55 protein-coding genes and 1 riboswitch (2 of these 56 only partly in view) are annotated in these 56,853 nt (G+C 65.9%); of the genes, 31 read left to right on the forward strand and 24 right to left on the reverse strand.

Going from position 1 to position 56,853, the window contains the following annotated elements:
• Positions 1 to 600, forward strand: the 3' portion of a protein-coding gene (locus tag CK489_RS15695) for a glycoside hydrolase family 5 protein (protein WP_198960934.1). The gene continues 426 nt to the left of window position 1, outside the view; the window shows 600 of its 1,026 coding nt (coding positions 427-1,026); its start codon lies beyond the left edge, outside the window; the stop codon is at positions 598 to 600.
• A gap of 124 nt (positions 601 to 724) precedes the next feature.
• Positions 725 to 2,014 (forward strand): MFS transporter, encoded by a 1,290-nt coding sequence (locus CK489_RS15700; protein ID WP_095733654.1) that lies wholly within the window; start codon positions 725 to 727, stop codon positions 2,012 to 2,014.
• 72 nt (positions 2,015 to 2,086) lie between these two features.
• Here CK489_RS15700 and CK489_RS15705 read toward each other — a convergent pair whose 3' ends face one another.
• From CK489_RS15705 to CK489_RS41350, 6 genes are all read right to left on the reverse strand, one after another.
• Positions 2,087 to 2,278 (reverse strand): hypothetical protein, encoded by a 192-nt coding sequence (locus tag CK489_RS15705; protein WP_050628117.1) that lies wholly within the window; start codon positions 2,276 to 2,278, stop codon positions 2,087 to 2,089.
• 80 nt (positions 2,279 to 2,358) lie between these two features.
• Positions 2,359 to 3,174 carry a family 1 encapsulin nanocompartment shell protein gene (locus CK489_RS15710; RefSeq protein ID WP_095732901.1) on the reverse strand — a complete coding sequence of 272 codons (816 nt, stop codon included), beginning with the start codon at positions 3,172 to 3,174 and terminating at the stop codon, positions 2,359 to 2,361.
• Positions 3,167 to 4,222: a Dyp-type peroxidase gene (locus CK489_RS15715; protein WP_095732902.1), complete on the reverse strand. Its 1,056-nt coding sequence runs from the start codon at positions 4,220 to 4,222 to the stop codon at positions 3,167 to 3,169. The genes CK489_RS15710 and CK489_RS15715 overlap by 8 nt, the downstream gene beginning before the upstream one ends.
• 119 nt (positions 4,223 to 4,341) lie before the next feature.
• Positions 4,342 to 4,611: a DUF2171 domain-containing protein gene (locus CK489_RS15720; RefSeq protein ID WP_050628119.1), complete on the reverse strand. Its 270-nt coding sequence runs from the start codon at positions 4,609 to 4,611 to the stop codon at positions 4,342 to 4,344.
• Between the two features lie 89 nt (positions 4,612 to 4,700).
• Positions 4,701 to 7,313, reverse strand: coding sequence for an ATP-dependent chaperone ClpB (gene clpB / locus CK489_RS15725; protein WP_095732903.1), 2,613 nt, complete (start codon positions 7,311 to 7,313; stop codon positions 4,701 to 4,703).
• A gap of 204 nt (positions 7,314 to 7,517) precedes the next feature.
• Positions 7,518 to 7,676, reverse strand: coding sequence for a hypothetical protein (locus CK489_RS41350; protein ID WP_158226450.1), 159 nt, complete (start codon positions 7,674 to 7,676; stop codon positions 7,518 to 7,520).
• Positions 7,677 to 7,932: 256 nt separating this feature from the next.
• On the opposite strand from CK489_RS41350, the gene CK489_RS15730 reads away from it, so the two are divergent.
• From CK489_RS15730 to CK489_RS15750, 5 genes are all read left to right on the forward strand, one after another.
• The gene (locus tag CK489_RS15730; protein WP_095732904.1) at positions 7,933 to 9,318 is read left to right on the forward strand and encodes a YXWGXW repeat-containing protein; all 1,386 of its coding nucleotides are present in this window, start codon (positions 7,933 to 7,935) and stop codon (positions 9,316 to 9,318) included.
• 88 nt (positions 9,319 to 9,406) lie between these two features.
• The gene (locus CK489_RS15735; protein ID WP_021081492.1) at positions 9,407 to 9,589 is read left to right on the forward strand and encodes a hypothetical protein; all 183 of its coding nucleotides are present in this window, start codon (positions 9,407 to 9,409) and stop codon (positions 9,587 to 9,589) included.
• Positions 9,590 to 9,711: 122 nt separating this feature from the next.
• Positions 9,712 to 10,614, forward strand: coding sequence for a DnaJ C-terminal domain-containing protein (locus CK489_RS15740; protein ID WP_050628122.1), 903 nt, complete (start codon positions 9,712 to 9,714; stop codon positions 10,612 to 10,614).
• The gene (locus CK489_RS15745; RefSeq protein WP_095732905.1) at positions 10,611 to 10,886 is read left to right on the forward strand and encodes a chaperone modulator CbpM; all 276 of its coding nucleotides are present in this window, start codon (positions 10,611 to 10,613) and stop codon (positions 10,884 to 10,886) included. The genes CK489_RS15740 and CK489_RS15745 overlap by 4 nt, the downstream gene beginning before the upstream one ends.
• 94 nt (positions 10,887 to 10,980) lie before the next feature.
• Positions 10,981 to 11,205: a hypothetical protein gene (locus CK489_RS15750; RefSeq protein ID WP_016843345.1), complete on the forward strand. Its 225-nt coding sequence runs from the start codon at positions 10,981 to 10,983 to the stop codon at positions 11,203 to 11,205.
• 5 nt (positions 11,206 to 11,210) lie between these two features.
• On the opposite strand, the gene CK489_RS15755 is transcribed toward CK489_RS15750, so the two are convergent.
• Together CK489_RS15755 and ybaL are read right to left on the reverse strand one after the other, a co-directional pair.
• A complete protein-coding gene (locus tag CK489_RS15755) occupies positions 11,211 to 11,444 on the reverse strand; it encodes a hypothetical protein (protein WP_050628123.1) in 234 nt (77 codons plus the stop codon).
• Between the two features lie 71 nt (positions 11,445 to 11,515).
• Positions 11,516 to 13,249 (reverse strand): YbaL family putative K(+) efflux transporter, encoded by a 1,734-nt coding sequence (gene ybaL, locus CK489_RS15760; RefSeq protein ID WP_095733655.1) that lies wholly within the window; start codon positions 13,247 to 13,249, stop codon positions 11,516 to 11,518.
• 115 nt (positions 13,250 to 13,364) lie between these two features.
• On the opposite strand from ybaL, the gene CK489_RS15765 reads away from it, so the two are divergent.
• The 9 genes from CK489_RS15765 (at position 13,365) to CK489_RS15805 (ending at position 22,832) form a co-directional block, all read left to right on the forward strand.
• Positions 13,365 to 14,030 carry an HAD family hydrolase gene (locus CK489_RS15765; protein WP_050628124.1) on the forward strand — a complete coding sequence of 222 codons (666 nt, stop codon included), beginning with the start codon at positions 13,365 to 13,367 and terminating at the stop codon, positions 14,028 to 14,030.
• 9 nt (positions 14,031 to 14,039) lie between these two features.
• Positions 14,040 to 14,993 (forward strand): sugar-binding transcriptional regulator, encoded by a 954-nt coding sequence (locus CK489_RS15770; RefSeq protein ID WP_050628125.1) that lies wholly within the window; start codon positions 14,040 to 14,042, stop codon positions 14,991 to 14,993.
• A 157-nt stretch (positions 14,994 to 15,150) separates the two neighbouring features.
• Entirely contained in the window at positions 15,151 to 16,464 is a 1,314-nt protein-coding gene (locus CK489_RS15775) for an ABC transporter substrate-binding protein (RefSeq protein ID WP_050628126.1), read from the forward strand.
• Positions 16,465 to 16,599: 135 nt separating this feature from the next.
• Positions 16,600 to 17,472, forward strand: a complete 873-nt coding sequence (locus tag CK489_RS15780; protein ID WP_024583852.1) for a carbohydrate ABC transporter permease — start codon at positions 16,600 to 16,602, stop codon at positions 17,470 to 17,472.
• Between the two features lie 4 nt (positions 17,473 to 17,476).
• Positions 17,477 to 18,307 (forward strand): carbohydrate ABC transporter permease, encoded by an 831-nt coding sequence (locus CK489_RS15785; protein ID WP_095732906.1) that lies wholly within the window; start codon positions 17,477 to 17,479, stop codon positions 18,305 to 18,307.
• A gap of 15 nt (positions 18,308 to 18,322) precedes the next feature.
• Positions 18,323 to 19,330: an ABC transporter ATP-binding protein gene (locus CK489_RS15790; protein WP_050628128.1), complete on the forward strand. Its 1,008-nt coding sequence runs from the start codon at positions 18,323 to 18,325 to the stop codon at positions 19,328 to 19,330.
• 100 nt (positions 19,331 to 19,430) lie between these two features.
• Positions 19,431 to 20,204, forward strand: a complete 774-nt coding sequence (locus CK489_RS15795) for an SDR family NAD(P)-dependent oxidoreductase (protein ID WP_050628129.1) — start codon at positions 19,431 to 19,433, stop codon at positions 20,202 to 20,204.
• 27 nt (positions 20,205 to 20,231) lie between these two features.
• On the forward strand, positions 20,232 to 21,884 hold the full coding sequence (locus tag CK489_RS15800; protein WP_095732907.1) for an FGGY-family carbohydrate kinase: 1,653 nt from the start codon (positions 20,232 to 20,234) through the stop codon (positions 21,882 to 21,884).
• 9 nt (positions 21,885 to 21,893) lie between these two features.
• Positions 21,894 to 22,832: a carbohydrate kinase family protein gene (locus tag CK489_RS15805; RefSeq protein WP_095732908.1), complete on the forward strand. Its 939-nt coding sequence runs from the start codon at positions 21,894 to 21,896 to the stop codon at positions 22,830 to 22,832.
• 3 nt (positions 22,833 to 22,835) lie between these two features.
• Here CK489_RS15805 and CK489_RS15810 read toward each other — a convergent pair whose 3' ends face one another.
• Entirely contained in the window at positions 22,836 to 23,723 is an 888-nt protein-coding gene (locus CK489_RS15810; protein ID WP_050628132.1) for a LysR family transcriptional regulator, read from the reverse strand.
• A gap of 120 nt (positions 23,724 to 23,843) precedes the next feature.
• On the opposite strand from CK489_RS15810, the gene CK489_RS15815 reads away from it, so the two are divergent.
• From CK489_RS15815 to CK489_RS15850, 8 genes are all read left to right on the forward strand, one after another.
• Positions 23,844 to 25,274: an amidase gene (locus CK489_RS15815; protein ID WP_095733656.1), complete on the forward strand. Its 1,431-nt coding sequence runs from the start codon at positions 23,844 to 23,846 to the stop codon at positions 25,272 to 25,274.
• Between the two features lie 76 nt (positions 25,275 to 25,350).
• On the forward strand, positions 25,351 to 26,301 hold the full coding sequence (locus CK489_RS15820) for an ABC transporter permease (protein ID WP_050628133.1): 951 nt from the start codon (positions 25,351 to 25,353) through the stop codon (positions 26,299 to 26,301).
• The gene (locus CK489_RS15825) at positions 26,298 to 27,194 is read left to right on the forward strand and encodes an ABC transporter permease (protein WP_095732909.1); all 897 of its coding nucleotides are present in this window, start codon (positions 26,298 to 26,300) and stop codon (positions 27,192 to 27,194) included. Before CK489_RS15820 ends, CK489_RS15825 begins: the two co-directional genes overlap by 4 nt.
• A gap of 2 nt (positions 27,195 to 27,196) precedes the next feature.
• On the forward strand, positions 27,197 to 28,201 hold the full coding sequence (locus CK489_RS15830) for an ABC transporter ATP-binding protein (protein ID WP_095732910.1): 1,005 nt from the start codon (positions 27,197 to 27,199) through the stop codon (positions 28,199 to 28,201).
• On the forward strand, positions 28,198 to 29,226 hold the full coding sequence (locus CK489_RS15835; protein ID WP_095732911.1) for an ABC transporter ATP-binding protein: 1,029 nt from the start codon (positions 28,198 to 28,200) through the stop codon (positions 29,224 to 29,226). The genes CK489_RS15830 and CK489_RS15835 overlap by 4 nt, the downstream gene beginning before the upstream one ends.
• 56 nt (positions 29,227 to 29,282) lie before the next feature.
• Positions 29,283 to 30,773: an ABC transporter substrate-binding protein gene (locus CK489_RS15840; protein WP_095732912.1), complete on the forward strand. Its 1,491-nt coding sequence runs from the start codon at positions 29,283 to 29,285 to the stop codon at positions 30,771 to 30,773.
• Positions 30,774 to 31,184: 411 nt separating this feature from the next.
• A complete protein-coding gene (locus CK489_RS15845; RefSeq protein WP_095732913.1) occupies positions 31,185 to 32,894 on the forward strand; it encodes a pyrroloquinoline quinone-dependent dehydrogenase in 1,710 nt (569 codons plus the stop codon).
• A 219-nt stretch (positions 32,895 to 33,113) separates the two neighbouring features.
• Entirely contained in the window at positions 33,114 to 33,680 is a 567-nt protein-coding gene (locus CK489_RS15850; RefSeq protein WP_245350387.1) for a c-type cytochrome, read from the forward strand.
• Positions 33,681 to 33,813: 133 nt separating this feature from the next.
• On the opposite strand, the gene glyA is transcribed toward CK489_RS15850, so the two are convergent.
• From glyA to bla, 3 genes are all read right to left on the reverse strand, one after another.
• Positions 33,814 to 35,091 (reverse strand): serine hydroxymethyltransferase, encoded by a 1,278-nt coding sequence (gene glyA, locus CK489_RS15855; protein ID WP_198960935.1) that lies wholly within the window; start codon positions 35,089 to 35,091, stop codon positions 33,814 to 33,816.
• Between the two features lie 34 nt (positions 35,092 to 35,125).
• Positions 35,126 to 35,211: riboswitch (ZMP/ZTP riboswitch) on the reverse strand.
• Between the two features lie 83 nt (positions 35,212 to 35,294).
• Positions 35,295 to 36,209 (reverse strand): ankyrin repeat domain-containing protein, encoded by a 915-nt coding sequence (locus CK489_RS15860; RefSeq protein ID WP_158226451.1) that lies wholly within the window; start codon positions 36,207 to 36,209, stop codon positions 35,295 to 35,297.
• A 135-nt stretch (positions 36,210 to 36,344) separates the two neighbouring features.
• The gene (gene bla / locus CK489_RS15865) at positions 36,345 to 37,244 is read right to left on the reverse strand and encodes a class A beta-lactamase (protein ID WP_095732916.1); all 900 of its coding nucleotides are present in this window, start codon (positions 37,242 to 37,244) and stop codon (positions 36,345 to 36,347) included.
• Positions 37,245 to 37,343: 99 nt separating this feature from the next.
• Here bla and CK489_RS15870 point away from each other — a divergent pair, with 99 nt between their 5' ends.
• Complete coding sequence (locus CK489_RS15870; RefSeq protein ID WP_095732917.1) at positions 37,344 to 38,306, forward strand: LysR family transcriptional regulator; 963 nt, start codon at positions 37,344 to 37,346, stop codon at positions 38,304 to 38,306.
• Between the two features lie 312 nt (positions 38,307 to 38,618).
• Here the strand turns inward: CK489_RS15870 and CK489_RS15875 are convergent, their stop codons facing one another.
• From CK489_RS15875 to CK489_RS15900, 6 genes are all read right to left on the reverse strand, one after another.
• Positions 38,619 to 39,587, reverse strand: a complete 969-nt coding sequence (locus CK489_RS15875; protein ID WP_050628141.1) for an ABC transporter ATP-binding protein — start codon at positions 39,585 to 39,587, stop codon at positions 38,619 to 38,621.
• Positions 39,584 to 40,564, reverse strand: coding sequence for an ABC transporter ATP-binding protein (locus tag CK489_RS15880; RefSeq protein ID WP_094193926.1), 981 nt, complete (start codon positions 40,562 to 40,564; stop codon positions 39,584 to 39,586). Before CK489_RS15880 ends, CK489_RS15875 begins: the two co-directional genes overlap by 4 nt.
• Positions 40,561 to 41,478 carry an ABC transporter permease gene (locus CK489_RS15885; RefSeq protein ID WP_050628143.1) on the reverse strand — a complete coding sequence of 306 codons (918 nt, stop codon included), beginning with the start codon at positions 41,476 to 41,478 and terminating at the stop codon, positions 40,561 to 40,563. Before CK489_RS15885 ends, CK489_RS15880 begins: the two co-directional genes overlap by 4 nt.
• Entirely contained in the window at positions 41,444 to 42,400 is a 957-nt protein-coding gene (locus tag CK489_RS15890) for an ABC transporter permease (protein WP_050628144.1), read from the reverse strand. The genes CK489_RS15885 and CK489_RS15890 overlap by 35 nt, the downstream gene beginning before the upstream one ends.
• Before the next feature lie 221 nt (positions 42,401 to 42,621).
• Positions 42,622 to 44,412 (reverse strand): peptide ABC transporter substrate-binding protein, encoded by a 1,791-nt coding sequence (locus tag CK489_RS15895; RefSeq protein ID WP_095732918.1) that lies wholly within the window; start codon positions 44,410 to 44,412, stop codon positions 42,622 to 42,624.
• Between the two features lie 333 nt (positions 44,413 to 44,745).
• Positions 44,746 to 46,164 carry a M20 family metallopeptidase gene (locus CK489_RS15900; protein WP_095732919.1) on the reverse strand — a complete coding sequence of 473 codons (1,419 nt, stop codon included), beginning with the start codon at positions 46,162 to 46,164 and terminating at the stop codon, positions 44,746 to 44,748.
• A 291-nt stretch (positions 46,165 to 46,455) separates the two neighbouring features.
• On the opposite strand from CK489_RS15900, the gene CK489_RS15905 reads away from it, so the two are divergent.
• Positions 46,456 to 47,412 carry a metallophosphoesterase family protein gene (locus CK489_RS15905; RefSeq protein ID WP_245350388.1) on the forward strand — a complete coding sequence of 319 codons (957 nt, stop codon included), beginning with the start codon at positions 46,456 to 46,458 and terminating at the stop codon, positions 47,410 to 47,412.
• A gap of 1 nt (position 47,413) precedes the next feature.
• On the forward strand, positions 47,414 to 47,764 hold the full coding sequence (locus CK489_RS42280; RefSeq protein ID WP_245350389.1) for a hypothetical protein: 351 nt from the start codon (positions 47,414 to 47,416) through the stop codon (positions 47,762 to 47,764).
• A gap of 78 nt (positions 47,765 to 47,842) precedes the next feature.
• On the opposite strand, the gene CK489_RS15910 is transcribed toward CK489_RS42280, so the two are convergent.
• The 4 genes from CK489_RS15910 to CK489_RS15925 form a co-directional block, all read right to left on the reverse strand.
• Complete coding sequence (locus tag CK489_RS15910) at positions 47,843 to 48,055, reverse strand: hypothetical protein (RefSeq protein ID WP_095732920.1); 213 nt, start codon at positions 48,053 to 48,055, stop codon at positions 47,843 to 47,845.
• A gap of 317 nt (positions 48,056 to 48,372) precedes the next feature.
• Positions 48,373 to 48,744, reverse strand: a complete 372-nt coding sequence (locus CK489_RS15915) for a response regulator transcription factor (RefSeq protein ID WP_095732921.1) — start codon at positions 48,742 to 48,744, stop codon at positions 48,373 to 48,375.
• Positions 48,741 to 49,607 (reverse strand): S1C family serine protease, encoded by an 867-nt coding sequence (locus CK489_RS15920; protein WP_095732922.1) that lies wholly within the window; start codon positions 49,605 to 49,607, stop codon positions 48,741 to 48,743. Before CK489_RS15920 ends, CK489_RS15915 begins: the two co-directional genes overlap by 4 nt.
• Positions 49,608 to 49,704: 97 nt before the next feature.
• Entirely contained in the window at positions 49,705 to 50,733 is a 1,029-nt protein-coding gene (locus CK489_RS15925; protein WP_198960936.1) for an AraC family transcriptional regulator, read from the reverse strand.
• Positions 50,734 to 50,995: 262 nt separating this feature from the next.
• On the opposite strand from CK489_RS15925, the gene CK489_RS15930 reads away from it, so the two are divergent.
• Positions 50,996 to 51,445, forward strand: a complete 450-nt coding sequence (locus tag CK489_RS15930; RefSeq protein WP_050628150.1) for a cupin domain-containing protein — start codon at positions 50,996 to 50,998, stop codon at positions 51,443 to 51,445.
• Between the two features lie 118 nt (positions 51,446 to 51,563).
• A complete protein-coding gene (locus CK489_RS15935; RefSeq protein ID WP_095732924.1) occupies positions 51,564 to 53,057 on the forward strand; it encodes a flavin-containing monooxygenase in 1,494 nt (497 codons plus the stop codon).
• Here CK489_RS15935 and CK489_RS15940 read toward each other — a convergent pair.
• On the reverse strand, positions 53,054 to 53,779 hold the full coding sequence (locus CK489_RS15940; protein ID WP_095732925.1) for an alpha/beta hydrolase: 726 nt from the start codon (positions 53,777 to 53,779) through the stop codon (positions 53,054 to 53,056). The genes CK489_RS15935 and CK489_RS15940 overlap by 4 nt on opposite strands.
• Positions 53,780 to 53,932: 153 nt before the next feature.
• On the opposite strand from CK489_RS15940, the gene CK489_RS15945 reads away from it, so the two are divergent.
• The gene (locus CK489_RS15945) at positions 53,933 to 54,913 is read left to right on the forward strand and encodes a helix-turn-helix domain-containing protein (protein WP_095732926.1); all 981 of its coding nucleotides are present in this window, start codon (positions 53,933 to 53,935) and stop codon (positions 54,911 to 54,913) included.
• Between the two features lie 20 nt (positions 54,914 to 54,933).
• Positions 54,934 to 56,001: a maleylacetate reductase gene (locus CK489_RS15950; protein WP_095732927.1), complete on the forward strand. Its 1,068-nt coding sequence runs from the start codon at positions 54,934 to 54,936 to the stop codon at positions 55,999 to 56,001.
• Position 56,002: 1 nt separating this feature from the next.
• Here the strand turns inward: CK489_RS15950 and CK489_RS15955 are convergent, their stop codons facing one another.
• On the reverse strand, positions 56,003 to 56,853 hold the 3' portion of the coding sequence (locus CK489_RS15955) for a GH1 family beta-glucosidase (protein WP_095733657.1). 604 nt of this gene lie beyond the right edge of the window; only the last 851 of its 1,455 coding nucleotides appear in the window; the start codon falls outside the window, past its right edge; it ends in the stop codon at positions 56,003 to 56,005.

Raw genomic sequence — 56,853 nt, forward strand, 5'->3', positions numbered from 1 at the left:
CGCCAGATCGCCTCGCGCTACGCGGGCAAATATCCGGCGCTGGTGTTCGAGATCCTGAACGAGCCCGGCGGGAACATGACGTCGGCCGAGTGGAATGTGCTGCTTGGCGAATGCCTGGCCATCGTCAGGGGCACCAATCCGAGGCGCAGTGTCGTGGTCGCCGTCCTGAACACCGAGGACTTGCCGATCGACGCGCTGGCGTTGCCGGCCGACGACAGGAACCTGATCGTCACGTTCCACTATTACCTGCCGCTGCAGTTCACCCACCAAGGCGCGCCATGGTCGGCGACCTTCTCGAAGATTGGTCCGTTGAACTGGGGCTCTGCGGAGGACGAAGCCAGGGCCGCCGCTGATTTCGACAAGATCCGCTCCTGGGCGCAGCGAGAGCAGCGCCCGATCTATCTCGGCGAGTTCGGCGTCTATGAGCGTGCGCCGGCGGAGAGCCGGGCGAAGTACTTGTCGTTCATGGCGAGACGCGCCGAGAGCTTCGGCTGGGCGTGGGCCTATTGGCAGTTCGATCACGACTTCGCAGCGTTCGACGGCGCCCGGCAACGCTGGAACACGGATATCCTCCGCGCGATCATTCCACCGGTCCGATAGGTCCTTGCTGCTCGCGTCGCATGCAGATCGCGTTGCGCGCCATGCTCTGCCGAGGCCTTGCCTTGCCTAACATGATCGGAGGAATAATACTCCCTCCGCACAGGTGAACAAGGAACCGAGAGCGTTGCCGGACATTGCGAGCAAGGAAGAGTTCGATGTCACGCGCGCAGCCCTTGCCGCGACCATCGGCAACATGCTGGAGTTCTACGACTTCATCACCTACAGCTTCTTTGCGACCGAGATCGGTCACACCTTTTTTCCCGCGCAAAGCGAGTATGGCAGCCTGATGCTGTCGCTCGCGACTTTCGGCGCCGGCTTCCTGACGCGCCCCATTGGCGGCGTCGTGCTCGGCATCTTCTCCGACCGCGTCGGCCGGCGGCCGGCGATGTTGCTGAGCTTCGCCCTGATGGGCGGTGCGATCCTGACCATCGCGCTGACGCCGTCCTATGCCGCCATCGGCGTCGTGGCTCCGATCATCGTGATTCTGGCGCGGATGGTGCAAGGCTTCGCGCTCGGCGGCGAGGTCGGACCGACCACAGCCTATCTCATCGAGATCGCGGCACCGAGGAATCGCGGCCTGGTGGTGGCATGGCAGCCTGCGAGCCAGGAGATTGCGGCGACGGTCGGCGCGCTGGTCGGCGTCATCCTGAGCAGCACGATGGCGCCCGACATGCTGCAGGCCTATGGCTGGCGCGTCGCGTTCCTGCTCGGGGCGGTTTGCCTGCCGTTCGGCATCTGGATGCGCCGGACGTTGCCCGAAACGGTCTCGCATGGCGAACACGTCGACCGTCAGGTCGAAAGCTCGAGCCATGTCGCGCTGGCGCGCCGGCATCTTCGCGTGATCGTGCTGGCGGTGATGATCCTGGCCAGCGGCACGATCTCGACCTATGTGACGCAATACATGACGACCTATGCCAAGAACACGCTGCATGTGCCTCCGTCGCTGGCGTTCACCGTATCGCTTGTCAGTAACGGGCTTCAGATCATCGGCGCGGTGCTGGGCGGCTGGCTCGCCGACCGGCTCGGACGCAAGCCGGTCATGGTCTGGCCGCAACTGGTCGTGCTGGTGCTGACCTATCCGGCGTTCCTGTGGATCGTCCGGGATCCCGGCGCGTGGTCGCTGCTGTTCGGCTTCGGCATCCTGTCGTTCATCGGATCGCTGCCGTTCACGGCATTCTATGCCGCCTTCACCGAGGCGTTGCCGCAGAACATTCGCGGCGGCGTGTTCGCCACGATTTACGCGGTCGCGATCGCGACGTTCGGCGGCACCGCGCAGCTCGTGGTCACGTGGTTGCTGCACGTGACCGGCGATCCGTTGGCGCCGTCCTGGTATCTCTTGCTCGCGGCCGCGGTCGGCATCGTGGCGATGAGCCTGATGCCCGAGACCGCCCCGGTGAAGACCGGCGAGAAATAGCGCGTTCTCGAGCGAAGTGGATACCGTTGCGCGTGAAGAAAACGCGTCGGAACGGAGCGCCGCCGGCTGTGCTCAATCCATGTTGCGAAAGGCGTGGCCGTTGGCCTCGATCTCCTTCACGAGTTGCGCCGGCAGATTGGCCTGACCGAAGGTGCCGTCGAACACCCAGTCCTTGGCATCGGCGAGGTCGGGAAGGCCGGCGCCCTTGCGAACATAGAGGCCAACCGACGCCTTCTTGGGGTTGATGTAGAGATCGTAGTCCATTGCGCGCCTCCTCTCCGTTGCAGTTCAACGCGAGCTCCGGCAACGGCCGAAGCTTCCCGGAAGAGTGAACGCCGGCAAGGCTAAGCGCGTTTCTTCGCCTCCGGCGCCAGCACGACCGACGCTTCGCTCGTCAGCATCAGGAACGTGATGGTCTCCTGGAAATACAGCTGGACCGAGGTCGCAGAGTGGCTGAGATAGCCGATCGACAGGTCCTGGCCGATCGAGAGCTGGAAATCGCCGCCGCGGGTGGTCAGCAGCACGCCGCCCTGGATGGCAGGTGCCCAGATGATCTTGCCGTCGATCAGGCGCTGGATGTGCTGCAGCACCGGATAGCCGTCGTCGGTCGCGCCGCCGATCGCGGTATAGGGCTCGGTGCCGAGCAGCAGCGTGTAGGGGCCGTTGACGCCGGCGAGCCGCAACTGGCTCACCGCCTGCGCGACCACGGCAGGGTAATTCTTGATGCTCGGCGGCAGCGTCAGCACCGGGTTGCTGGTGCCCTGGCGGATGCCCTGAATGCCGGCGGCGGCGTAGCCATCGAACACCGCGCGATCCTCGGCGAAGGCGATCTTCCGCGCGGCTTGCTTGAGCGGATCCCAGTCGGAATCATTCGCGCCGCGCTCGACATCGTCGATCGCCTGGCGCGACAGCTCGAACGGCACGCGCAGCTCGACCAGCGCGCGGACCTCGCGCTGCGTCGCCTCGACCCCGTCGCCGGGCGTCGCAATCTTCTTGAGATGGCCGGTGCCGACCGCGGAGAAATCCGTTCCCTTCGGACCGTCGACGTCGACGACACGGCGCGCCGCCAGATGGCGCTTCAACGTGCGCGAGGCTTCCTCTTCGATCTGGGCCCATGCCGCGTCTGAGATGGGGGCCAGTCCCCGATGGAGATTATTCATGTCCAGCGTCTCCTTTCAGTGAGCCGATGCCGAGCGAGCCGTCGGCCGGCGTTATTCTTGGTGCAGGCGCCTCGTCGGCTCCAGCGTCATCGAGGGACGGTTCAGCGGCCGCCGGCGCCTCGGCGGTGACATCCTCCAGGAAGGTCGCCGACGGGACAAAGAACAGCGTGCCGGTCACCGCGCGGCTGAAGTCGAGCAGGCGATCGTAATTGCCCGGCGGCTTGCCGACGAACATGTTCTCCAGCATCTGCTCGATCCGGTGCGGGGATTTTGCATAGCCGATGAAATAGGTGCCGAACTCGCCCTTGCTGACGCTGCCGAACGGCATGTTGTCGCGGACGATATCGAGCTCTTCGCCGTTCTCGACGATCGTCGTCAGCGCGTTGTGCGCGTAGCTCGGCTTCACCGCATCGTCGAGCTCGATGTCGGACAGCTTGGTGCGGCCGATGATCTTCTCCTGCATCTCGACCGGCAGCTCGTTCCACTTCTTCATGTCGTGCAGGTATTTTTGTACAATCACATAGCTGCCGCCGGCGAACGCCGCGTCCTCGTCACCGATGATGGTGGCCTCCAGCGCCGCCTGATCCTGCGGGTTCTCGGTGCCGTCGACAAAGCCGAGCAGGTCGCGCTCGTCGAAATACTTGAAGCCATGCACCTCGTCCGAGCTGGCAACGGCATCGCCGAGCCGTGACATGATCTGGGTCGCCAGCTCGAAGCACAGGTCCATCGGCACGGCACGGATGTGAAACAGCAGGTCGCCCGGTGTCGCAACCGCGTGATGGACGCCGTTGATCTCGCGGAACGGATGCAGGCCTTGCGGCTTCGGCGCGCCGAACAGCCGGTCCCAGGCATCCGAGCCGATGCCCATGACGCAGGACAGCCGTCCCTCGAGATCGCGGAAGCCCACGGCGCGCACCAGCGCGGCCACATCGGCGCAGAGCGAGCGCACCACCGCATCATATTCCGGATCAGGCTTGATGGTGACCGCAAGGAAGATGGCCGCGCGCGTCAGCTTCGCAGCGACGGGTTGCGGAACGGCTGATGGCACGCAGGTCTCCTTAACTAACGGCACTTCCACGACGACAAAAAGGCGGGCCGGACGCCAGATCGGCGTCCAGACAGCCAGAGAGGAGCATGCCATCGGAGCCTTTACAAGAGCCCGGATTACTAGGCTTCCGCGGACGGACCAACGGGCTTGCCGGACTTCTCCTCCTCGAGGGTCACCGCGATGGCGGCGTTGGCCGACAGCCGAACCTTGGAGCCTTCGACGCCGGCGACGAAGCCGAGCTCGATATAGTGGTGATGGCCCTTGTGGAAGCCGTCGCTCTCGCTCTTCTTGAGCTTGATACGGTTGCCTTCGACGTGATCGACAGTGCCGACATGCACGCCGTCGGCGCCGATGACCTCCATGTTGTCCTTGATGTTCTGCTGCGTCATGGCGCTCTCCCTTGTTGAGGTCAGCTTGCATATGATGCCGGCAGACGACGCGGCGATGACAGCGCGTCGTTGGCAGTCCGCGGCTTGCCTCACACCGGCTCGAATTCGTCTGCCGCCGCGTTCTCCGGTTTCTTGCCGTTGAAGGTGAGGCCGGCCTTGGTGGCGGAGAGCTTCACCTGCGAGCCGTCGCGCACGTCGCCGGAAAGAATCATCTCGGCGAGCGGATCCTGCACGCTGCGCTGGATCACCCGCTTCAGCGGGCGGGCGCCATAGGCCGGATCCCAGCCTTTCTCCGCCAGCCAGTCGCGCGCCTTGGGGTCGAGCTCCAGATCGATCTTGCGATCCTCGAGCAGCCTGCGCAGCCGCGCGAACTGGATCTCGACGATCCGTCCCATGTCGCTCTTCTGCAGCCGGTGGAACAGGATGATCTCGTCGATGCGGTTGAGGAATTCGGGGCGGAAATGCGCCCGCACCATGTTCATCACCTGCTCGCGCACCGCGCTCGTGCTCTGCCCCTCCGGCTGGTTGACGAGATACTCCGCGCCGATGTTCGAGGTCATGATGATCAGCGTGTTGCGGAAATCGACGGTGCGGCCCTGGCCGTCGGTGAGGCGGCCGTCGTCGAGCACTTGCAGCAGCACGTTGAAGACATCCGGATGCGCCTTCTCGATCTCGTCGAACAGCACCACCTGGTAGGGCCGCCGCCGCACCGCTTCGGTCAGCGCGCCGCCCTCGTCATAACCGACATAGCCGGGCGGGGCGCCGATCAGCCGCGAGACCGAGTGCTTCTCCATGTATTCAGACATGTCGAGGCGGATCATCGCGGTCTCGTCGTCGAACAGATATTCGGCGAGCGCCTTTGCGAGCTCGGTCTTGCCGACGCCGGTTGGGCCCAGGAACATGAACGAGCCGATCGGCCGGTTCGGATCCTGCAGTCCGGCGCGCGCGCGGCGCACCGCGGTCGACACGGCGCGCACGGCCTCGGCCTGGCCGACGACGCGCTTGCCGAGCATCTCCTCCATGCGCAGCAGCTTGTCCTTCTCGCCTTCCAGCATCTTGTCGACCGGGACACCCGTCCAGCGCGACACCACCTGCGCGATGTTGTCGGCGGTCACGGTCTCGCTGGCGGACGAGGTCTCGCTGGCCTCGACCGCCGCGAGCTTCTTCTCCAGCTCGGGAATACGGCCATAGGCCAGCTCGCCTGCCTTCTGGAATTCGCCCTTGCGCTGCGCGTTGGCGAGCTCGGTGCGCAATTGCTCGAGCTCGCCCTTCATCTTCTGTGCATCGGAGAGCTTGCTTTTCTCCGAGCGCCATCGCGACGTCATGTCCGCCGATTTTTTCTCGAGGTCCACGAGATCCTTCTCGAGGGTCTGCAGTCGGCTCCTGGAGCCGAGATCGGTCTCCTTCTTCAGCGCCTCCTGCTCGATCTTGAGCCGGATGATCTCGCGGTCGAGCGAGTCGAGTTCTTCCGGCTTGGAATCGACCTGCATCTTCAGCCGGGCTGCGGCCTCATCCATCAAGTCGATCGCCTTGTCGGGCAGGAAGCGGTCGGTGATGTAGCGGTTCGACAGCGTGGCGGCGGCGACCAGCGCCGAATCCGCGATGCGCACGCCGTGATGCTGCTCGTATTTGTCCTTGAGGCCGCGCAGGATCGAAATGGTGTCCTCGACCGTCGGCTCGGACACGAACACCGGCTGGAAGCGCCGGGCCAGCGCCGGGTCCTTCTCGACATGCTTGCGATATTCGTCGAGCGTGGTGGCGCCGATGCAATGCAGCTCACCGCGGGCAAGCGCGGGCTTCAGCAGGTTCGAGGCGTCCATCGCGCCGTCGCCCTTGCCGGCTCCGATCAGGGTGTGCATTTCGTCGATGAACAGGATGATGCCGCCTTCGGCGGATGTCACCTCCTGCAGCACGGCCTTGAGCCGTTCCTCGAACTCGCCGCGATACTTCGCCCCGGCAATCAGCGCGCCCAGATCGAGCCCGAGCAGCGCCTTGTCCTGCAGGCTTTCCGGCACGTCGCCATTGACGATGCGCAGCGCCAGCCCCTCGACGATCGCGGTCTTGCCGACGCCGGGTTCGCCGATCAGAACGGGATTGTTCTTGGTCCGGCGTGACAGCACCTGGATGGTGCGGCGAATTTCCTCGTCGCGGCCGATCACCGGATCGAGCTTGCCGTCGCGCGCCGCCTGGGTGAGGTCGCGGGCGTATTTCTTCAGCGCATCATAGGCATTCTCCGCCGACGCGTTATCAGCGGTGCGGCCCTTGCGCAGCGCGTTGATGGCTGCATTCAGATTCTGCGGATTGACGCCGCCCTTGGCGAGCAATTTGCCGGCGTCGCTGTCCTTGTCGGCGGCGAGCGCCTGCAGCAGGCGTTCGACCGAGACGAAGCTGTCGCCGGCCTTGTCGGCGGCCTGTTCCGCCGCGGCGAAGGCGCGCGCGGTCTCCGGCGCCAGGTAGATTTGTCCGGAGCCGCCGCCGCTGACCTTCGGCACCTTCGCCAGCGCGTCCTCGGTCGCCTTGAGGATCGCGCGCGAGTTGCCGCCGGCCCGGTCGATCAGCCCCGCCGCGAGGCCTTCGGGGTCGTCGAGCAGCACCTTGAGAATGTGGAGCGTCGAGAACTGCTGGTGTCCCTCGCGCATCGCGAGCGATTGTGCCGACTGAATGAAGCCGCGGACGCGATCGGTATATTTTTCAATATTCATGGTGGCACCTCAGGGCGGCAAAGGCTCGTCGAAATCAGGTATGCCATGCATTGCCGCCGGCGACAGATGGCGGAACGCTGACATCCATCATGCGGCAGCCCAGTGCATTTGCACCGGCGGAAAACCGCGGGCCTGATGCTGCCGTGGCCCGCATCGTGTGGTCGTTTCAGGGGAGTGTCAATCGCGGAGCGCGGCCGTTGGCACTCATCCGGAGGTACTGCTACGGGATGTGCCGGCAAGATGCACGTGTATCGCGCCGATGGTGCCGATCGCGGTGCTCTGCGAGGCGGGCAATGCGGCAAGTCCGGAGCGCTGCAATCGCATGAAAGCCGAAATCATGTTCGCGATTTCGGTAGCGATCATCTCGCACCTCGTACAGTGCACGCGATGATGCAGACGTGCATCGCGCAATGTTCCATTGAATCATGGATGCTGCACCACTGTGCACTCTGAACCGCCGATGAATGACGGCGCGAGCGCGTTTCCGGTTGCGTCGTTGCGTTTCAGGCTGGTGTAAGGTGAAGGCGCTAGCGATGAAGTGTGTCGGTGCATTGCCGATGCACGGAACTTTTGTTCCGGTTCTCACGTTCAACAGACGTGCTCATCGAAGAGGCTCCCAATGACCACTCGTCTTCTATCGACCGTGTCGTGTGCAGCGATTGCAACGGCGCTGTTCTATGTCTCCGCTGTGCCGGCAATCGCGCAGGATGCCGCATGTGCGCCGGTCTCTGCTGTCGACTCTCCGCCGCCGCCGTTGCCGACGTACGATCAGCCGCCGGTGCCTGGGCCGGGCTACATGTGGTCGCCGGGCAATTGGTCGTGGGACGATGATCGCGGCGATTACTACTGGGTGCCGGGCACCTGGGTGCAGCCGCCGCGCGTCGGGCTGTTGTGGACTCCCGGCTACTGGGGCGCATTCGGTGGCGGCTTCATTTTCCATCAGGGCTATTGGGGCGATCGCGTCGGCTTCTACGGCGGCATCAATTACGGTTTCGGCTACGGCGGTTCAGGCTATGAAGGCGGCCGCTGGGATCACGGCAACTTCTTCTACAATCGCACCGTGAACAATCTGCAGGGTGCGCAGATCAATAACGTCTACGAGAAGAACGTCACGATCAACCAGACCACCGTCAACAACGTCAGCTACAATGGCGGCACCGGCGGCATCGAGGCGCGGCCGACTGCTGCGGATCGCGCAGTCGCCAAGGAGCAGCATTTCGCGGCGACGCCGTTGCAGCGCAAGCAGGTCGAGACCGCAAGCCAGGATCCGAGCCTGTTCAAGCGCGCCAACAATGGCGTGCCGGCGGTCGGCGCAACCGCGCGTCCCGGCGAGTTGAAGGGACCGGGCGTGGTCCGCGCGCGTCCGGCCGGCGAGGCCGTGCCTGCCACCGCCGCAAAGCCGGCGGCCGGGGAGCCGGCGCGGCCAGGGACCCCAGCGGCACCCGCGCCTGCGACTGCGAATGCACCGGCTGCCTCTCATGCGCTCCCGGTCCCGGGGAAGGAAGTTCCCGCGGCGCATCCGACCGCTCAGGAGAACAAGCCTGCGGTCGAGGAGAAGCACGCAGCTCCCACGCCTGAGACGAAGGTCGAGCCGCATCCTGCTGCACCGGCGGCTGCCGGCTCGCACGCGCTTCCGGTCCCCGAGAAGGGCGTTGCCGCGCACCCGCCCGCCGACGCAAACAAGCCTGCGGTCGAAGAGAAGCGCGCGGCACCTGCCGCCGCGGCCAAGGTCGAGCCGCGGCCTGCAACGGAAGCGGCGCGGCCTGCCGCACCGGAAGTACGCAAGGAAGAACCGCGGCCCGAGCCAGCCGCGAAGCCGGTCGCGCGGCCTGAGCAGGCAGCAAGGCCCGAGGCACGGCCGGAGCCGGCAGCACGTCCCGAAGCGCATCCGCAGCAGGCGGCCCGGCCGGAGCCGCACATCCAGGCCCCGCCGCACGTTCAGGCGCCGCCGCATGCTGCGCCTGCCGGTCATCCCGCCGAGGAGAAGCGGCAGGAGCAACATTAGGATATGATCTCGCGCTCCGCCGGCCCGTACCGGCGGAGCGCGCACTCTTTTCTGCCCGCGCACAATCGCCCATCACTGGAGGTCGGTCATGGCACAGAGTCACGGTGGCGACGGACAGCTCGACGACGGCAAGCCTCGCTTGAGCGAGGACGACATGCAGCGGGCCCTGCTCGGGCCGAGGGGGGTGCCGGGCAAGCCGGACACCGCCAAGATGACGCCGCAGCAGGAAAAGAACATGCCGAAATATCTGGACCCCGGACATACCTCGTAGCGCCCGTGATCTGAGCCCATGTCGCGTCGCCTGTTCGCGGGCGGCGCGCCTGCGCACTTGCAAATCGCCGGCTTTTGCGCCCTCATGATTGCAGGTGCACTCACGGTGTTGCGGAGCAGGTTGTGAGAAATCCGTACGAGGTCCTTGGCGTTGCCCCGACGGCGTCTGCGGCCGACATCCAGAAGGCCTATCGCAAGCTGGCCAAGAAGCTGCACCCGGATCTCAATCCGGGCGACAAGGCGGCCGAGGACAAGTTCAAGGAAGTCGCCGCCGCGAACGATCTGCTCGGCGATGCCGAGAAGCGCAAGCGCTTCGACGCCGGCGAGATCGACGCCAGCGGCGCCGAGCGGCCGCAGCATCGCTACTACCGGGATTTCGCCACCGCGGATCAGGGACACCCTTACGCGGACAGCTCCGGCTATGCCGACTACATGGACCAGGACGACGCGTTCGCAGAATTGCTCCGGCGTACCGAGCAGGCGCGCGCCAACCGGCGCGGACGCGACCTGCACTACAGCCTTGTGATCGACTTCGCGGAATCGATCACCGGGGCCAGCAAGCGGCTGACGCTTCCCGACGGCGGCACGCTCGACGTGACGATCCCGGCGGGACTCATTGACGGACAGGTCATTCGTCTGCGCGGCAAGGGGATGCCCGGCAGCGGCAAGGGCGGTCCCGGCGACGCACTGATCGAGGTGGACGTTCGCCCCGATCCGCGCTTCACCCGTGATGGCGACGACATCGCGCTGGAATTGCCGATCTCGCTCTCGGAAGCCGTGCTCGGCGGCAAGGTCAATGTTCCGACGCCGACCGGCGCGGTCACCATGACGGTTCCGAAGGGCTCGAACACCGGCACGACGATGCGGTTGCGCGGCAAGGGTGCGCCCAAGGTCGGCGGCGGCCACGGCGATGAACTCGTCAAGCTCAAGGTGGTTCTGCCCAAAGGGCCCGATCCCGCGCTCGAGGCGTTCGTATCGAGCTGGGATCGCAAGGGCTTCAATCCGCGCGAGGATGGTGCGTCATGAACAAGCAGCAATTCCTCATCGATGCGGGTCTCGAGGTGCAGACCCTGGAGTTCTGGATCGAGCAGCAATGGCTGGTTCCGGAGCAGACGACTCACGACGTCAGTTTCTCCGACACCGACGTGGCGCGCGCGCATCTGATCCGGGATTTGAAGGGCGACTTCGGCGTCAACGACGAGGGCATCGACGTCATCCTTCATCTGGTCGATCAGCTGCACGGCCTGCGCCGCGCATTCGAGCAATTGCACAAGGATATCGCGTCACCGCCGCGCTAGAGCATGATCCGGAAAAGTGCGAAGCGGTTTTCCGAAACGATCATGCTCAAACAACAAGCTCGTCTGACTCGAACGTCAGACCCGGGAGACGATCATGACGGACAAGCCGACGCCGCTGGCCCACGGCGAGATCGACGTTCTCATTCTGCAGGCGCTGGTGCGCAAGCTGATCGCAAAGGGCGTGCTGACGCCGGACGACGTCCGCTCGATGCTGTTCGAGGCTGCAAAGAATCTCGACCTCGTCGGCAGCGAGCTGACGACGGAAGCCGCCAACATCATCGTGCAGGAAGATCTGGCGCCCGCGTTTCTCGGCGGATGACTTCCTCAGGTCTGGCCGCTGCGGGTGGAGACCAGCCGGATCTGCGTGATCTGGTCGGCATTGCCGGCGAGATAGGTCTGCGCATCGCGCACCAGCCGCTCCGCCGCGGCCGCGTCGTAGCTCGGATGGCGCGCGTTCAGGTGCAAATCGGTCTCGATCTGCATCACACTGGTCGTTATGTCCTTGCCGATCTCGATCGAGAACGACACCAGCGAAACGTGCGGGCTCTTGAACGCCATATCCTGTCTCCTTCTATCGCGTGATCGCAGAGGCGCGCGCGTACCGCGCCGGGCCCGTGCGTGCCGTCACCTCAAGCTGCGGAATCTTCCCTGGCGGCCGGCGCATGTTGCGTGGCCACGGCTGCGTGTCGCCGATCGAGCTCCTCGATCATGCCGCGGGCGATCTCGCGCTCGCCCATGATCACGATGTCGGCCCCGAGGCCCTTCAGATGATCGACCTCGGCATCGGAATGCGCGCGCGCGATGATCTGGATATCTGCATTGGCGGCGCGCGCCTGCTCGACGATCTGTCCGGCCTCGAACGCTTCGGGGATGGCGATCACAAGCGAACGCGCGCCCGACGGATTGGTCGCGCGCAACACGCTGGCGCGCGCGGCGTTGCCCATCAGGGCTTCGATGCCGCGCTGCTTGAGCCTTGCCACCATGTCGTCGGACGCCTCGACCGCGAGGAACGGCGCGTTGCGCTGATGCAGGGCATCGCCGACGATGCTGCCGACCCGGCCGTAGCCGACCAGGATGGTGTGATCCTGCAAGTCCGTGACCGGGATCGGCTCGGCGGTTGTGGCCGTCGGCGAAGTGGCCTCCGGCTTCTCGATCCGCGCCGTCAGCCAGTCGACCACCGCGAACACCAGCGGGTTGAGCATGATCGAGAAGATTGCGCCGGCCAGGATCAGGTCGCGGCCCGCTTTCGGCAGCAGGTTGAGGGCGACGCCGAGCTCGGCGAGGATGAAGGAGAATTCGCCGATCTGGGCGAGGCTCGCCGAGATCATCAGCGCGGTCGCCATCGGGTGGCGGAACAGCACGACGATCAAGAGCGCGGCGAGCGACTTGCCGACCACGATGACGAACAGTGTTGCGACGAACGGCCAGGGCTCGCGCACCACGCTGAGCGGATCGAACAGCATGCCGACGGAGACGAAGAACAGCACCGCGAACGCGTCGCGCAGCGGCAGCGTTTCCTGGGCGGCGCGCTGGCTGAGCGGCGATTCCCGCAGCATCATCCCGGCGAAGAAGGCGCCGAGCGCCAGCGACACCCCGAACAGCTTGGTGGCGCCGAATGCGATGCAGAGCGCGATCGCGAGCACGGTAAGGCGGAACAGCTCGCGCGAGCCGGTGTGCGCGATATAATGCAGCACCCACGGGATCAGCCGGCGTCCGACCACCAGCATCAACGCGATGAACAGGGCGATCTTGATCAGCGTCAGCACCAGCACGCCGGTCAACCCGAGGCCGAAGCGGGTGGCGAGCGGGTCGGAGACGAGCGCTGCGTCATCGCCGCCCTGGAAGCTCGCGACCGCCGGGAACAGCACCAACGCCAGCACCATGGCGAGGTCTTCGACGATCAGCCAGCCGACCGCGATCTTGCCGCGTTCGGTGTCCATCAGGCGACGCTCCTGCAGCGCGCGCAACAAGACGACGGTACTTGCGACTGACAATGCCAGTCCGAACACCAGGCCGGCGCCGACGGTCCAGCCCATCAGCAATGCCAGGCCGAGCCCCATCAGTGTCGCGACCGCGATCTGCGCGACCGCGCCGGGCACCGCGATCTTGCGCACCGACAACAGGTCGTTCAGCGAGAAATGCAGGCCGACGCCGAACATCAGCAGGATGATGCCAAGTTCGGCGAGCTCGGTGGCCAGCGCCTGATCGGCGACGAAGCCGGGCGTGAACGGGCCGACGGCGACGCCCGCGAGCAGATAGCCGACCAGTGGCGGAACCCGAAAGCGCTGGGCGATGGTTCCGAAGACGAAAGCAAGTCCGAGTCCCGCGACGACGGTCGCGATCAGAGGTGTGTCATGCGGCATTTCGCCTTGTCGCACAGCATCCTCAGCGGTGCACCGCGACCATTTGAGGCGCGGCATTCCGCGCGCGGAACCGTGATCTATTGCTCATGGCGTGAGCATATGATCTCATGCCGGGATGGATCCGCGGCTTCCCGAGACCGATCTGGTCATCTTCGACTGCGACGGCGTGCTCGTCGACAGCGAGGAATTGAGCTGCCGCTGCCTCGCCGAGGCGATGGTCCGGATCGGCATCGATATGAGCACCGAGCGGGTGCTCGAACTCTTTCTCGGGCGCAGCACCGCGGCCCTGGCCGACTATTGCCGGGGCATGGGAAAGCCGTTGCCCGCGACTTTCCTGCCCGAGCTGGCGCTCGAGGTGCGTGAGACCTTCCGCACCCGGCTAAAGCCGATCGCAGGCGTCGCGGCCGTGCTTGCGGAGCTGCGCCTGCCGTATTGTGTCGCTTCGTCGAGCGATCTCGAGCGGGTCAAATTCTCACTGGAGCTGACCGGCCTTGCCGACAGCTTCGGGCAACGGCTCTACACCGCGCAGATGGTCAAGCACGGCAAGCCGGCGCCGGATCTGTTCCTGCATGCGTCGAGCGCGATGGGGGCCGACCCGCGCCGCACGCTTGTGATCGAGGACAGCGTCAGCGGGGTGACCGCCGCAAAGGCCGCGGGCATGAAAGTGTGGGGATTTGTCGGCGGCGCCCACTATCGGTTGGCGGACGGCAGTGCTCTGCTGCGGCAGGCTAGGGCGGATCGAATCTTCGCCGCGATGAGTGATTTCTGGATGGAAGGCTGACACAGCACGATGGTTGCGCCCGACAACGAAAAGTCCCGCCTCGACGATGCGGCGCGCGCCGGCTGGCTGTATTTTATCGCGGGCCACACCCAGGATGAGATCGCCAAGATGTTGCAGGTGTCGCGTGCCTCGGCGCAGCGCCTGGTTTCGCTCTGCCTCGCGGAACGGCTGATCACGTTTCGCCTCGAACACCCGATCGCGGCCTGCATGGAGCTGGCCTCGCGGCTGAAGGAACGGTTCGATCTGGCGCATTGCGACGTGGTGCCGACCGATCCTGCGGCGCCGCTGTCGAATGCGGGAATCGCCGAACGCAGCGCCAATCTGCTCGAAATGACGCTGCGCTCGGAGACGCCGGTCATCGTGGCGCTCGGCACCGGCCGTGCGGTGCGCGCCGCGGTCGAGCGGGTCTCGCCGATCGAACGGCCCGATCACCAGATCGTCTCGCTGGTCGGCAACATCTCCGCCGATGGCTCGGCGAGCTTCTACGACACGGTGGGCCGGCTCGCCGACCGCACCGGTGCGCGCCACTATCCGATGCCGCTGCCGTTCCTGATGTCGAGCGAGGACGAGCGCAACCGCATGGTCCGCATCGATCCGATCGCGCGGGTGAGGGCGGTCGCCGCCAAGGCCGATCTGCGGCTGATCGGCATCGGCCAGATGGACCAGAAGGCCCAGGTCCATGTCGACGGCTTCGTCACCCGCGAGGAGCTGCTGGAGATGATGCGGCTCGGCGCGGTCGGCGAGGTGACGGGCTGGGCCTATGACGCCAAGGGCCGCCTGATCAAGGGCGGCACCAACAAGCGCCTGACCAGCATCCCGCCGCAGATTCCCGCAGTATCGACCACGATCGCGGCCGCAGTCGGCCTGGCCAAAGTGCCGTCGATCAAGGCGGCACTGGCGGGCCGGGTGATCAACGGCCTCATCACCGACGAGGCGACGGCGCGCGCCGTTCTGGACCGCTAAACGCCTCCTTCGCTCCCGCAATCGCTCCCTTCCAGCGTGCAGTGGAACCCGCAATCGCGCGGGACGGTGCAGCCACGCGCTTGACAAACTTTGACGACGGGTTGAACATACGCTCAACACGTGGGCATATGCTCAACGTGACATAAGGGAGGTCACCTTGAAAAACGTCCTTTGCGCCGTTGCGGGCGCGGCTGCGCTTTTGATCTCTGCCCCCTCGATCGCCCAGACCACGCTGACGGTGGCGACCGTCAACAACGGCGACATGATCCGCATGCAGGGGCTCACCAGCGAATTCACCGCGAAGAATCCCGACATCACCGTCAAATGGGTGACGCTCGAGGAAAACGTGCTGCGGCAGCGCGTGACCACCGACATCGCCACCAAGGGCGGCCAGTTCGACGTGCTCACCATCGGCACCTATGAGGTGCCGATCTGGGCCAAGAAGAACTGGCTGGTGCCGCTCGACAAGCTCGGCGCCGACTACGACGTCAATGACCTGCTGCCGAAGATCAGGGACGCGGTGTCGGTCGACGGCAAGCTCTACGCCGCGCCGTTCTACGGCGAGAGCTCGATGGTGATGTACCGTACCGACCTGTTCGACAAGGCCGGCCTGAAGATGCCGGACAGCCCGACCTGGGACTTCGTGGTCGACGCCGCGAAGAAGCTCACCGACAAGTCGGCCGGCGTCTACGGCATCTGCCTGCGCGGCAAGGCCGGCTGGGGCGAGAACATGGCGTTCCTGACCGCGATGGCCAATTCCTTCGGAGCGCGCTGGTTCGACGAGAAGTGGGAGCCGCAGTTCAACTCGCCGGAATGGAAGAAGACGCTCACGACCTATGTCGACCTGATGAAGCAGGCCGGCCCTCCCGGCGCCTCCTCCAACGGCTTCAACGAGAACCTCGCTCTGTTCAACGCCGGCAAATGCGCGATGTGGATCGACGCCACGGTGGCGGCGTCCTTCGTGACCAACCCGGCGCAGTCCACGGTCGCTGGCAAGGTCGGCTTCGCGCTGGCGCCGAACACCGGCCTCGGCAAGAACGCCAACTGGCTGTGGGCGTGGTCTCTGGCGATCCCCGCCGGCTCGAAGAAGGTCGATGCGGCCGAGAAGTTCATCGCCTGGGCGACCAGCAAGGACTATTCCAAGCTCGTCGCGTCGAAGGAAGGCTGGTCCAACGTGCCTCCGGGAACGCGGACCTCGCTGTACCAGAACCCCGAGTATCTGAAGGCGGCACCGTTCGCCAAGATGACCCTGGCCTCGATCGATGCGGCTGATCCCAGCCACCCGACCGTGAAGCCGGTGCCGTATGTCGGCGTGCAATATGCGGCGATCCCTGAGTTCCAGGGCATCGGCACCGCGGTGGGCCAGCAATTCTCGGCCGCGCTGTCCGGCTCGACCACTGTCGATGCTGCACTCTCGGCTGCGCAGTCCGCCACCGAGCGCGAGATGAAGCGCGCGGGCTACATCAAATAATCTGCGCGATCCGATCGCCAGGGCGTGTCGAACGCCCTGGCCGCCGACCAGCTTAGACCTCCCGAGCTGGATCACTCGCGACCATCCTGTCCCGCAGCGGGATGGTCGCTCCTTTCCTTGAAGAAGGAGGCGGGGATGGCGACCCAGCAGACCCAACTGCTTGCACGCACGCTGCTTACGCCGGCCGTGGCGCTGCTGTTCATCTGGATGATCGTGCCGCTGGCGCTCACGATCTACTTCGCGACCTTGCACTACAACCTGCTCGATCCGGGCTCCGAATCCTTCGTCGGGCTGGAGAATTTCCGCTACTTCCTCACCGATCCGGCCTTCCTCGCCTCGCTGCAGAACACGCTGGTGCTGGTCGGTTCGGTGCTCGCGATCACGATCATCCTCGGCGTGCCGCTGGCGCTATTGCTCGACCAGCAGGTGGTCGGGCTCTCGATCGTCCGCCTGATGGTGATCGCGCCGTTCTTCGTAATGCCGACGGTGAGCGCGCTGGTCTGGAAGAACCTGTTGATGCATCCGGTGTCGGGCCTGTTCGCCTGGATCGCGCATCTGTTCGGCCTGCCGGCGATCGACTGGTTCAACGACGCGCCGCTGTTCTCGGTGATCCTGATCATCTCCTGGCAGTGGCTGCCGTTCGCGACCCTGATCCTTTTGACCGCGCTGCAATCGCTCGACGAGGAGCAGAAGGAGGCGGCCGAGATGGACGGCGCGAGCGCGATCTCGACCTTCATCTACATCACGCTGCCGCATTTGGCGCGCCCGATCACGGTGGTGATCCTGATCGAGACCATCTTCCTGCTCACGGTGTTCGCCGAGATCTTCGTCACCACAGGCGGCGGCCCCGGCCTGCAGACCACCAACATCGCCTTCCTGATCTATTCACAGGCGCTGATCCAGTACGACGTCGGCAGCGCTTCGGCGGGCGGCCTGGTCGCGGTGGTGCTCGCCAACATCGTCGCGTTCTTCCTCGTTCGCATCGTCGGCCGGAATCTGGAGGCGTAACGTCATGGCGCGGATGGTCACTACACGGCGCAAGGTGATCTCGACGGCGGCGGCCTGGCTGGTCGGCTTCCTGATCTTCTTCCCGATCCTCTGGATGGTGCTGGCGAGCTTCAAGACCGAGCTTGAGGCCTTTGCGATCCCGCCATCGTTCCTGTTCTTCCACTGGACGACGGAGAACTACGTCACGGTGCAGGAGCGCAGTGACTATTTCCACCATGCACTCAACTCGATCATCATCGCCGGGGGATCGACCCTGATCGCGATGCTGATCGCGATCCCGGCGGCGTGGTCGATGGCGTTCTCACCGACCAAGCGGACCAAGGACATCCTGCTCTGGATGCTCTCGACCAAGATGATGCCGCCGGTCGGCGTGCTGGTGCCGATCTACCTGATCTTCCGCACCGTCGGCCTGCTCGACACAAGGACCGGGCTGGTCTTCATCCTCTGCCTCGGCAATCTGCCGATCGTGATCTGGATGCTGTTCACCTATTTCAAGGAGATCCCGAAGGACATCCTGGAGGCGGCGCGGATGGACGGTGCCACGATCGGCCGCGAGCTGATCTACGTGCTGACGCCGATGGCGGTGCCGGGGCTCGCCTCGACCATGCTGCTCAACCTGATCCTGGCGTGGAACGAGGCGTTCTGGACCCTCAATCTGTCGACGCTGGAGGCCGCGCCGCTCACCGTGTTCATCGCGTCCTATTCCAGCCCGGAAGGCTTGTTCTGGGCGAAATTGTCGGCGGCGTCGACGCTCGCGATCGCGCCCATTCTCGTGCTCGGCTGGTTCAGTCAGCGGCAGCTCGTCCGCGGCCTGACCTTCGGCGCGGTCAAGTAGCAGAAAGGCTTTTCCATGGGTCAGATTACGCTGCAGGGTGTGCAAAAATCGTTCGGGCCGGTCCATATCATCAAGGGCGCCGACCTCGACATCGCCGACGGCTCCTTCGTCGTGTTCGTCGGTCCGTCCGGCTGCGGCAAGACCACGCTGCTCAGGTTGATCGCAGGGCTCGAGGACGTCACCGGCGGCGCCATCCTGATCGACGGCCGCAACGTGGTCGACGTGCCGCCGGCCAAGCGCGGGCTGTCGATGGTGTTCCAGTCCTACGCGCTCTACCCGCATATGAGCGTGCGCGGCAACATCGCCTTCGGCCTGAAGATGGCCGGCATGGCCAAGGACGAGATCAACCGCAAGGTCGAGGCCGCCGCGGCCACGCTCAACCTCACGCCCTATCTCGATCGCAAGCCGCGCGAACTGTCCGGCGGCCAGCGCCAACGGGTCGCGATCGGACGCGCCATCGTGCGCGAGCCCAAGGCGTTTCTGTTCGACGAGCCGCTGTCGAACCTCGACGCCGCGCTGCGGGTGCAGATGCGGCTTGAAGTGACGCGCTTGCAGAAGCAGCTCGGCACCACGGCGATCTACGTCACCCATGACCAGGTCGAGGCCATGACGATGGCCGACAAGATCGTGGTGCTGAACAGCGGCAAGATCGAGCAATACGGCTCGCCGCTCGAGCTCTACGAGAAGCCGGCAAATCTGTTCGTCGCCGGCTTCATCGGCTCGCCGAAGATGAACTTCGTCACCGGCGATCTGGCAAAGCAGCAGGGCGCCGCCACCATCGGCGTGCGGCCGGAGCATCTGAAGGTCGAGCGCGACGGGCAGGGCGGCTGGCACGGCACGGTCTCGGTCGCCGAGCATCTCGGCAGCGACACCTTCCTCTATGTCGATGCAGGGCCGCTGGGCATGCTGACCGCGCGCTATATCGGCGAGCTTGACCTGCACCCGGGGGACAAGGTGTCGCTGATTCCGGATCCGGCGCGCATCCACCGTTTCGACGACAGCGGAAAATCGATCCGCGCTTAGAGCATGGTCAAGCAAAGCACGGACGATTTCCACCGTCGATCTCGCTCTGGCCGGGGCGGCACGCCCGCGACACGCGGGCCCTAGGCAAAGGAAGAAGAAAATGTATCTCGAGAAATTCAGGCTCGGCGGCAAGACCGCCATCATCACCGGCGCCGGTCAGGGCATCGGGCTCGCCTGCGCCGAAGCGCTGGCCGAAGCTGGCGCCAAGGTCGTCATCGGCGACCGCGACGCCAAGGTCGCCAATGATGCGCAGGCGGCGCTGAAGGCCAAAGGCTTCGACGCGGATATCGCGCTGATGGATGTGACGGATTCCGGCCGCGTCTCCGCGGTCGCCGACGAGCTGGTGCGCAAATACGGCAAGGTCGACATCCTGGTCAACAATGCCGGCATCGCCCGCAGCGAGACCCCGGCCGAGACCGTGACCGACGAGCACTGGCTCAATGTCATCGACGTCAATCTGAACGGCACCTTCTGGTGCTGCCGCGCCTTCGGCAATCACATGCTGAAGGCCAAATCCGGCACCATCGTCAATGTCGGCTCGATGTCCGGCTTCATCGTCAACAAGCCGCAGGAACAATGCTTCTACAACGCCTCCAAGGCCGCGGTGCATCATCTGACCAAATCGCTCGCCGCCGAATGGGGCGCACGCGGGGTCCGCGTCAACGCGGTGGCGCCGACTTATATCGAGACGCCGCTGAACGCCTTCGTGAAGAACAGCCCCAAAATGTACGATGCCTGGATCGGTGGAACTCCGATGGCCCGGATGGGGCAGGTCGACGAGATCGCTTCCGTGGTCTTGTTCCTGGCCTCCGAGGCCGCGAGCCTGATGACCGGAAGCATCGTTCTGGTCGATGGCGGCTACACTTGCTGGTAAGCTCGCGCCGGAAATAACGGAGCGACAATGCGGCAAGCCTATATCGGGGTGGACGTCGGGAGCACCAGCGCCCGCGCCGGCGTATTCGACGAGGCCGGGAAGCTGCTGGGCTCGGCCCGGCATCCGATCCGGGTCTGGCATGAGCCCGGCGATATCGTCGAGCAATCCTCCGACGACATCTGGGCGGCCTGCGTCGCCTCCGTCCGCAACGCAATGCGCGAGGCCGCGGTCGCGGCCGAGCACGTCAAGGGCATCGGGTTTGACGCGACCTGCTCGCTGGTCGTGCTCGATAGGGCAGGCCGGCCGCTCACCGTCAGCCCGTCCGGCGATCCCGCGCGCAATGTCGTGGTCTGGATGGATCACCGCGCGATGGACGAGACCGAATTCGTCAACGCGACCGGCGATCGCGTGCTGCGCTATGTCGGCGGTGCCATCTCGCCGGAGATGGAGATCCCGAAGATCATCTGGCTGAAGCGGCATCTGCCCGCGACCTTCGAGGCTGCCGGGCACTTCTTCGATCTTGCCGATTATCTCTCGTTCCGTGCTTCCGGCTCGCTGGCGCGTTCCACCTGCACGGTGACCTGCAAATGGACCTATGTCGCGGGCGAAGGCGGCTGGAGCGAGCCCTTCCTGAAGCGGGTCGGTCTCGAGGCGCTCGCCGCAGATCGCTTTGGGCGCATCGGCACCGAGATCGTGCCGCCCGGCTCGCCGCTCGCGCGCGGGCTGTCGGAAGATGCCGCGCGCGATCTCGGCCTGATGCGAGGGACCGCGGTCGGCGCATCGCTGATCGATGCCCATGCCGGCGGCGTCGGCGCGATCGGCGGACGCGACGGCTCCGGCGCCGAGGTCGATGTCTGCCAGCGATTGGCCTACATCATGGGAACGTCTGCGTGCATCATGGCGACGACGGTCGATCCCTGTTTCGTGCCCGGCGTCTGGGGGCCGTATTTCGAAGGCATGGTGCCGGGCTTCTGGCTCAACGAGGGTGGCCAATCGGCGGCGGGAGCCGCGATCGACCATCTGCTGAAATCGCATCCGGCGCATGCTGAAGTCCAGGCCGCGGCGAAGAGCGACGGCGTCGATGTCATCGAGTATCTCGAGAAGCGCATCCTGACGCGCAGCGGCAAAGCCGGCGCGGCCGCGCTGCTCGCGCGCAACGTTCATGTCTTCCCGGAGTTTCTCGGCAACCGTTCGCCCTATGCCGATCCCGGCTCGCGCGCGGTGATCGCGGGGCTCGATCTCGACACCGATGTGTCGGCGCTGGAGCGGTTGTTCATCGCCGGCCTGTGCGGGCTGGCGTATGGCCTCGCCGACGTGATCGAGGCGTTGCAGGCCCATGGCGTCAGCGGCAAGACGATTGTGATCGGCGGCGGCGCGAGCCGCAGCCCGCTGGTGCGCCAGATCATGGCCGACACGACAGGCTACACCGTGGCGTTGCCGCAAACCCAGGAGCCGGTGCTGCTCGGCGCCGCGATGCTGGGCGCGGTCGCCAGCGGCGCACATCCTTCAATTAACTCCGCAATGGCCGGGATGTCGGCGCTCGGGCGGCTGAGCGAGCCAACCAGGCCCGAGCTGGCCGATTTCCACCGCAGGAAGCGCGGTGTGCACAAGATGCTGCGGGCGCTCGATCGCGACAGCCGCGAGGCGATGAAGCGGGCGCCCGGCGAGGCGCCGACTTGAGGTGTTTGCATGCTGCTGAGCTGCGGAGATGCACTGATCGACTTCCTGCCGTCGCGGACGGCAGATGGACGCGAGGCCATGACGCCCGCTGTCGGCGGCTCCTGCCTCAACATCGCGATCGGCAGCGCGCGGCTCGATGTGCCCACCGGCTTTGTCGGCGGCATCGCGACCGACACCTTCGGCAAGATGATCGCCGATCACGCCGCGGCCTCGGGTGTCGATCTCAGCCGCGCGACGCGCAGCGATCATCAGGCCACGCTCGCCTTTGCGCGCGTCACCGGCACCGAGACGCAATATGCCTTCTATGATGCCGACACCGCAGCGCGAAACTGGACCTACCGGCGCGACGCGATCGCGCTCGACGGCGTCAGCTGCCTGCACACCGGCTCGACCACGCTGGTGCATGACAAGGGCGCGGCTGAGACGTTGGCCTTCATCGAGGATATCAGGACAAACGTGACGATCGCGCTCGACCCGAATTGCCGGCCGAATCTGGTCAAGGACAGGGACGCCTATCGGGCACGCATGCTGGTGTTCTGCGGCAAGGCCGACATCGTGAAAATGTCGGACGTCGACTTCGCCTATCTGTTCGGCGACGAGGCCTATGCCAACAGGGCCGAGGCGCTGCTGTCGGGCGGCGCGTCGCTCGTCGTCATCACGCGCGGCAATGATGGCGCCGCTGCCTGGCATCGCAAAGCCGGACCGATCGAGGTCAAGGCACCGGTGGTGAACGTCGTGGATACGATCGGCGCCGGCGACAGCTTTCAGGCCGCACTGCTGGCCGCGTTGCACCGGCTGGACCGGATCGCGCGGCTGCGGCTCGCCGACATCTCCGCCGCCGAGCTCACGCGCGCGCTGGCCTTTGCCTGCAAATGCGCCGCCTTCACCTGTACCCGCGCCGGCGCCGATCCGCCGCGGAGCCGGGAGCTGCCTGCAGGCACCTGGTAGTCGTCACAGCCGTGCAACGACTTTCTCGGCGCTCTTGAGGAAGTTTCGGATCAACGGGCTGGAGGAATCGCGCCGCCAGCAGGCCGCGATCTCGATCGTATCGGCGATGTCGACGAAACGCCGGAACGCGATGCCAGGCGGCGCGCCGAGCTTCGCGCAGGCCGGCAGGATCGAAAACCCTTCGCCGGCGAGTACGAGACTGAGCGCCGAGTGCACGGTCTCCACCCGGCTGACGATCGGCATCACGACCTGATGCCGCCGCAGCATCGCCGACACCGCCGACGAAGTAGGCTCTTCCTCCGGCCGCGGCAGGGCGATGAGCGGGCGTCCCTGCAATTTGCCGACCGGCACCGCGGAGAGGCGGGCGAGCGGCGAGCGCGCCGGCATCGCCAGCATCAGCGGCTGCGTGCCGATCTGGGCCACCTGGATCTCCGGATGATGGATCGCCGGCATGCACAGCGCGACGCCGACGGCGCGGTCGAGCAGCAGCGTTTTGCGGGTCGACGCCGAGAGCTCGACGAAATCGAGATCGACGCCGGGCAGCGACCGGCGCAGCTCCGGGACCAGGCGTGGCAGCACCGCGCTCGCCAGCACGAACATGTAGCCGACCGACAGCCGCCCGCGTTGTCCGGAGGCGATTGCGCGGGCGGCCTCGAAGCCTTCTTCCGCCAGCGCCAGCGCCTCGCTCGCCCGCGACAGCAGCGCGAGGCCGGCCTCAGTCAAATCCATGCCGCGCGTGCCGCGGCGGAACAGCGGCGCGCCGAGCTCGGCCTCGAGCTTGCGGATTTGCACCGAGAGCGGCGGCTGGGCCATCCGCAGCCGTTCGGCAGCCTTGCCGACGCTGCGCTCCTCAGCCACGGCGACGAAGTAACGGAGCCGACGCAAATCCATAGGCATACCGAAAACGTATGGGTTGGCCTTCAAATTCGTATTGGACGCCGAGTTAACATGGGAGGCATTCTCGCTGTCAACGCGATCAATCAGCGGCCCGATTTTGGAGAGCTGTCCAAGATGAGCGAAGACCTCTGTCTTCTCCCGGCGACCGAATTGCGTGCACGGATTGGCCGCAAAGAAATATCTCCCGTCGAGGTCACCGCGGCGATGCTCGCTCGCGCCGAGCGGCTGCAACCCGAGCTGAACTGCTTCATCACACTGTGCGGCGAGGAGGCGATCGCGCGGGCGAAGGCCGCTGAGCGGCAGGTGATGGCCGGCGAACCGCTCGGCCTGCTGCACGGCATCCCCTTCACCGTGAAGGACATCGTCAGCACCAAGGGCGTGCGGACGACCTTCGGCGCGGTGCCCTACCAGAACAACGTGCCCGACCATGACGCCGTGGCGGTGGCCCGGCTCCGTGCGCAGGGCGGAATATTGCTCGGCAAGACCACGACGCCGGAGTTCGGCAGCAAGTGCCTGACCGACTCGCCGCTGTTCGGCCGCACCCGCAACGCGTGGAGTGCGGATCGCTCCAGCGGTGGCTCGAGCGGCGGCGCGGCGGTGGCGGTCGCGAGCGGCATCGCGCCGCTGGCGGTTGCGACCGACGGTGGTGGCTCGACCCGGATTCCCGCGGCCTGCAACGGCGTGGTCGGGATCAAGCAGAGCAACGGCGTGATCCCGCACAGCCAGGTGCAGGACGCCTTCGGCAACCAGACCTATGTCACGCCGACCACGCGCACCGTGGCGGATACCGCGCTGATGATGCAGGCGATGGCGGGCGAGGATCCGTCCGATCCCTGGTCGATCGGCGTGCCGGTGCCCGATTATCTGGGCCTCGCCGCGCCGCGCGGCGATCTCAGGGGCAGGCGGGTGCTGTTCTGCCTGTCGCCGCCTGGCCGTCCGGTGACCGCCGATGTCGCCGCCGCGTTCAAGGCGAGTCTCGATCGGCTGGCCGGCCTGGGCGCGGAGCTCGAGGAGTTCTCCGGCGACGGTTTCGACATCGAGCCGATCTGGCGGGCCATCAATCACACGGTCTGGCGCAGCCGCTTCGAGAAGCTCGCGGCCGATCATCCCGATGACCTCAGCCCGACCTTCCTGAAACAGCTCGCGCTCGCCGCGAAGGTGAGCGGCGTCGACTACCAGCAGGCGATGTTCGACCGCACCGCGTTGTTCCGCCGTGTGCAGTCGCTGCTCGCGCGCGGCGATCTCCTGGCGATGCCGACACTGACCCGCACGGCGCTGCCGATCGACCAGGAACTGTTCGGCACCATCGATATCGACGGCCAGAGCTTCGACAGCGTGCGGCCGCACTGGTTTCCCTGGACCATGCTGTTCAACATGACCGGGCATCCCGCGGTCAGCATCCCCGCGGGCTTCGGCCGCGACGGCCTGCCGATCGGCCTGCATCTGGTCGGCCGCTTCCGGGCCGACGTGGAACTGCTGCGCGTCGCGGCACTGTTCGAAGCGGCGAGCGATCTGCTTGGCCGCTGGCCGGCGCTCGCGTCGTGACTAGCACGGCGAAGGGCTTGCATTCGTTCGCGAACATGTTGAAACCTGCAGCCTGTTCCTCACTGTTCGGGCGGGCATGAGCGTATTCTTCCTGCGGCGGATCCTGACCCTGGTGGCGACGCTGGTCGCGGCCTCGCTGATCATTTTCCTGGTGCTCGATGCGCTGCCCGGCAATGCCGCCCAGATGCTGATGGGTGCCGACGCCTCGCCCGATGCGGTACGCGCGCTCACCGTCAAGCTCGGCCTCGACCAGCCGCTCGCGGTTCGCTATCTGCTCTGGCTCAAGGGCATGGCGGTCGGCGATCTCGGCAACAGCTATGTCTACGGCACGCCAGTGGCCGGCCTGATCGCGGAGCGGTTGGTGCTGACGATCCCGCTCGCGATCATGTCGATGCTGATCACGGTGGTGCTGGCGCTCGCGGCCGGCATCTACACCGCGGCCAACCACAACAAGCTCGGCGATGTCGGCGTGATGTCGCTGACCCAGGTCGGCATCGCGCTGCCGAATTTCTGGTTCGCGATCCTCCTGATCCTGCTGTTCTCGGTGAAGCTGCAACTGTTGTCCGCCGGCGGCTTCGCCGGCTGGGATGACGGCATCTGGCCGGGAATCCGCTCGCTGCTGCTGCCGTCGATCTCGCTCGCCGTGGTGCAGGCCGCGATCCTCGCCCGCGTCACCCGCTCGGCGGTGCTCGAGGTGCTGCGCGAGGACTTCGTGCGCACCGCGCGCGCAAAGGGGCTCGGCAAGCGCGAGGTGCTGTGGCGCCACGTGCTGCGCAACGCGATGATTCCGGTCATGACCGTGATGGGCCTGCAATTCGCCAATCTGCTGGCCGGCACCATCGTGATCGAGAACGTATTCTATCTGCCGGGCCTCGGCCGGCTGATCTTCCAGTCGATCGCCAACCGCGACCTGATCGTGGTGCGCAACTGCGTGATGCTGCTGGCGGCGATGGTCGTGATCGTCAATTTCGTGGTCGATGTGCTCTATGCCTTCATCGACCCGCGCATCAAGGTGGCCAACCTGTGAGCGCGCCGCTGACCGCACCCGCCGGCACCGCGGCAATCGCACCGGGCGCACGGCCGGCGACCGGCTTCTGGCGCCGCGCGCTGCGCCACCGCAGCTTCGTGCTCGGGGCGGTGCTCAGCCTGCTCGTGCTCGGCGCGGCGCTGCTGTCGCTGGTCTGGACACCGTGGTCGGCATACGACATCGATGTCGCGTCAAAACTGCACCCGCCGTCGGCGGCGCACTGGCTCGGTACCGACGTGCTCGGCCGCGATATCGTCTCGCTGCTGCTGGTCGGCGCGCGCTCCACCATCATGGTCGGCGTCATTGCGGTGGGGATCGGCCTGAGCTTCGGCGTCGGCCTCGGCCTGATCGCCGCCGCCCGCAAGGGCTGGACCGAAGAGCTGATCATGCGGATGAGCGACTTCACCTTCGCTTTCCCGGCGGTGCTGTCGGCCATCATGCTGGCCGCGGTCGCAGGGCCGGGCATGGTGACGTCGATCACCGCGATCGGCATCTTCCAGATCCCGACTTTCGTCCGCGTCACCCGCGGTTCGGCGAATGCGATCTGGGCCCGCGAATTCGTGCTGGCCGCGCGCGCCGCGGGCAAGGGCTCATTCCGCATCACCATCGAGCACGTGCTGCCGAACATCCTGTCGATCCTGATCGTGCAGGCGACGATCCAGTTCGCGCTCGCGATTCTCGCCGAGGCCGCACTGTCCTATCTCGGGCTCGGCACCCAGCCGCCGCAGCCGTCCTGGGGCCGCATGCTCAACGATGCGCAGACCCTGCTGTTCCAGTCGCCGATGCTCGCGGTCTATCCCGGTGCTGCGATCGCGATCGCGGTGCTCGGGCTCAATCTGCTCGGCGACGGCTTGCGCGATCTGCTCGATCCCCGTCTGGCGCGGGAGCGTTGAGCATGGCCGACGGAGACGCGCCGCTGATCGAAGTGAAAAACCTGGGTGTTACGCTCAACACCAGCCGCGGCCCGGCGCAGGCGGTGCGCGGCGTCAGCTTCGCGCTTCACCGCGGCGAGACGCTCGGGCTGGTCGGCGAATCCGGTTGCGGCAAGTCGGTCACGGCGCTGGCCCTGATGGGGCTGTTGCCGGACAGCGCCGTGATCAGCGGCAGCATCCGGCTCGACGGCGCAGAGCTGGTCGGGCTGCCGGACGCGGCCTATTGCAAGCTGCGCGGCAACCGCATCAGCATGATCTTCCAGGAGCCGATGACCGCGCTCAATCCGATGCACACGATCGGGCACCAGGTCGCCGAGCCCTTGCTGCGCCATACCGGCGTTTCGGCGGCGCAGGCGCGGCAGGAAGCGATCGCCTTGCTCGATCGCGTCGGCCTGCCTGATGCGTCGAAGCGCGTCGATGCCTATCCGCACCAATTCTCCGGCGGCCAGCGCCAGCGCATCACGATCGCGATGGCACTGGCCTGCCAGCCCGATGTGCTGATTGCCGACGAACCGACCACCGCCCTCGACGTCACGATCCAGGGCCAGATCCTCGATCTGATCGCCGATCTCGTCGCGGAGCGGGGCATGTCAATGATCCTGATCTCGCACGATCTCGGCGTGATCGCCGAGAATGTCGAGCGCATGATGGTGATGTATGGCGGCACCGTCGTCGAAAGCGGCGAGACCAATGCCGTGTTCACGCGGATGGGCCATCCGTACACGCAGGGCCTGTTCCGCGCCCGCCCGCGGCTCGGCGCGCGCAAGGGCACACGGCTCAAGACCATCGCCGGCACCGTGCCGGAGCTGGCCGACCTGCCCGCGGGCTGCACCTTTGCCGACCGCTGCGCGATCGCCGAGGCGCGTTGCCGCGCGGCGCTGCCGGCCGTGGTCGATGTCGGCGCCGCGCATGGCGTGCGCTGCATCAGGACTGACGTCTCGATGGCCGCCGGGGGCGTCGGCGCATGACGATGCCGGACCAGCCTTCACCCGCAACGCCGCTGCTTGAGGTCACGGACCTCGCGCAACGCTACACGCTGCCGCGCGAGAGCCTGTTCAGGCCGGCGGCGCAGGTGCACGCGCTCAACGGCGTCACGGCGCAGGTGATGCCGGGCAGGAGCCTCGGCGTCGTCGGCGAATCCGGTTCCGGCAAATCGACCTTTGCGCGGCTGGTGATGGCGCTGGAGCGGCCGTCGGCAGGACAGGTATCGCTGCTCGGCCGCGACCTCAACCGGATGCCGCCGGATGAATTGCGCCGCGCCCGCCGCGATTTCCAGATGGTGTTCCAGGATCCCTATGGCTCGCTCGATCCGCGGCAGACCATCGCGCGCATCGTCGCCGAGCCGCTGACCGCGCTCGGCCGCATCGATCGCGCAACCTTGCGCGAACGCGTCGCCATCGTGCTGCGCCAGGTGGGCTTGCGCGATGCCGACATGGACAAGTTTCCGCACGAATTCTCCGGCGGCCAGCGCCAACGCATCGCGATCGCGCGCGCGCTGATCACCCAGCCGAAGCTGATCGTCGCCGACGAGCCGGTCTCGGCGCTCGACGTCTCGGTGCAGGCGCAGGTGCTCAATTTGATGCAGGACCTGCAGGACGAGTTCGGCTTGAGCTACATCCTGATCAGCCATGACCTCGCGGTGGTCGATCTGCTCTGCGACGAGATCGCGGTGATGTATCTCGGGCGGATCGTCGAGCAGGGCCGGCCCGCCGATCTGTTCGCGCACTCTGCCCATCCCTATACGCGCGCACTGCTCGATGCGGTTCCACGGGCGCGGGCCGGGGGCGTCCGGCGGCGCCGCGGCGCGCAGCCGATCGGCTCGCAGGCGTCGGCCGCGGCCGGATGCCCTTACGCGCCGCGCTGTCCGCTGGCCGACCAGCATTGTCGCGAGACGGCGCCTGCGCTACGCAATGTCGGAGACGCCCATCTGGCGGCCTGCCATCACACTGATGCCGTGATGGCGCTGCCGCCGGTGGTCGCCGAAGCCGGTTAGTCTTTTGGGTGAGGTTGACCTAGGCTGATCAAAGAGCACGTCCGGGGAGCAGACCAATGTTGAGGAAATTGTGCGTCATCGCGGCGGCTGCCGCACTCGTGGCAGCGCCGCTGCCGAGCCTCGCGCAGGGCAAGAAGGACAGCGTCGTGATGGGCATGACGCTGGAGCCGCCGGGGCTCGATCCGACCAACGCGGCAGCGGCGGCGATCGCCGAAGTCACGCTCTATAACGTGTACGAGACGCTGACCAAGATCAACGAGGACGGCTCGGTGTCGCCGTTGCTGGCCGAGAGCTGGCAGGCGACAGCGGATCTCAAGACCTATACGTTCAAGCTCCGCAAGGGCGTCAAATTCCACAATGGCGAGCCGTTCGATTCCGCCGCGGTGAAGTTCTCGTTCGACCGCGCCGCGGCGCCGACCTCGACCAACAAGGACAAGAGCCTGTACCAGGCTTTCGCATCGGTGACGGCGCCCGACCCGGAGACCGTCGTCGTCGCGTTGAAATATTCCGAGCCGAACCTGCCGTTCCTGCTCGGCCAGGCGTCGGGCTCGATCGTCGAGCCGAAGAGCGCGCCGACCGATGCGACGCAGCCGGTCGGCACCGGTCCCTACACGCTCGGCAGCTGGGCCAAGGGTTCGTCGATCACGCTGGTGAAATGGCCTGACTATCGCAACGCCGCCGCGATCAAGCTCGCCAAGGTGACGATCCGCTTCATCGGCGATCCCGCGGCGCAGGTCGCGGCGCTGCTGTCGGGTGACGTCGATGCCTTTCCGCGGGTCGGTGCGGCGCGCAGCCTCGCGCAGTTCAAGGCCGATCCGCGCTTCAGCGTCCTGATCGGCGGCTCCAAGGCCAAGACCATCGTCGGCATCAACGAGCGCAAGAAGCCGCTCGACGATGTCCGGGTGCGCCGCGCCGTCCTGGCCGCGATCGACCGCAAGGCGATGATCGACGGTGCGGTCGACGGCTTCGGCACGCCGATCGGCAGCTTCTACACCCCGGGCTCGCTCGGCTATGTCGATACCACCGGCATCAATCCCTACGATCCGGAACTCGCCAAGAAGCTGCTGGCGGAAGCCGGCGTCAAGACGCCGCTCGAGCTTAGCCTCAGGCTGCCGCCGCCCGCCTATGCGCGGCAGGGCGGCGAGATCCTTGCAGCGCAACTTGCCAAGGTCGGCATCATTGCCAAGATCGAGAACGTGGAATGGGCGCAGTGGCTGTCGCAGGTCTTCACCGGCCCGCACAATTACGACCTCACCATCGTCTCGCATGTCGAGCCGTTCGATCTCGTGAAGCTGACCGAGCCGGATTACTATCTCGGCTACAAGTCCGAGGCGTTCAACGCGCTCTATCAGCAGATCATGGCGACGCCGGACTCGGCCGGCCGCGCCAAACTGCTCGGCGATGCGCAGCGGATGCTGGCGACCGATGCGGTGGCCGGCTTCCTGTTTCAGCCGCAATGGATCACGATCGCCAGCAAGAAGCTGAAGGGCGTGTGGAAGGAAGTCCCGCAGTTCGAGAACGATTTCTCGGCCTGGTCCTGGGAGTAGGCAATCGCGCCGGCGAGAGCGATGGGCTCAGCCGGCGCGTCCTCGCCCGATGCCCCCGCTTGACGCGCAGTCTCATTTTGCGTGCTGCGCTTGCGAAGGCGAATGCCCCGGGCCAAGCGCCCATGCACCGCAAGTGACCGATATCGCTTGAGTTGGTGCTTGCCCGACATCGAGCGTTTCGTCCCCGCGAACGCATGCTGTTCCGGCTTCGCATTGAGCGCATCGATTGTCTTTGTGAAGGACAGCGCTAACATGGAACCCGTCCATCGATACCAGTCGTTGTTTTCCTGATTATCTATTGCAGCGCAACCGGATCTCGTAACGAGTGCGCTCGCCATGGCGGCCGGGCCTCGAAGGCGAAGTAGCAACCACCATCCCTAATATTCCAACCAAGAAATAACGGGGGAAATCATGCATGTGAAAGGGCTTGCGGCATTCGCCGCAGCGGTCGGCGTTGGCCTGTTGTCCGGCGCCGCCACCGCGCAGGAAGTCAAGCAGGAGAAGCAGTCGGCTCTCGGCAACGCCAATGTTCCGCCGGTGACCCAGGAGCAGCTCAACGCCGCCGACAAGAACGCCAAGGACTTCCTGCTCACCAACGGCAATTACGCCCAGACCCGGTTTTATCCGGGCAAGCAGATCAGCCGCGACAATGTGAAGAACCTGCACGTCGCCTGGATCTTCCAGACCGACGTCAAGGAGTCGCTCGAGACATCGCCGATCGTCGTCGACGGCGTGATGTATGTCACGACGTCGTTCAGCCATGTCTATGCGCTCGACGCCAAGACCGGCCAGCAGCTCTGGCACTACGCCCACAAGATGGGCCCGATCACGGTCTATTGCTGCGGTCCCAACAATCGCGGCGTCCAGGTGCTCGGCGACCGGGTCTACCTGGCGACGCTGGACTCCAAGCTGATGGCGCTCAACGCCAAGACCGGCGAGGTGGTGTGGACCACCAACATCGCCGATCCCGAGCTCGGTTACAGCGAGACGATGGCGCCGACCGTGGTCAAGGACAAGGTGCTGATCGGCACCAATGGCGGCGAATACGGCATCCGCGGCTTCGTGCGCGCCTATGACGCCAAGACCGGCAAGCAGCTCTGGAATTTCAACACCATCCCGGACAGCTCGGTCGGCGTCTGGGCGACCAAGGACGCTACCGGCCGCGACATGCATCGCAACATCCAGGCCGAGAAGGACATGCTCGCCAAGATCGGCGATCCCTATGCCAAGCTCGGCGGCGGCGTGTGGCAGAACCCCTCGGTCGATCTCGCGACCAACCGGATCTATTTCGTGGTCGGCAACCCGTCGCCCGACCTCGACGGCTCCAACCGGCCCGGCGACAACCTCTACACCAACTCGCTGGTCTCGCTCGATCTCGACACCGGCAAGTATGTCTGCCACTTCCAGTACATCGCCCATGACGTGTGGGACCTCGACGCGGTCAGCCCGACCGTGCTGGTCAACGTCAAGGACAAGGACGGCAAGACAATTCCCGGCGTCATCCACGCCGGCAAGACCGGGCACATCTATGTGCACGATCGCAAGGACTGCAGCCTGATCCGCTTCTCCGAGGCGATGGTGCCGCAGGAGAACATGTGGGTGCTGCCGACCAAGGAAGGCGCGCGCATGCTGCCCGGCGCCAATGGCGGCGTCGAATGGTCGCCGATCGCGACCGACCCGGGACAGGAGCTGGCCTACGCCATCAACCTGCACCAGCCGATGACCTACCACGTCGAGAGCTCGGCCTATCCGAACGGCAAGCTGTGGCTGGGCGGCGCCTTCAAGGTGATCCCGGGCGAGAAGCAGTCGGGCAACATCACGGCGGTGAACTACAACACCGGCAAGATCAAGTGGCAGGTCAAGACGCCCGAGCCGATGATCGGCGGCATTCTCGCCACGGCCGGCGGCCTGGTGTTCACCGGCGAAGGCAACGGCAAGTTCGCGGCCTACAATTCGTCGAGCGGCAAGGAGCTGTGGAGCTTCCGCGCCGGCGCCGGCGTCAACGCGCCGCCGTCGAGCTACATGGTCGGCGGCAAGCAGTATGTCGTGGTCGGCGCCGGTGGCAACACCCAGCTCGACTACAAGCGCGGCAACAACATCATCGCGTTCACGCTCGACTGAGCGAGCGGCAAACAATGGTGGGGAAGCGGGACCTGTTCGGTCCCGCTTCTGTTTCTTCGGATGAAAACCCAACGGCGTCATTGCGAGCGAAGCGAAGCAATCCATCGTGCCGCGTAAGCGGAGCCATGGATTGCTTCGTCGCTTCAGCGCAAAATTGCTCTGCAATTTTGTCGCGAGCTCCTCGCAATGACGGAAGACATGACGGTTCGGAATCAACTCATGTTCGGTAAACTGATGATTGGCGCAACCGCGCTGTTGCTGATGGCAGCCCAGGCCAGCGCGGAGACGATCGAGGACAAGGTCGCGGTCTGTGCCGGTTGCCACGGCGCCGACGGCAAGCCGGTCGACAAGACCATTCCGACGATATGGGGCCAGCAGGCCGGCTATCTCTACATCCAGCTTCGCGACTTCAAGCGCGGCGATCGCAAGAGCGAGATCATGCAGCCGATCGCGACCCAGTTCGAGCGCGACGACATGCTGGCGATCGCGGAATATTTCTCGCAGAAGCCATGGCCCGATCTCGGCCAGCCGCGCGCGCCCAAGGATGTCGCGGCGAAGGCGGTCGCAGCCAGCGCATCGGTCGGCTGCCCGGCCTGCCATCTCGATCGCTTCCAGGGCGACGGCACGGTGCCGCGGCTCGCCGGGATGGGACGCGACTACCTCGCGAAAACCATCGCCGATTTCCGCAGCCGCGCGCGCGGCAACAATCCCGGCATGTCCGACCTGATGCTGGCGACGTCGCCCGACGACCTCGCCGCGCTGGTGGACTATCTGGCGGGGCTATAGCGGCGGGCAGGTTGGCCTCAAGCGAGCGCAGCGCTGTCGCATACCCGCTCTTGGCGGCCGAGGTCGGGCGCCAGCGCTCGACCTCGTTACGTACGTCCGCGCGCCGAAGTTGCGGTTGCCGGCGTAGAGCCGATCAGTTCGGTCGAGACCTGCACACCACGCCTGGAACAGGAAAGGCTCGGCACATCTCGATGCACTCCGATCTGAGATGCGCGAGGACCGCGTCGTCTCCGTTCGCCTGCAGAGCCCCCGCAATGAACTCGCCGATACGGCGCATTTCGGAATCTCCCATGCCACGCGTGGTCGCTGCCGGTGTCCCAAGGCGGATACCGCTTGGCCTGAGCGGCGGACGCGGATCGTCTGGAATAATTTGCTTGTTTGTGGTGATGGCGATGGCATCGAGCACGTCCTCGGCTGCTCGCCCGTCCAGTCCGACGGATGCTACCGTGTCGACGACCATCATGTGATTGTCCGTCCCGTCCGTGACCAGCTTCATCCCGCGGTCCATCAGCGCGCCGGCAAGAACCTTCGCGTTGCGCAGAACCTGCAGCGCGTAAACCCTGAAATCCGAGGTCGCCGCCTTCTTGAGCGTCACGGCAGTCCCGGCCACGACGTTCATGTGAGGTCCGCCCTGCAACCCGGGGAAAACGGAAGCATCGATCCGACCGGCATTTTCCTTCCGGCACAGGATGATCCCGCCGCGGGGGCCGCGCAGTGTCTTGTGGGATGTCGTCGTCATGACGTCGAAGCCGGCATCAAGCGGATTGCGCATGACATTCGCGGCAATCAATCCGCCATAGTGGCTCACGTCAGCCATCGTGATCGCGCCAACTTCGTCGGCGATATTCTTGAACGCCGCATAATCCAGGTCGCGCGGATAGGAGCTGTAGCCGCACAACACCATCTTCGGACGTGCTTCCCGCGCGATCGCGCGCAATTCGTCGAAATCTATCGCGCCGTTTGACGGTGCCGTCTTGTAGCGAATGAAGTTGAACAAACGCCCCATGTGGGACACCGGCGCGCCGTGGGTGAGATGACCGCCGTGGGACAGGTCCATGGCGAGAATGGTGTCGCCGGGCTGCAATAGGCCGAGATAGACGGCCTGATTCATCGGTGATCCGGAAAGCGGCTGAACGTTGGCGTGCTCGGCACGAAAAAGCGAGCAGGCCCGCTGGCGTGCGAGGTTCTCGACATCGTCCGTATACTGCTGGCCGCCGTAATATCTGCGTCCAGGATATCCCTCGGAGTATTTATTGGTGAAGACCGATCCGAGCAGCTCAAGCACCTCCGGGTAGGTGTAATTCTCGGACGGAATCAGTTCAACGCCGTCCTGTTGACGGCGCTCTTCCCCCACAAGGGCAGCGGCGATCTCTTGATCGTTGATCGACAGTTCGTTGCGAAACGAAGGCATGATCGGGCTCCTCAACACGCTGTTTTGCCAGCAGATTGGTTGCCCAGGCGATCGGCGTCGGAACCCTTCGCGCTTCCCCGTGGTCGATTCCACGTTAGCTCGCCAGTCGCGCGATAGGACGAATGAGCACAGAGACTCTTCGCAAAGGGGAATCTAGCCGACCTGCGGACCTTCCGCAACCAACGAGTCCATCGCCTCATGCTTCAGCGCGGCGTCAGCTCATCGCGTAGCGCCGACAGGATAGTGAGATCGGCTGCGTGCTTGCCCGCCTTGTCGGCCAGCGCGGCGTCGGCGCCGTGCGCGAGCAGCGCTTTCGCAATTGCAGGATGGTTGCCTTCGGCGGCGATCATCAGCGCCGTGCGTCCGCGCGCATCGCGCTCGTCGACCCTGGCGCCGGCGTCCAGGAGATACGAGACGACCTCGAGCGCCTGCGCTTCCGGCACGGTCTCGTCCGGTCCGGCGGCCCACATTAGGAGCGTGAGGTCGTTGGCGTAGCGCGCATTGACGTCGATATTGCGCGCGAGCAGCTGCTTGACGATGCCGAGCTGGCCGCCGGCCGCCGCATACACGACCGGCGGCTTGCCGGTGTCGTCGGCCTTGCCGCCGTCGGCGCCGTGCGCCAGCAGCATGCGCACCACCATGTCCCGGCCGGCATAGGCCGCGGCCGCGACCGGCGAGGCGCCGCTGCGCCCGGTGAGATTGACGTCGGCGCCGCGATCGATCAGCCGCTGCACGATCGCGGCATGGCCGCGCTCGGCGGCGAAGTAGAGCGCGGTCGATCCCGCGAGGTTGCGCGCGTCGACCGGCGCGCCGCGCGCCAGCAGCAGGTCGACCATGTCGAGATGGCCGGAGCGGGCGGCGTGGCTCAGCGGCCGTGCGCCAAGCCGGTCGCGCGCGTCCACCGAGGCGCCGCCGTCGAGCAGCGCGGTGGCAAGGTTGATGCAATCGGCATCGGCGGCGGCGAACAGCGCCAGCGAGATCTCAACCGCGCTGAGCTGCGCCTTGTCGGTCTCGTATTTGCGGGTCTGCTCGCGGCACCGGGCCGGGTCGGCCGCACCAAAGCCGGCATGGACGTGGCCGGCGAGAAACAGTGCGGCAAGGGCGATGCGGCGATACAAGGCGTGTCCTCCGGATGGCCTGCGGAGCGCATTGCCATCCGGAGCGAGCGTCGCATGATCCTTGGTTGCTGCCAAGCCGCGCAGCGACGCCAAGCCGCGCAGCGATGTTGTGCCGCGCGGCGTTGCTCTGCCGCGCTAACCGCTCTGCCCGGCGCTTGCATTCGCAACGGCGCGCGCGACATTGGCGATCACCTCGTTGCACTTCTCCATCGGCGCGCTTGCCCCGGTCAGGTAGACCGTCACCACGATCGGCTTGCGGCCGGGCGGCCAGAACACCCCGATATCGTTATAGGTGCCACGCTCGCCGGTGCCGGTCTTGTCGCCGACCCGCCAGTCCCGCGGCACGCCGGCGCGCAACCTCGCGTCGCCGGTCTTGTTGGCGACCATCCAGTCCACCAGCTTCTGGCGCGAGGCGGCCTGCAGAGCATCGCCGAGCATCACGCGCTGCAGGTTCTTCAGCATCGTCACCGGGCTCGTGGTGTCGCGCGGATCGCCGGGCACGGCCTCGTTCAGCTCCACCTCCCAGCGGTCGAGCCGGCTGACATTGTCGCCAATGGTGCGGAAGAAGCTGGTCAAGCCGGCAGGCCCGCCGATCTCACGCAGCAGCAGGTTGGCCGCGGTATTGTCGCTGAGCGTGACCGCGGCCTCGCAGAGTTCGGCCAGTGTCATGCCCGACCCGACGTGTTGCTTGGCGACGGGCGCGTAGGCCAAGATATCCTTGGCCTCGACCTGCATCCGTTGATCAAGGCTGGATTCGCCGTGATCGACCCGGTGCAGCACGGCGGCTGATAGCATCGCCTTGAAGGTGCTGCACATCGGGAACCGCTCGTCACCGCGCCGGCTCGCGCGCAATCCCGTCTCCATGTCGAGCGCGGCGACGCCGAGCCGGCCGCTGGTCGCCAGCTCGATGCGTGCAAATTCCTCCTGCAGCCGTTGCGCCGGCTGGCCCGGTGCCGCCGCTGCACTTTGCCGCAACAGGGTCCAGGAGGCCGCAAGGCCCAGTGCGCGCAATCCCAATGTCCGTCTCGTCAGCATGTCCCGTCTCCGTTGGCGGCGCGAACCTGCCGAACGGCGTGACGGCGCACAAACGATCATTTATACAACGAGGCATGAGAAAAACTTGGTCATGACGCTATGCGCCGGCACCTCCCGCTGAATGCGCTGCGCGCCTTCGAGGCCTCGGCGCGGCTCTTGAGCTTCACCCGCGCGGGGATGGAGCTGCGCGTGACGCAGACCGCGATCAGCCATCAGGTCAAGCAGCTCGAGGATCTCTTGGGTGCGAGCCTGTTCCGCCGCTTGCCGCGCGGGCTGGTGCTCACCGACGAGGGGTTGGCGCTGTTGCCGGTGCTGTCGGACACGTTCGACCGGATCGGCGCTGCGATCGACCGCATCGAGGCCAAGGGCACGCGCGAGGTCGTCACTGTCGGCTGCGTGACGACGTTCGCGACCGGATGGCTGCTGCAACGGATCGACCGCTTCAAGCGCGCGCATCCCTATATCGACCTGCGCCTGCTCACCAACAACAACCGCGTCGACATCGCGGGCGACGGGCTCGATCTCGCGCTGCGCTTCGGCGACGGCTCGTGGCACGGCACCGAGGCGATCCACCTGTTGTCGGCGCCGCTGTCGCCGGTGTGCTGTCCCGGCGCGGCGAGCCGGCTGCGCAAGCCGTCCGATCTCGCGCAGGAATTCTTGCTGCGCTCCTACCGCGCCGAGGAATGGCCGCTGTGGTTTGCGGTGGCCGGCGCGCCGTGTCCGAAAATCCAGGGGCCGATCTTCGACAGTTCGGTTGGCATGGCCGAGGCCGCTGCGCGCGGCGTCGGCGTCGGGCTGGTGCCGATCGCGATGTTTGAAAACGAGCTGGCCTCAGGCCGGCTCAAGCGGCCGTTCGCGGCCGAGGTGCCGGCGGGGTCGTATTGGCTGACCTGGCTGAAGTCGCGCGAGGTGACGCCCGGCATGCGCGCCTTCCGCGACTGGCTGCTCGACACGCTGCGCGCGGAAGTGAATGAGAGCGAGAACGGCGCATCGGCTCCGCGGCCAAGGGCGAAGGCCAAGCGCAAGCCGGTAAAGTCCGCATCGAAGAAGCGCCATCGCTAGCGGATGTGGCGCAAGCCCGGCGAGCGATGCTGACGTTTTCGGAATATTAGAAATCTATCCCTGATTTGCCCGACGTGTCAAGCCGCCCGCGGTCGGACGCCGGGCGCCTTTGCATGGGGTTGTTTTCGATATTTTGGTCCCGTCATCCCCGCGCAAAGGCTTCGCCTTTGTCGCTGGAGGTGCGAGCCCTGCGGCGCACTTGCGCCGCTTGGCGAGCCTCGAAGGATGCACGGCCACCAGCGGGGCCGTCGACCCTTCGAGGGCCGCTGAAGAAGCGGCCACCTCAGGGTGACGGTGGGGGAGTAGGTGCGCTTATGCCAGATGGCACGCCACAAAGTGACCGTTGCTGCCTTCGCGCAATTCCGGCGCGGCCTGGCGGCAGCGCTCTTCGGCAATCGGGCAGCGGGTGTGGAAGTGGCAGCCCTTCGGCGGATTCATCGGGCTCGGCACGTCGCCCTTCAGGCGGATGCGGTCGCGCTTCGCCTTGGGATCGGCCACCGGCACCGCCGAGAGCAGCGCCTTGGTGTAGGGATGCTGCGGGTTGCGGTAGAGGTCGCTCGCCTTGGCGAGCTCGACGATGCGGCCGAGATACATCACCGCGACGCGGTCCGAGATGTGCTCGACCACGGAGAGATCGTGGGCCACGAACAGATAGGTCAGGTTCAGCTCGGCCTGCAGGTCCTCGAGCAGGTTGATGACCTGGGCCTGGATCGAGACGTCGAGCGCCGAGACCGGCTCGTCACACACGATCAGCTTCGGCTCCAAGGTAAGCGCGCGGGCGATCGCGATGCGCTGCCGCTGGCCACCGGAGAATTCATGCGGATAGCGGCGCATGTGCTCGGCCTTCAGCCCGACCTTGACCAGGAGGCTCGCGACGCGGTCCTCGCGCTCGCTGGCCGAGGCCACGAGGTTATGGATGATGAAGGGCTCGGCGAGGATCGCGCCGACCGTCATGCGCGGGTTGAGCGAGGCGAACGGATCCTGGAACACCAGCTGCATGTTGCGACGCATGGCGCGCAGATCGCCGCCGCCGAGGCCCGTCACGCTCTGGCCGTCGAACACGATCTCGCCCGAGGTCGGCTCGATCAGCCGCAGCACGCAGCGGCCGGTGGTCGACTTGCCGCAGCCGGATTCGCCGACCAGTCCCAGCGTCTCGCCGCGGTTGACCGCAAACGACACGCCGTCGACCGCATAGACCTGACCGACCTCGCGCGACAGCAGGCCGCCGAGCACCGGAAAGTGCTTTTTCAAATTGCTGACGCGCAGCAGCGGCTCGCTCATGACGCGTCTCCGAGGTGGCAGGCCATGCGATGGCCGGGTGCGATCTCGCGCAGGCGCGGCTCCTGTTCGGTGCAGATGCTCATGGCGTGCTTGCAGCGGGGCGCAAACCGGCAGCCCGGCGGCGGGTTGATCAGGATCGGCACCGAGCCGCCGATCGCCTCCAGCCGCGTCTTGTGCTCGGCGTCGAGATCGATGCGCGGGATCGAGCGGATCAGGCCCTGGGTATAGGGATGGCGCGGATTGCCGAACAACTCGTCGACCGGCGCTTCCTCAACCACCTTGCCGGCATACATCACGACGACGCGCTGCGCAGTCTCCGCGACCACGCCCATCGCGTGCGTGATCAGCATCACCGCCATGCCGAAGCGTTCCTTCATGTCCTGAAGCAGGTCGAGGATCTGCGCCTGGATGGTGACGTCGAGCGCGGTGGTCGGCTCGTCCGCGATCACGAGCTTGGGCCGGCAGGCCAGCGCCATCGCGATCATTACGCGCTGGCGCATGCCGCCGGAGAACTGGTGCGGATAGTGATGCACGCGGCCCGCGGCGTTGGGGATCTGCACCAGCTTCAGCATCTCGATGGTGCGCTCGAGCGCCTGCTTCTTGGTCACCGCCTCGTGGCGGCGCAGGCTCTCGGCGATCTGCTCGCCGATCGTCAGCACCGGATTGAGCGAGGTCATCGGCTCCTGGAAGATGAAGCCGATCTCCTTGGCCCTGATATCGTCGAGCTCGCGGCTCGACAGCGGCACCAGGTCGCGGCCCTCGAACATGATCTCGCCTTCGACGATCTTGCCCGGCGGCATCGCGATCAGCTTGAGGATCGACATCGCGGTAACGGTCTTGCCGCAACCGGATTCGCCGACCACGCACAGCGTCTCGCCCCGGTTGATCGAGATATCGACGCCATCGACTGCCTGCAACACGCCGGCGTCGGTGCTGAAATGGGTCTTCAGGCCCTTGATGTCGAGCAGCGCCATCAGATCACCTTGCGGGCGTCGAGCGCGTCGCGCAGCCCGTCGCCGATGAAGTTGATGGCGACCACCGCGATGAAGATCGCGCCGCCGGGAAACAGCGCCCAATGCGGACCGATGTCGAGAAAGTCCTTGGCGTCATACAGGATGCGGCCCCAGGTGGGGGTGTCAGGTGGAAAGCCGAGGCCCAGGAACGACAGCGTCGATTCGGCGATGATCGCCGCGGCGACGTCGATCGTGCCGGCGATGATCACGGGTCCCAGCGCATTGGGCAGGATGTGGCGCACCACCTGGCGCACCGGGCTCGCGCCGAGCGCGCGCGCGGCCTCGACGAATTCCTTCTCGCGGAGCGAGAGGAACTGGGCGCGCACCAGCCGCGCCACCGGCATCCAGCGCAAGCCGCCGATAACGAGCACGATCAGGATGAAGATGCCGCCCTCGGGGCCGAACATCGCCTTCAGCCCGTCGCGGAACAGGTAGATCAGCATCAGCAGCAGCGGCAGTTGCGGCAGCGACAGGAACAGGTCGGTCAGCCACATCAGCGCATAGCCGAGCGCGCCGCGCGACATGCCGGCGAGCGCGCCGATCAGCGTGCCGACGAATACCGAGACCAGCATCGCGGCGAGGCCGACCGCGAGCGAGATGCGGCCGCCATAGATCATGCGGGCGAGCAGGTCCTGGCCGAGATCGTCGGTGCCGAACGGATGCGCCAGCGAGGGGCCTTGCAGACCCGCCACCACGTCGATGTCGCTGATCGAGACGCGCCAGATGAACGGGCCGATCACGACGGCCGCGATCAGCAGCAGCAGCAGCACGGCGCTGATGACCGCCGGCCTGTGCCGGCGGTAGCGCCGCCAGGTTTCGCGCCAGGGCGAATAATCGCGCCGTTCAGCGGAAGGAGATGCGAGGGTCAAGCCAGCCATAGAGGACATCTGCGATCAGGTTGAACAGCACCACGAGACACGCGAAGACGAAGGTCACGGCCATCACGACCGGCGTATCGTTGGCGAGGATGGAGGAAATCAGCAGCGAGCCGATGCCGGGAATCCGGAATATCTGCTCGGTGACGATGGCGCCGCCGAACACGGCGGGCATCTGCAGTGCGATCAGCGTGACCACCGGGATCATGGCGTTGCGCATCACATGCTTGACGATCACCTTGGCCTGCCCGAGGCCCTTGGCGCGCGCGGTGGTGACATAGTCGAGCCGGATCACGTCGAGCATTGCCGAGCGCACGAAGCGAGTCATCGAGGCCGCCTGGAACAGGCCGAGCACCATCACCGGCATGATGGCCTGCCGGATCATCTCCAGCAGCCAGGGGATGCCGCTTCCCGGCACGCTGGTGTAGACGAAGGGCAGCCAGTCCAGCTTCACCGAGAATACCAGGATGAACAGGATGCCGGTGAAGAAGGTCGGCAGCGAGAAGCCGATGAAGGCGAAGGTGTTGGCGAGCTGGTCGAACAGCGAATAGGGCCGGGTGGCGGCATAGACGCCGACCGGGATCGCGATCAGGAGCGCCAGCAGCTGCGACGAGCCGACTACGTAAAGCGTGGTCGGCAGCCGCTGCAGGATCAGCGTGTCGACATCGACCCTGCTGACGAACGAGAAGCCCCAATCGCCGTGGGCCATCGCCGTGATCCAGTGCAGATAACGCAGATAGATCGGGTCATCGAGGCCGAACTTGGCGCGCAGTGCAGCCTGCACCTCGGGCGGCACGTTCGGATTGGTCGCGAGCTCGCTGAACGGATCGCCCGGCGCGAGCGCCAGCACGACGAACAGGACAACCGAAATCCCGAGCAGGCTCGGGATCGCGATCATCAGACGGCGCAGGATATATTGACTCATGAACGGATCATCTGACTTACGCTTGTACCTTGAGCACGATTGATTTCGTTTTCCGCCGAAAGCCGGGCCTCACCTCGCCCCGTGTGCGGGGAGAGGCCGGAATTCAAGCCAACGGGTCGACGTGAAGCGCTGCCCGATGACAGGCTCCACTTGAAGTCCGGGTGAGGGGGCTCTCCGCGAACTCACCATTCGGCGCGCTCGCGGATAGAGCCCCTCACGGCTCAGCTTTCACGATACCAGTCTTGCAGATTGTCGGTTTGGTTGGCCCAGCCCGAGAGCGCTGGCCGCAGCGTGTTGGAGGAGGCCTCCACCGCGAGCCGATGCATCACGGGGATCATCACATTGTCCTGCCACATCAGGTCATTGCCCTTGATGTAGAGGTCGGCCCGCTTGATCGGATCGGTTTCGGTATCGGCCGCGTCGATCGCGGCATCGAATTCCTTGTTGGCCCAGCGCGGGAAGTTCGGCCCCTGCCACTTGTTCTCCTTGGTGGCGATGTTGCGCGAGTGGTAGCGGCGCATGTGCAGAGCGGGATCGGGCTGGGTCATCGGGATCTGGAACATCTCGATGTCGGCGTAGAAGTGGGCGTAGGTGTCGGGGTTGGCGACGTCCGAGGAGAAAAACACCGAAGCCACCACCGATTTCAGCTCGACATCGATGCCGGCCTTTTGGCAGGCCTGCTTGACGATCGCCTGGGTCTTCTGCCGCGGCCCGTTGATCGAGGTCTGGTACAACAGCTTGAGCTTCTTGCCGTCCTTCTCGCGGATGCCGTCGGAGCCCGGCTTCCAGCCCGCCTGCTCGAGCAGCGCGCTCGCCTTCTCGACCGAGAACTCCCACTTGGTGTTCTTGGAGACGAACTCCTCGGGGCCGTTGAGATAGTTGGCGGTGGTGCGGCCGGCACGGCCGTAGATCGCCTTCTTGACGGAGTCGCGGTCGACCAGCAGCGCCAACGCCTGGCGCACGCGGGGATCGGACAGGATCGGATGCTTGGTCTTGATCGACGAGCGCTCGCCATCGACTTCGGTGTTGGGGTCGGTGAAGTTGATCGCAATGAACTCGATGTCGCCGCCGACTGCGAACAGGGCCTTGCCCTTGCCGCCCTTTTCGAGCCGCAGCAGCACTTCGTCTTCGACCTGGATATTCCAGGCGAAATCATATTCGCCGGTCTGGATCACCGCGCGCGCGGCCGAGACGGCATCGCCGCCACCCTTCATCTCGATCGTGTCGAAGAATGGACGGTGGGCCATATGGTAGTCGGGGTTGATCTCGCCGCGGATCAGATCGCCCGGCTTGAACTCGACGAACTTATACGGGCCGGTGCCGACGGGTTTCAGATTGTTGGGTGCCTCGCGGGACTTGCCGCCCTTGTAATCCGCGAACAGATGCTTCGGGATGATGCAGCCATAGGCCCCGACAAAGGCATTGGCCCAGAACGGCGTCGGCTTCTTGAAATTGATGCGGACCGTGAGGTCGTCGATCTTTTCGACGGTCAGGCCGCTGTAGGTCTCAATCGAGACGGCGGCGGTCGCAGGGTCGCTGGCATATTCCCAGTTGAACACCAGATCGTCGGCCGTCACCGGCTTGCCGTCGTGCCATTTGACGCCCGGTTTGAGTTTCCAGGTCACCGTCTTGGCGTCGGCGGAAAGTCCGCCATTCTGGATCGACGGGATCTCGGCGGCGAGGATCGGGTTGAGATGACCGTCGACGTCCCAGCTTGCCAGCGGCTCGTAGAAGATGCGCGAGCCGTCCTGGTCCTTGGTGCCGGTGGCGAAATGCGGATTGAGCAGGGTCGGGCCCTGCCACCACAACAGCTTCAGCGGACCGCCGCCGCCGCGCTTGGTCGGCTTGTAGGGGTTGGGGCTCTGCGCCATCGCGACGCCGCCGATCGCCAGAATCTGGTTGGCCATCGGCGCGGTGAGGCCGACGGCAATCATTCGCTTGACGAAGGCCCGGCGGTCCATCCGTCCGTCCTTCACGTCGTCGATCATGCCTCGCAGATTATTGTCGAACATAGTCCCCTCGGTCCGGCTCACGTGTGTTTGCGGCGGGCCTTGGAACCGGCCGCCGTTCTGGCGGCAGATGGCACACCGAATGAACGCGAAGGTCAACGCCTCCCGCCCTTCAGCGTCTAGGTCTTTTGGCTATCGCTTGTGCAGAACCTCTCCTGGGCGCACATCAGTTCAGCATATCGGCGCCAAAGCGCGCTGATGCGTGCCTCGCACTGCGGAAAATTTGTTCGTTATCCTTTGTTCCGAGATGCTTTTTTGCCACGCAACCATATTTTCGCGCGAAGCGGCTGCCGGCCTGCGCATCGAAGCGCAGGTCCGGCCCGCAGGATGCGGCGCTCAGGCGACCGACATGTTCAACGGCGGTGCAACATCCGCCGGCAGCGGACTGACATAGGGCGTTCGGGTGGTCCGCTTCTTGAGATCGGCCTTGGCGGCCGCGATCAGCTCCGGCTCCATCAGCGCCTTGACGCCGAGGCCGGCCATCGCCTTGGCGGCCTGCACCATCGCCTTGTGCGCGGCCGGCGTCTTGCCCTGTGCCACAACCTGCCAGGTGTGGAACGGCGTGCCGATTGCAACCGTCGGTGCATGGACCTGCACCGTCGGCACCACCCAGCTGACGTCGCCGACATCGGTCGAGCCGATCAGCGGATTGCGCTTGGCGTCGATCGGCACCAGGAAATCGGCCAGCGGCCGGTCGGTCGGGTCCATGCCGATCGCATAATAGACCGAGGCGATGTCCTTGTCGGTCAGGGTCGCGCGGATCTTGCCGGCGAAATCCTTGTCGGCATCGTCGAAATGCGGCGGGCCGAGATCTTCCATGATCCGGTGCAGCGTCTGTTCCAGCGGGGTGTTGGGCAGGATGTTGGAGACCGCGGAGATGATCTTCATCTCGACCTTGGTCTCGGTCATCAGGGCTGCGCCCTGCGCAATCTTGTGCACGCGCTCGACCAGTTCGTTCATGCCGGGCAGGTCGCGGGCGCGGATCGAATAGCGCACCCGGGCATGGGCCTGCACCACGTTCGGCGCGATGCCGCCGGTGTCGAGCAGCGCGTAATGCACGCGGGCATCGCTCGGCATGTGCTCGCGCATGTAGTTGACGCCGACATTCATCAATTCCACCGCATCGAGCGCGCTGCGGCCGAGATGCGGCGAGGCCGCCGCATGTGAGGTGCGCCCGGTGAAGATGAAGTCGGCCCGGGTGTTGGCGAGCGACGGCGTCACCGCCACCTCCCAGAAGCTGTGCGGATGCCAGGTGATGGCGATGTCGGCGTCCTCGAACGCGCCACAGCGCACCATGAAGGCCTTTGCAGCGCCGCCTTCTTCGGCGGGACAGCCGTAATAGCGCACCCGGCCCGGCACCTTGTTGGCGGCGAGCCAGTCCTTCACCGCGGTCGCGGCGAGCAATGCGGAAGAGCCGAGCAGATTGTGGCCGCAGCCATGGCCGTGGCCGCCGGTCTCGACCGGACGATGCTCGGCGATGCCGGCTTCCTGGCTGAGGCCGGGCAGGGCGTCATATTCGCCGAGGAAGGCGATCACGGGGCCGCCTTCACCCCATTCGCCCATCACGGCGGTTGGAATGTCGGCGAGGTTCTCGGTGATGCGGAAACCCTGGTGGCGCAGTTCGGCCAGATGTTCGGCGGAGGAGCGCGCCTCGGTGTAGCAGACCTCGGGCATTGCCCAGACCCGGTCGCTCAATTCGATGAAACGCGGCTTGATCGCGTCGACGCCGCGCCAAACATCACTACGGTTGTCCATTTGCTCCGATCCTCAACTAAGGCAATCTGAAGCGCAAAACGCTAGCAGCTTGCGGCACCGCCGCCTAGCGCCTGCCGGCAGACCAGCATTTCCGAAACTCACGTCTTGGTGTGCAGGAACCCCCGTCGTCGGACCGAACGACTCCGAGAGCCCCGACCCGCGACCTCGCATGCGGATCGCCGCCTTGAGCGATCGGTCTGCCTTCCCCTATGATGTGGCTCGCGAGGACGTGGTCCGACCATGCATGATGCAATTCCGTCTCTGTTGCCGAGAAATTCGGGCCACCAGTTCGTGATCTATGCCGACGCCTGCTCGGGGGTCGCCGGCGCGCTGCACGAGCGGACCTTCGCATCGGTCAACGATGTGGTCCGCCGGCTGCATCCTGCGCCCGAATTCATTCTCTTCCCCGGTGACGAGATCATCGGCCTCACCGCCGATGCCGAGGCGTTGCGCGCGCAATGGCGGCACTGGCTTGATACCGAAATGGGCTGGCTCGACCGCCGCGCGGTGCCGCTGTGGCACACGACCGGCAACCACACCACCTATGACGAGATGAGCGAGGCGGTGTTTCGCGAGGTGCTGAAGCTGCCGCACAACGGTCCGCCCGGTCATGAAGGCCTGTCCTACTGGGTCCGCCGCGACGACCTGCTGATGGTGTTCGTGCACACGCTGTGGAGCGGACTCGGCGGCGAGGGCCACGTCGAGACCGACTGGCTGGGCGCGGTCCTCGAACAGCACAAGGACGCAACATACAAGCTGGTGCTGGGTCATCATCCGGTCTACCCCATCAATGGCTTCAGCGGCAGCTATCAGCGCGAGATCGGCCACGAATACAGCGCGCTTCTGGGATATCCTGGTCCGCGCCGGCGTGACCGCCTATGTCTGCAGCCACATCCTCGCTTTCGACGTCCAGGTCCATCGCGGGGTGCTGCAGATCTGCACCGCCGGCGCAGGCACCGCGCACCGGATGCCCGAGGGCGTCGAGTATCTGCATTGCGTGCAGGCCGCGCTCGATCAGCGCGGTCTCCGCTATCAGGTGCTCGACACCGAAGGCGCCATCCGCGAGCAGCTCGCATGGCCGCTGCCGTCTTTCGAGCAGGCGGCGTGGTTGCCATTGCCGCACGGGATCAGCCCTGCGCCATTGTCCAGGACACCGGCGCCGGCGACGGTCGTCGCCCTGAGATTGTCAGGCCGCACCGCCGCCGGAGTAGCGGCGCCGCAAACGCTGCTCTGCACGCCGGTGCCTGACATGATCGCGCCGCTCTGGCTCGGCCTGCGCGGACCGAACCAGACGCTCACGCTGATCCTCGGGCGCGAGCATGGGCGCAGTCCACACTATTGGGTCGGTCCGGATGTCGGTGATGAGCGGGATTTCGACCTCGACATCGCCTTCTATCCGGACATGGGACCCGGCGGCGTGCTGTGGCGACGCCGCGGTGACATCAGTTGGACGTCGTTCGCTGCGATATCGGCGACGGGGCTCGAGCAGTTGTCGTGGCCCGCGCTCTGGAGCGTCGGCTGCGGACAGCATGGGCCGGACGACCGGCGCTACGCCGGACCGCGGCTCGAGATCGCTGCGACCGTGCTCGCGGCGTCATGATGCTTTGAGCCGGAGACCAAGCCTTTAGGACAAGCCTTGCGCCAAACCTTGGGCCAGGTCGGCGGCGAGGCGGCTGGCCTAGTCAGGCTTCTTCGGCTTGCCTCTTTCCACGCCTTTTAATTCGCGATCGATCAGCGTGCAGACCCGGCGCTGCGCCAGCAGGTCGAGCCGCGCGCGCGTGGTGCCGCGCTTGATCTTGCCGTTGATTTCGAATGACCAGCTCCAAAGGTCGGGTTCGATGTTGGTGAGCGTATATGGAATGTCCCGGTGACGATCGATCAGCTTCTTCATGCCGTTTCTTCTTGTTGGCTGAAGAGTGCATAGCGAGATCGAGGGGGCGTCTGTATCCGGTCGATTACTTACGCATTTGGTCTAGACGTCCGCGTGGCGGAATTTTCGCAATTACTGATTTGGGCCGCGTGTGCGCCGCGGAACACGTTCAGTGTCGTCCCTGCGAAAGCAGGGACCCATAACCACCGATGTTCATTGCTGCGCATCGCTGGAACGACGCGTCAACTCCCGCGGAGTATGGGTCCCTGCTTTCGCAGGGACGACGTTTGGAGAGATCTTCATTCTCTCCAGTTATGGAGAAGGTCTCCGCCCAGCCATCACAAATTGATCACGCCGCGTCGTGCGGCGTGTGCGACGGCGTCGGTGCGGCCGGTGGCGTCGAGCTTGTCGAGCAGGGAGCCGACATGGAATTTTGCGGTGTGGACGGAAATTCCAAGCCGCTGGGCGATCACCTTGTTGGATGCGCCTTCGGCCATCAGCGCCAGCACGTCGAGCTCGCGCGGCGTCAGCTCGAAGTCGCCGCCGGCGGCCTCGCGGTTACGTGCGACGATCGCGGCCGCTGCCTGCTCGCCGGGCGCGGCCAGCCGCAGGCCGGCGACGCTGCCGAGCAATGTCGCCAGCCGGTCGGCGAGGGCGGGGTCGTCGATCTCGAGCGCAATGACGATGTCGGCGGCAGGCTCACTGCTCACGTCTCGGGCCTCTCTCCGACTGTGACCTTGAATGTCATCGGCTCTCCGCCGCGATGCACGGTCAGCTCGACGATGCTGCCGACGCTCTGCGGCCCGAGGCCGCGCGACAGCGCGCGCACGCCCGACAGTTTCTCACCGTCGACGGCAATGATCACGTCGCCCTGGCGGATGCCGGCGGCAGCGGATGGGCCGGCCTTGTCGACATTCATCACCATCGCGCCGAGGCCGTCGTCGAGACGGACCGGCTGCAAGCCGACGCCGAGATACCCGCGCGCGATGCGGCCGCTCTTCTCGAGCTGGGCTGCGACCCGCTCGATGGTCGCGGCCGGAATCGTCAGCACGCGGCGCGGGCCGAGCACGGCCATGCCGAACGGCACACCGGCGGCATTCAGCGCCAGCCCGCCCTGCTGGCTGTGCCGCAGCCGGACGTCGAGCTCGATCCGCGCGTCGATCTCGCCGCCGCGCAGGCTGCGCCAGGCGGCGCCTGACCGCGACACCATGCCGAGCCGCGCGACCGCCGCGCCGCGGTCGGCCGCGACGAGCACCGCGAGCGATCCGAGCGCGGGGACATCGGTCGACAGCTTGATCTGCGCGACGTCGCCATCGACGCGCAGCAGGGCGATGTCGGTGGTGTGGTCGCGTCCGGCGACGGTGGCTTGCCTGCGGCTGCCGTCGGCGAACTGGATCTCGATCTCGCCCTCGTCGGCCAGCGCTTCGTCGGCGGTGACGATCAGGCCGGCCTTCCAGACAAAGCCCGAGGCGCGCGCGCGATGCGAATGCACGGAGACGACCGACGGCGCAGCGCGCGCAATGGTCTCTGACAGGGCTGACGATAGCGAGGCAAGGATGTTCGGTTCGGTCATGGGAAACTCCGTTGGCTTCCCGCAATCTGGGATGTTGCGGCCGGCAGCGAAACTGGCCGGATGGGCAGGGCCGGGACGCCTCGCCCGGAACCACCGCTCAGCTCAGCCGCTGCAGGGTCGCCTTCGGGCTCTCGCCGAACTTCGCGCGGTAGGCGCTCGCCATCCGGCTCAGATGGGTAAAGCCGAGGTCGAATGCAATGTCGACGATGCGTTCGCCCGGCCGCGCCGTCTTGAGACGGGCGTTGAGATGGGCGAGGCGGATGTCGAGCAGCATCTCGGAGACGGTGGTGCCGAAGTGGCGGCGGAAGCCGAGTTGCAGCGCGCGGACGCCGGTGCCGGCGATCTTCGCAAGCTCGGCGAGATCCAGCGGCTCGGTCGCGCGCGTCTCCAGATACGCCCGCACGCGCTTCAGTGCCGCCGGCTGCGCCTCGGTGCGGCCGTTGAAGACATCGATCGCCGCGCTCAGGCTATTGCGCTGGCCGTTGAGCAGGACGTTGAGCAAGTGTTCGCGCCAATCGGCCGCCGCGACCGCGGACAGGGATTTGCGCGGTCCGAGCTGCTCGGCGGTCGCCACCAGCTGCTCGATCCTGGCCGAGAGCGTCTGCCCGAGCTGCCCGCTCAATTCGACCGCCGGATCGAACTCGACCGGCCGCACCGGCACGCCGCCAAGCGCCGCGGCGCGATGCTCCACCAGCTTGCGGTCGAGCAGCACGATGAGCTGGGCGCAGTCGCCGCGCCAGGTCATCTCGGTCGGAATGGTCGGCGACAGCAGCGAAGCACAGTGTTGTGGCCCGGTGCTGAGCTCGCGCGCGGCGGTCCGCACCGTAGCCGAGCCGGACAGCGGCATCTGCAGCAGGAAGAAGCGGTCGAGGCAGCCCGGATTGATCGCGACCGATCCGCCATAGGCGACATAGTTGACCGAGAACCCGTCGAAGCCGGCGCAATTGTGATGCGCGGAGAAATGGCGCTCGGAATGATCGACCGGCGTCAGATCGTGCGGACAGAAGATGCGGCCGATCGCTTCGGCCGCATCGTCGACGCGGGCCGTCGCCACGCGCGCGAAATCCTTCAGCCTTGCCCTCGCAGGATTTGCCCTTGCCGAAACCTCGTCGCCAACAGCTGTCACGCCGGCCGTCCGGAGTTGTTTGAGGTCTAAAACATCGGGCAGCCTAGTCCATTCGTCGCCAAAGGGGAACGCCGTTTCGTCACGCAATCAGCCCGATCGGCACGCAGGCGATGCGGTGGCATTGGGCAGACGCGACCCGGCTCCATGCTCCCGCATTGCAGCATGGTCGTATCAGGTGCGGATTCGTTTATCGGCTAGACAGCCCCACCGGCTGGCGACAGGCTCCGTGTCCGCAATGCACATCAAAACTGGAGAGGCTGACATGGGCACGCTCGAGAAAGGCATTACCCGATCCGGCACCGGCTACGGCGGCAAGACCTGGAATATCCTCGGCCAGGTCTACTACCCGAAGGCGGTGACCGATTCGACCTTCGCGTTCGAGACCAACAGCGATCCCGGCCAGTTCGTGCCGGTGCACATCCATCCGACCCAGGACGAGTTCATCCTGGTGCAGGAGGGCGTGCTCGACCTCAAGCTCGACGGCGTCTGGGTGCAGGCCAAGGCCGGCGACCTCGTGCGCATGCCGCGCGGCATTCCGCACGGCTATTTCAACAAGTCGGACAAGCCGGCGCGGGCGCTGTTCTGGGTGTCGCCGATGCAGAAGCTCGAGGCGCTGTTCGAGAAGCTGCACAATCTGCAGGACCCCGTCGAGGTGGTGCGTATTTCCGCCGAGCACGAGGTGGACTTCCTGCCGCCGGAAGCCAACGACTAGGCCGGCTGCCAAACAGACGACGCACACGAGGCGGCAATCGCCGGAGCTGGCTCCGGCGATGACGGGGATGTGCGCGCCGACGAAATTTGCATCTGTTCATTCATCTGGGAGCGGTTTCATGGTCAAGCAGAAGCGTGTGTGCGTCATCGGCGCCGGCATTTCCGGGCTCGCCGCCGGCAAGGCCTTCGCCGGGCGCGGCCACCGGGTGACCATCATCGAGCGCAGCGGCGATCTCGGCGGGGTCTGGGAGCCGGCGCGCTCCTATCCCGACGTGCAGACCCAGAGCCCGAAGGAGCTCTATCGCTACACCGACAAGGCGATGCCGGAGTCCTACCCGGAATGGCCGAAGGGGCCGCAGGTCCATGCTTATCTGCGCGATTATGCACGCAGCCATGGGCTCGAGGGCGCAATGCGGTTCAACACCAGGGTCGAGGGCATGCAGCGCCGCGCCGACGGCAAGCCGGGCTGGACGCTCGCGCTGCGCTCGAGCGACGGCGCCACCGGACATGAGGATTTCGACTTCGTCGCGGTCTGCACCGGGCAATTCAACGAGCCGCAGTCGCTGCCGCTGCCCGGCGAGGACGGCTTCAAGGCGCAGGGCGGCAAGATCCTGCATTCGTCGCAATACGGCGATCCCGGTCTTGCCAAGGGCCGCAAGGTGGTCGTGCTCGGCGGCTCCAAATCGGCGACTGACATCGCGGTGAACGCGGTCAATTCCGGCGCCAGCGAAGTCACCATCGTGTTTCGCGAGCCGGTCTGGCGGATCCCCTATTTCGTCGGCGGCCTCGTCAACTTCAAACGCATCCTCTACATCCGCGCCCAGGAGCAGATGTTCGCGAGTTGGGGCATCGGGCCGATGGCGCGGCTCGCGCATGTCGTGGCCAAGCCGTTCGTCTGGGCGAACTGGCGCGGGCTCGAGAGCATGCTGAAGATGCAGCTCAAGCTGAAGCAGTGTGGCATGGTGCCGAAGGAGCGCATCGAGGACGGCGTCAACTGCTCGGTGCCGATCGCAACCCCAGGCTTCTACCCGATGGTCGCCGATGGCCGGATCAAGGCGGTGCTGGGTACCTTCGATCATTATGACGGCAAGACCATCGTGATGAGCGGCGGCCAGCGTGTCGCGGCCGATGTCGCCGTGCTCGCGATCGGCTACAAGCTCGGCGTGCCGTTCCTGCCCGAGGAGTATCAGAAGAAGCTGGTCGAGCCCGACGGGCAGTACCGGCTCTACCGGCTGATCGCCAATCCCGATCTGCCGGACATGGGCTTCGTTGGCTTCAATTCGAGCTTCTGCACCGTGCTGTGTGCGGATCTCGCGGCGAACTGGCTGGTGCGCTATGCCGACGGGCAGCTCGCGCGGCAGCCGAGCGCGGCCGAGATGCACGACAACATCGCGATGATGCTGAACTTCAAGCGCGTGGAGCGTCCGGCCGCGGGCGTCTATGGCGGGCTGTGCGTCGCGCCCTATCACTTCAAGCATTTCGACGAGCTGCTCGCGGACATCGGCACCAAGGCGTCGCGCCGCAATCCGCTCGTCGAAAAGTTCACGCCGCCGGACGCGGACGCCTATGCGCGCTTCCTGGCGACCGCGCCTGTGTATACGGCAGCCGCCTAATCGCGGCCGGCGTCGAGGAAGGCTTGCGCCAGGCGCTCGGGATTGGAGAAGCACAGCTCGTGGCTGCCCGGCACCTGGACCAGGCGGAACAGCCCGAGCTTCTCCGACAGCCGCGGATGCCAGGGTAGGCTGTGCGGCATCGCGGTGTCCTCGGTGCAGTTGACGTAGGATTTCGCGATCGGCATCTCGGCCGGATTGGTCCGCAGGACGATCTTGTCCTCGAAGGTCTTCAGCGGGTGCGGATTGAGGACGTCATAGGTCCGCTGCGCGGTCTCGAGATCGGCGTCGTTGATGAACGCCTCGCGCCAGATCGGGAACGGCAGCACCACAGAGCCGTCGCCGCGCTCGGCATGGATGGCGTCGAACAGGCCGCGATAGTGCGGCGGCACCATGTCGTTGAGGCACTCGCCATTGTTCGGCACGAACGCGTTCCAGTACACCAGCCGGCGGATGCGACTGGCGGCGGCGTCCGCGACGCCCGTGATCACCATGCCGCCATAGCTGTGGCCGACCAGCACGACGTCCCTGAGGTCGTGCTCGGCGAGATAATCCACGATCGACCGGATCGCCTCGGGGAGGCCGGAGTCCTTCCTGTCGCCGGGGCGGTTACCCCTGATGGTCGGGGTGTGGACGACATGGCCGGCCTTGCGGATGGCCGCCGCAACCGGTTCGAATTCGGCGCCGGTATGCCAGGCGCCATGGACGAGAACATAGGTCGACATGTTGTACCTCCCTGCATGCATTGGTCAGATCGGTTGCGGCGTCCGGGACGGCCCGGGATACGCGCAAGCTCAAGCGCTTCCTGATCGATATTGACCTGGACCCGCGGAACGCGCTTGGCTGTAACCGAACCGGATTGGGCTCGGAGTGAACTGATGCAGCAAATCGCCGCCGCGGATCGCTCGCGCAGGCTGAGCTGGAATACCGCGGACACCAGGCCGGGCGAGCAGTTCGCCTATTATCGCGAGGCGATCTGCCAGGCCTTCATGAACCTAACGCCGGAGCCGCCGGCGACGCCGGGCTTCATCGCGCGGGTCGAGACCGTCGGGCTCGGGGACGGGGCGGTCAACCGGGTCAATTTTCCGGAGCATGTCGTGCGGCGCTCGGCCGCCGACATCGCCGCATCCAGCCGGCGCTGCTACTACCTCAATCTCAAGCTCGCCGGCCGCTGCCGCATCCAGCAGGCGGGGCGCGAGATCAGCCTGTCGCCCGGACAGGTCGGGATTTTCGACAGCGGGCAGCGCTTCTCGCTGCTGCACGACCGCGGCCCCGTGCTGCAGGTCGCATCGTTCTGGGTGCCGGCCGAGGCGCTGGACGAACGGCTGCCGTCGGCGCCGGAGGTGGCCCCGGCGCGGGTGTCCGATGATCCATTCGTCGGCCATCTCATCACCGAGACGGCGCAGGTCCTGAACACCTCAGCGCTTCGTGCCTCGGACGCAGACAACGCGCAGCTGTTCAGCGTGCTGCTCGACCTCGTCGCGCTCAGCCTGTCGCGCTCCGGTCGCGAAGGCGTTGCCGAGAGCGCGGGTCTTGCGGATGCGACGTGGCTCGCGCTGCGCCGTGCCGTGGACCGAAGGCTGCGCGAGCCTGGGCTCGGCGTCGCCGCCATCGCGGCCGGGATCGGCATCAGCGAGCGCTACGTCCATAAGCTGTTCGAACGCGCGGGCACCACATTCGTCAGTCATTTGATGGACCGTCGCCTCGACGGCGCGGCGCGAGACCTCAGGGATCCCGCGATCGCCAGGCGCGCGATCGGTGACATCGCATTCGACTGGGGCTTCTCCGACCTGTCGCATTTCACCCGGCGGTTCCGGCATCGCTTCGGCTGCACGCCGCGCGACTGGCGCCGCGGCTGATCAACGTTCTGGAAATCGCCGTGGCGCAATCATTCACCTATCAAGTCAGCCCGATGCGGGTCGTGTTCGGGACCGGCACGGTCGCGCAGCTGGCCGACGAGCTCGACCGGCTCGCCATCGAGCGCGCGCTGGTGCTGGCGAGCCGGCGGCAGCAGGCCGAGCTCGGCGATCTCGCAGGCTTGACTGGTGGCCGCATGGCTGGCGTGTTCGACGGCGCGGTCGTGCACACGCCGGTCGCGGTCACCGAGCGCGCCATGCAGTTGGTCCGCGAGTTGGAGCCTGACGGCGTTGTTGCGATCGGCGCAGGCGCCGCGACCGGCCTGAGCAAGGCGATCGCGCTGCGCACCGACCTGCCGCAGCTGATCGTGCCGACCAGCTATGCCGGCTCCGAGATGACGCCGGTGCTCGGCGAGACCGTGGACGGCGTCAAGACCACGCAGTCATCGCCGAAGATATTGCCGGAGGCTGTGATCTACGACGTCAACCTGACGCTCTCGATGCCGGCGAAGTTCTCCGCGATCTCGGGCCTCAATGCGATCGCGCATGCAGCCGAGGCGCTGTATGCACGCGACGGCAATCCGATCACCTCGCTGATGGCGGAAGAGGCGATTGCAAAACTCGCGTCGTCGCTGCCGGAGGTGATCGCGCGGCCGCGCGATCTCGACGCGCGCTCCGATGCGCTGTATGGCGCATGGTTGTGCGCGGTCTGCCTCGGCACCGTCGGCATGGCGCTGCATCACAAGCTCTGCCACACCGTCGGCGCGCTATTCGACCTGCCGCATGCCGAGACCCATGCGGTGCTGTTGCCGCACACCATCGCCTACAACACGCCGGCCGCACGCGACGCGATCGGCCGCGCCGCGCGGGCGCTTGGAGCGGCTGACGCGGCCGACGGCCTGTTCGATCTCTCCGTAAAACTCGGCGCGCCGCGCTCGCTTGCCGAGATCGGCATGTCCGAGGACGGCATCGCAAAGGCAGCTGCACTGACGACCAAAAACCCCTACTGGAATCCGCGGCCGATCGAGGAGAGCGGGATCCGCGATTTGCTCAGGCGGGCGTGGTCCGGCGCGCGGCCGCAGGCCGAATAGGTCACACCCCGATCGCGTTGCGCGCGATCACGTCGCGATAGAATGCGGCGCTCAGTTTCGGCACCCGCGCCTGGGTCTCGAAATCCACGCGATAGAGGCCGAAGCGCTTCGCATAGCCGAAGATCCATTCGAAATTGTCCATCAGGCTCCACAGGAAATAGCCGTGGACCGGGACGCCGTCGGCGGTCGCGCGTTGCAGCTGGGCGAGGTAGTTGCGCAGGAACATGATGCGGTCGAGATCGTAGATCTGTCCGTCCGGCTGCACCTTGTCCTCGCCGGAGGTGCCGTTCTCGCTGATATAGATGCTCTTGATGTTCCACAGCTTGGCCGCAATCCGCGGCGCCCAGTAGATCGTCTCCGGCGCGATCCGCAGCCAATCGGAATTCATATGCGGGAACGAGGCCGGCATCGGCAGCGGCTTCCAGCCGGGCGCGCTGTCGGTGGCGAGGACATAGCAGTGCGGCGCATAGATGTTGAGCCCGACGAAATCGTTGGGCTGCGAGATGATCTTCAGATCCTCGGCGGTGAATTTGGGCGCGTCGGCACCGGCATATTGCAGGAAGGCCTCTGTGTACTTGCCTTCGAGGAGGACGCCGAGGAAACCGGCATTGAGCTCGCGCGTCGCGATCTCGGTGGCGCGAATGTTCTCCGGCGTGTTGAACGCGGGCACGCAGGCGGTGATGTTCTCGGCCGGTCCGACCCGTGTGCCAGCGCGGCCCTTGGCGCGGATCGCCTGCACCGCGAGCCCATGCGCCAGCGCGACGTGGTGGCGTGCCTGGTTCACCTCGGCCGGCGGCAGCGTCAGCCCCGGCGCGTCGACGCCGAGCGCATAGCCGAAGGGCAGGAAGCGCC

The sequence above is a fragment of the Bradyrhizobium sp. UFLA03-84 genome, from assembly GCF_002289535.1.
Taxonomy (GTDB): domain Bacteria; phylum Pseudomonadota; class Alphaproteobacteria; order Rhizobiales; family Xanthobacteraceae; genus Bradyrhizobium; species Bradyrhizobium viridifuturi.

Coding starts and splice junctions, on each gene's coding strand:
- CK489_RS15875 (WP_050628141.1), bottom strand. CDS start 39,587: ATGAGCGAGCCGCTGCTGCGCGTCAGCAATTTGAAAAAGCACTTTCCG.
- CK489_RS15710 (WP_095732901.1), bottom strand. CDS start 3,174: ATGAATAATCTCCATCGGGGACTGGCCCCCATCTCAGACGCGGCATGG.
- ybaL (WP_095733655.1), bottom strand. CDS start 13,249: ATGCCGCATGACACACCTCTGATCGCGACCGTCGTCGCGGGACTCGGA.
- CK489_RS15815 (WP_095733656.1), top strand. CDS start 23,844: ATGAGCGAAGACCTCTGTCTTCTCCCGGCGACCGAATTGCGTGCACGG.
- CK489_RS15895 (WP_095732918.1), bottom strand. CDS start 44,412: ATGTTCGACAATAATCTGCGAGGCATGATCGACGACGTGAAGGACGGA.
- clpB (WP_095732903.1), bottom strand. CDS start 7,313: ATGAATATTGAAAAATATACCGATCGCGTCCGCGGCTTCATTCAGTCG.
- CK489_RS15755 (WP_050628123.1), bottom strand. CDS start 11,444: ATGGCGTTCAAGAGCCCGCACGTTTCGCTGGTGTCGTTCTCGATCGAG.
- CK489_RS15900 (WP_095732919.1), bottom strand. CDS start 46,164: ATGGACAACCGTAGTGATGTTTGGCGCGGCGTCGACGCGATCAAGCCG.
- CK489_RS15735 (WP_021081492.1), top strand. CDS start 9,407: ATGGCACAGAGTCACGGTGGCGACGGACAGCTCGACGACGGCAAGCCT.
- CK489_RS15850 (WP_245350387.1), top strand. CDS start 33,114: ATGTTCGGTAAACTGATGATTGGCGCAACCGCGCTGTTGCTGATGGCA.
- CK489_RS15830 (WP_095732910.1), top strand. CDS start 27,197: ATGGCCGACGGAGACGCGCCGCTGATCGAAGTGAAAAACCTGGGTGTT.
- CK489_RS15910 (WP_095732920.1), bottom strand. CDS start 48,055: ATGAAGAAGCTGATCGATCGTCACCGGGACATTCCATATACGCTCACC.
- CK489_RS15785 (WP_095732906.1), top strand. CDS start 17,477: ATGGCGCGGATGGTCACTACACGGCGCAAGGTGATCTCGACGGCGGCG.
- CK489_RS15945 (WP_095732926.1), top strand. CDS start 53,933: ATGCAGCAAATCGCCGCCGCGGATCGCTCGCGCAGGCTGAGCTGGAAT.
- CK489_RS15810 (WP_050628132.1), bottom strand. CDS start 23,723: ATGGATTTGCGTCGGCTCCGTTACTTCGTCGCCGTGGCTGAGGAGCGC.
- glyA (WP_198960935.1), bottom strand. CDS start 35,091: ATGCCTTCGTTTCGCAACGAACTGTCGATCAACGATCAAGAGATCGCC.
- CK489_RS15840 (WP_095732912.1), top strand. CDS start 29,283: ATGTTGAGGAAATTGTGCGTCATCGCGGCGGCTGCCGCACTCGTGGCA.
- CK489_RS15790 (WP_050628128.1), top strand. CDS start 18,323: ATGGGTCAGATTACGCTGCAGGGTGTGCAAAAATCGTTCGGGCCGGTC.
- CK489_RS15835 (WP_095732911.1), top strand. CDS start 28,198: ATGACGATGCCGGACCAGCCTTCACCCGCAACGCCGCTGCTTGAGGTC.
- CK489_RS15770 (WP_050628125.1), top strand. CDS start 14,040: ATGGTTGCGCCCGACAACGAAAAGTCCCGCCTCGACGATGCGGCGCGC.
- CK489_RS15820 (WP_050628133.1), top strand. CDS start 25,351: ATGAGCGTATTCTTCCTGCGGCGGATCCTGACCCTGGTGGCGACGCTG.
- CK489_RS15870 (WP_095732917.1), top strand. CDS start 37,344: ATGCGCCGGCACCTCCCGCTGAATGCGCTGCGCGCCTTCGAGGCCTCG.
- CK489_RS15935 (WP_095732924.1), top strand. CDS start 51,564: ATGGTCAAGCAGAAGCGTGTGTGCGTCATCGGCGCCGGCATTTCCGGG.
- CK489_RS15765 (WP_050628124.1), top strand. CDS start 13,365: ATGGATCCGCGGCTTCCCGAGACCGATCTGGTCATCTTCGACTGCGAC.
- CK489_RS15795 (WP_050628129.1), top strand. CDS start 19,431: ATGTATCTCGAGAAATTCAGGCTCGGCGGCAAGACCGCCATCATCACC.
- CK489_RS15885 (WP_050628143.1), bottom strand. CDS start 41,478: ATGGCTGGCTTGACCCTCGCATCTCCTTCCGCTGAACGGCGCGATTAT.
- CK489_RS15940 (WP_095732925.1), bottom strand. CDS start 53,779: ATGTCGACCTATGTTCTCGTCCATGGCGCCTGGCATACCGGCGCCGAA.
- CK489_RS42280 (WP_245350389.1), top strand. CDS start 47,414: ATGATCGCGCCGCTCTGGCTCGGCCTGCGCGGACCGAACCAGACGCTC.
- bla (WP_095732916.1), bottom strand. CDS start 37,244: ATGCTGACGAGACGGACATTGGGATTGCGCGCACTGGGCCTTGCGGCC.
- CK489_RS15845 (WP_095732913.1), top strand. CDS start 31,185: ATGCATGTGAAAGGGCTTGCGGCATTCGCCGCAGCGGTCGGCGTTGGC.
- CK489_RS15750 (WP_016843345.1), top strand. CDS start 10,981: ATGACGGACAAGCCGACGCCGCTGGCCCACGGCGAGATCGACGTTCTC.
- CK489_RS41350 (WP_158226450.1), bottom strand. CDS start 7,676: ATGATCGCTACCGAAATCGCGAACATGATTTCGGCTTTCATGCGATTG.
- CK489_RS15920 (WP_095732922.1), bottom strand. CDS start 49,607: ATGACCGAACCGAACATCCTTGCCTCGCTATCGTCAGCCCTGTCAGAG.
- CK489_RS15805 (WP_095732908.1), top strand. CDS start 21,894: ATGCTGCTGAGCTGCGGAGATGCACTGATCGACTTCCTGCCGTCGCGG.
- CK489_RS15730 (WP_095732904.1), top strand. CDS start 7,933: ATGACCACTCGTCTTCTATCGACCGTGTCGTGTGCAGCGATTGCAACG.
- CK489_RS15890 (WP_050628144.1), bottom strand. CDS start 42,400: ATGAGTCAATATATCCTGCGCCGTCTGATGATCGCGATCCCGAGCCTG.
- CK489_RS15780 (WP_024583852.1), top strand. CDS start 16,600: ATGGCGACCCAGCAGACCCAACTGCTTGCACGCACGCTGCTTACGCCG.
- CK489_RS15705 (WP_050628117.1), bottom strand. CDS start 2,278: ATGGACTACGATCTCTACATCAACCCCAAGAAGGCGTCGGTTGGCCTC.
- CK489_RS15745 (WP_095732905.1), top strand. CDS start 10,611: ATGAACAAGCAGCAATTCCTCATCGATGCGGGTCTCGAGGTGCAGACC.
- CK489_RS15930 (WP_050628150.1), top strand. CDS start 50,996: ATGGGCACGCTCGAGAAAGGCATTACCCGATCCGGCACCGGCTACGGC.
- CK489_RS15720 (WP_050628119.1), bottom strand. CDS start 4,611: ATGACGCAGCAGAACATCAAGGACAACATGGAGGTCATCGGCGCCGAC.
- CK489_RS15800 (WP_095732907.1), top strand. CDS start 20,232: ATGCGGCAAGCCTATATCGGGGTGGACGTCGGGAGCACCAGCGCCCGC.